This is a genomic window from Pseudomonas lopnurensis (assembly GCF_015070855.1).
GTDB classification, from domain to species: domain Bacteria; phylum Pseudomonadota; class Gammaproteobacteria; order Pseudomonadales; family Pseudomonadaceae; genus Stutzerimonas; species Stutzerimonas lopnurensis.
In genome coordinates this window covers 44,100-87,888 of sequence record NZ_JADDIX010000040.1, presented here as the reverse complement: position 1 = coordinate 87,888, position 43,789 = coordinate 44,100, and the positions used below count along the sequence as shown (strand labels likewise).

The 43,789-nt window shown below is 63.5% G+C and carries 41 protein-coding genes, 1 tRNA gene and 1 pseudogene; 27 read left to right on the top strand and 16 right to left on the bottom strand.

What is annotated here, in order from left to right; genetic code table 11:
• Positions 1 to 73 precede the first annotated feature (73 nt).
• The 4 genes from IN820_RS08655 to IN820_RS08640 all read right to left on the bottom strand — a co-directional run bounded on the left by IN820_RS08655 (position 74) and on the right by IN820_RS08640 (position 5,923).
• Entirely contained in the window at positions 74 to 811 is a 738-nt protein-coding gene (locus tag IN820_RS08655) for a sensor histidine kinase (RefSeq protein WP_193680587.1), read from the bottom strand.
• A 2-nt stretch (positions 812 to 813) separates the two neighbouring features.
• Positions 814 to 1,587: a hypothetical protein gene (locus tag IN820_RS08650; protein ID WP_193680586.1), complete on the bottom strand. Its 774-nt coding sequence runs from the start codon at positions 1,585 to 1,587 to the stop codon at positions 814 to 816.
• Between the two features lie 42 nt (positions 1,588 to 1,629).
• Positions 1,630 to 2,877 (bottom strand): ribonucleotide-diphosphate reductase subunit beta, encoded by a 1,248-nt coding sequence (locus tag IN820_RS08645; RefSeq protein WP_193680585.1) that lies wholly within the window; start codon positions 2,875 to 2,877, stop codon positions 1,630 to 1,632.
• Positions 2,878 to 3,031: 154 nt separating this feature from the next.
• A complete protein-coding gene (locus IN820_RS08640; protein WP_193680584.1) occupies positions 3,032 to 5,923 on the bottom strand; it encodes a ribonucleoside-diphosphate reductase subunit alpha in 2,892 nt (963 codons plus the stop codon).
• Positions 5,924 to 6,621: 698 nt separating this feature from the next.
• On the opposite strand from IN820_RS08640, the gene IN820_RS08635 reads away from it, so the two are divergent.
• Both IN820_RS08635 and IN820_RS08630 read left to right on the top strand, forming a co-directional pair.
• Positions 6,622 to 7,344: a winged helix-turn-helix domain-containing protein gene (locus IN820_RS08635; RefSeq protein ID WP_193680583.1), complete on the top strand. Its 723-nt coding sequence runs from the start codon at positions 6,622 to 6,624 to the stop codon at positions 7,342 to 7,344.
• The gene (locus IN820_RS08630) at positions 7,341 to 8,942 is read left to right on the top strand and encodes an ATP-binding protein (protein ID WP_193680582.1); all 1,602 of its coding nucleotides are present in this window, start codon (positions 7,341 to 7,343) and stop codon (positions 8,940 to 8,942) included. The genes IN820_RS08635 and IN820_RS08630 overlap by 4 nt, the downstream gene beginning before the upstream one ends.
• Before the next feature lie 431 nt (positions 8,943 to 9,373).
• Here the strand turns inward: IN820_RS08630 and IN820_RS08625 are convergent, their stop codons facing one another.
• The 3 genes from IN820_RS08625 to IN820_RS08615 all read right to left on the bottom strand — a co-directional run bounded on the left by IN820_RS08625 (position 9,374) and on the right by IN820_RS08615 (position 13,565).
• The gene (locus tag IN820_RS08625; RefSeq protein WP_193680581.1) at positions 9,374 to 11,821 is read right to left on the bottom strand and encodes an acyl-CoA dehydrogenase; all 2,448 of its coding nucleotides are present in this window, start codon (positions 11,819 to 11,821) and stop codon (positions 9,374 to 9,376) included.
• A 111-nt stretch (positions 11,822 to 11,932) separates the two neighbouring features.
• The gene (locus IN820_RS08620; protein WP_193680580.1) at positions 11,933 to 13,066 is read right to left on the bottom strand and encodes a mechanosensitive ion channel family protein; all 1,134 of its coding nucleotides are present in this window, start codon (positions 13,064 to 13,066) and stop codon (positions 11,933 to 11,935) included.
• A gap of 142 nt (positions 13,067 to 13,208) precedes the next feature.
• Entirely contained in the window at positions 13,209 to 13,565 is a 357-nt protein-coding gene (locus tag IN820_RS08615; RefSeq protein WP_193680579.1) for a rhodanese-like domain-containing protein, read from the bottom strand.
• Positions 13,566 to 13,920: 355 nt separating this feature from the next.
• On the opposite strand from IN820_RS08615, the gene IN820_RS08610 reads away from it, so the two are divergent.
• Positions 13,921 to 14,436: a hypothetical protein gene (locus tag IN820_RS08610; RefSeq protein WP_193680578.1), complete on the top strand. Its 516-nt coding sequence runs from the start codon at positions 13,921 to 13,923 to the stop codon at positions 14,434 to 14,436.
• Positions 14,437 to 14,481: 45 nt separating this feature from the next.
• Here IN820_RS08610 and IN820_RS08605 read toward each other — a convergent pair whose 3' ends face one another.
• Positions 14,482 to 14,907, bottom strand: a complete 426-nt coding sequence (locus IN820_RS08605) for a DUF1810 domain-containing protein (RefSeq protein WP_193680577.1) — start codon at positions 14,905 to 14,907, stop codon at positions 14,482 to 14,484.
• Positions 14,908 to 15,187: 280 nt separating this feature from the next.
• The gene (locus IN820_RS08600) at positions 15,188 to 15,559 is read right to left on the bottom strand and encodes a helix-turn-helix transcriptional regulator (protein ID WP_193680576.1); all 372 of its coding nucleotides are present in this window, start codon (positions 15,557 to 15,559) and stop codon (positions 15,188 to 15,190) included.
• A gap of 346 nt (positions 15,560 to 15,905) precedes the next feature.
• On the opposite strand from IN820_RS08600, the gene IN820_RS08595 reads away from it, so the two are divergent.
• Positions 15,906 to 16,148 carry a hypothetical protein gene (locus IN820_RS08595; protein ID WP_193680575.1) on the top strand — a complete coding sequence of 81 codons (243 nt, stop codon included), beginning with the start codon at positions 15,906 to 15,908 and terminating at the stop codon, positions 16,146 to 16,148.
• Between the two features lie 63 nt (positions 16,149 to 16,211).
• Here IN820_RS08595 and IN820_RS08590 read toward each other — a convergent pair whose 3' ends face one another.
• Positions 16,212 to 17,096 carry a LysR substrate-binding domain-containing protein gene (locus IN820_RS08590; protein WP_193680574.1) on the bottom strand — a complete coding sequence of 295 codons (885 nt, stop codon included), beginning with the start codon at positions 17,094 to 17,096 and terminating at the stop codon, positions 16,212 to 16,214.
• A gap of 146 nt (positions 17,097 to 17,242) precedes the next feature.
• Here IN820_RS08590 and IN820_RS08585 point away from each other — a divergent pair, with 146 nt between their 5' ends.
• Positions 17,243 to 17,668 carry a VOC family protein gene (locus IN820_RS08585; RefSeq protein ID WP_193680573.1) on the top strand — a complete coding sequence of 142 codons (426 nt, stop codon included), beginning with the start codon at positions 17,243 to 17,245 and terminating at the stop codon, positions 17,666 to 17,668.
• 169 nt (positions 17,669 to 17,837) lie between these two features.
• Here IN820_RS08585 and IN820_RS08580 read toward each other — a convergent pair.
• Positions 17,838 to 17,927, bottom strand: a tRNA-Ser gene (locus IN820_RS08580).
• 198 nt (positions 17,928 to 18,125) lie between these two features.
• Between IN820_RS08580 and IN820_RS08575 the strand changes: the two genes are divergently transcribed.
• The 7 genes from IN820_RS08575 (at position 18,126) to queF (ending at position 24,247) form a co-directional block, all read left to right on the top strand.
• Positions 18,126 to 18,815: a crotonase/enoyl-CoA hydratase family protein gene (locus IN820_RS08575; protein ID WP_193680572.1), complete on the top strand. Its 690-nt coding sequence runs from the start codon at positions 18,126 to 18,128 to the stop codon at positions 18,813 to 18,815.
• Positions 18,816 to 18,951: 136 nt separating this feature from the next.
• Positions 18,952 to 20,172, top strand: a complete 1,221-nt coding sequence (locus tag IN820_RS08570; RefSeq protein ID WP_193680571.1) for an aspartate aminotransferase family protein — start codon at positions 18,952 to 18,954, stop codon at positions 20,170 to 20,172.
• A gap of 59 nt (positions 20,173 to 20,231) precedes the next feature.
• Complete coding sequence (locus IN820_RS08565; RefSeq protein ID WP_193680570.1) at positions 20,232 to 20,513, top strand: topoisomerase II; 282 nt, start codon at positions 20,232 to 20,234, stop codon at positions 20,511 to 20,513.
• Positions 20,514 to 20,525: 12 nt separating this feature from the next.
• Positions 20,526 to 21,527, top strand: a complete 1,002-nt coding sequence (locus IN820_RS08560; RefSeq protein WP_193680569.1) for a succinylglutamate desuccinylase — start codon at positions 20,526 to 20,528, stop codon at positions 21,525 to 21,527.
• 105 nt (positions 21,528 to 21,632) lie between these two features.
• On the top strand, positions 21,633 to 22,562 hold the full coding sequence (locus IN820_RS08555; RefSeq protein ID WP_193680568.1) for an ABC transporter ATP-binding protein: 930 nt from the start codon (positions 21,633 to 21,635) through the stop codon (positions 22,560 to 22,562).
• The gene (locus tag IN820_RS08550; protein WP_193680567.1) at positions 22,559 to 23,338 is read left to right on the top strand and encodes an ABC transporter permease; all 780 of its coding nucleotides are present in this window, start codon (positions 22,559 to 22,561) and stop codon (positions 23,336 to 23,338) included. Before IN820_RS08555 ends, IN820_RS08550 begins: the two co-directional genes overlap by 4 nt.
• 78 nt (positions 23,339 to 23,416) lie before the next feature.
• Positions 23,417 to 24,247 carry an NADPH-dependent 7-cyano-7-deazaguanine reductase QueF gene (queF, locus tag IN820_RS08545; protein ID WP_193680566.1) on the top strand — a complete coding sequence of 277 codons (831 nt, stop codon included), beginning with the start codon at positions 23,417 to 23,419 and terminating at the stop codon, positions 24,245 to 24,247.
• Between the two features lie 64 nt (positions 24,248 to 24,311).
• On the opposite strand, the gene IN820_RS08540 is transcribed toward queF, so the two are convergent.
• Positions 24,312 to 24,578 carry a DUF4404 family protein gene (locus tag IN820_RS08540; protein WP_193680592.1) on the bottom strand — a complete coding sequence of 89 codons (267 nt, stop codon included), beginning with the start codon at positions 24,576 to 24,578 and terminating at the stop codon, positions 24,312 to 24,314.
• Positions 24,579 to 24,811: 233 nt separating this feature from the next.
• Between IN820_RS08540 and IN820_RS08535 the strand changes: the two genes are divergently transcribed.
• Complete coding sequence (locus IN820_RS08535; RefSeq protein ID WP_193680565.1) at positions 24,812 to 25,513, top strand: MlaA family lipoprotein; 702 nt, start codon at positions 24,812 to 24,814, stop codon at positions 25,511 to 25,513.
• Positions 25,514 to 25,692: 179 nt separating this feature from the next.
• Here IN820_RS08535 and IN820_RS08530 read toward each other — a convergent pair.
• Positions 25,693 to 25,993, bottom strand: a pseudogene (locus IN820_RS08530) (PilZ domain-containing protein).
• A 196-nt stretch (positions 25,994 to 26,189) separates the two neighbouring features.
• On the opposite strand from IN820_RS08530, the gene rssB reads away from it, so the two are divergent.
• Together rssB and rssC are read left to right on the top strand one after the other, a co-directional pair.
• The gene (gene rssB, locus IN820_RS08525) at positions 26,190 to 27,374 is read left to right on the top strand and encodes a two-component system response regulator RssB (protein WP_193680564.1); all 1,185 of its coding nucleotides are present in this window, start codon (positions 26,190 to 26,192) and stop codon (positions 27,372 to 27,374) included.
• A complete protein-coding gene (gene rssC / locus IN820_RS08520; RefSeq protein WP_193680563.1) occupies positions 27,371 to 27,853 on the top strand; it encodes an anti-sigma factor antagonist RssC in 483 nt (160 codons plus the stop codon). The genes rssB and rssC overlap by 4 nt, the downstream gene beginning before the upstream one ends.
• Here the strand turns inward: rssC and tal are convergent, their stop codons facing one another.
• The 3 genes from tal to pncA all read right to left on the bottom strand — a co-directional run bounded on the left by tal (position 27,854) and on the right by pncA (position 30,854).
• Entirely contained in the window at positions 27,854 to 28,780 is a 927-nt protein-coding gene (gene tal, locus IN820_RS08515; RefSeq protein WP_193680562.1) for a transaldolase, read from the bottom strand.
• A 129-nt stretch (positions 28,781 to 28,909) separates the two neighbouring features.
• On the bottom strand, positions 28,910 to 29,914 hold the full coding sequence (dusA, locus tag IN820_RS08510; RefSeq protein ID WP_193680561.1) for a tRNA dihydrouridine(20/20a) synthase DusA: 1,005 nt from the start codon (positions 29,912 to 29,914) through the stop codon (positions 28,910 to 28,912).
• Between the two features lie 316 nt (positions 29,915 to 30,230).
• Complete coding sequence (gene pncA / locus IN820_RS08505; protein WP_207793545.1) at positions 30,231 to 30,854, bottom strand: bifunctional nicotinamidase/pyrazinamidase; 624 nt, start codon at positions 30,852 to 30,854, stop codon at positions 30,231 to 30,233.
• Positions 30,855 to 31,001: 147 nt separating this feature from the next.
• Between pncA and IN820_RS08500 the strand changes: the two genes are divergently transcribed.
• The 12 genes from IN820_RS08500 (at position 31,002) to IN820_RS08445 (ending at position 43,673) form a co-directional block, all read left to right on the top strand.
• On the top strand, positions 31,002 to 31,838 hold the full coding sequence (locus tag IN820_RS08500; RefSeq protein WP_193680559.1) for an IclR family transcriptional regulator: 837 nt from the start codon (positions 31,002 to 31,004) through the stop codon (positions 31,836 to 31,838).
• 181 nt (positions 31,839 to 32,019) lie between these two features.
• Positions 32,020 to 32,973 carry an AraC family transcriptional regulator gene (locus IN820_RS08495; protein ID WP_193680558.1) on the top strand — a complete coding sequence of 318 codons (954 nt, stop codon included), beginning with the start codon at positions 32,020 to 32,022 and terminating at the stop codon, positions 32,971 to 32,973.
• Positions 32,974 to 33,189: 216 nt separating this feature from the next.
• Positions 33,190 to 34,551, top strand: coding sequence for a benzoate 1,2-dioxygenase large subunit (gene benA / locus IN820_RS08490; RefSeq protein ID WP_193680557.1), 1,362 nt, complete (start codon positions 33,190 to 33,192; stop codon positions 34,549 to 34,551).
• On the top strand, positions 34,552 to 35,040 hold the full coding sequence (gene benB, locus IN820_RS08485; protein WP_193680556.1) for a benzoate 1,2-dioxygenase small subunit: 489 nt from the start codon (positions 34,552 to 34,554) through the stop codon (positions 35,038 to 35,040).
• A gap of 10 nt (positions 35,041 to 35,050) precedes the next feature.
• A complete protein-coding gene (benC, locus tag IN820_RS08480; RefSeq protein WP_193680555.1) occupies positions 35,051 to 36,061 on the top strand; it encodes a benzoate 1,2-dioxygenase electron transfer component BenC in 1,011 nt (336 codons plus the stop codon).
• A gap of 153 nt (positions 36,062 to 36,214) precedes the next feature.
• Complete coding sequence (locus IN820_RS08475; RefSeq protein ID WP_193680554.1) at positions 36,215 to 36,994, top strand: 1,6-dihydroxycyclohexa-2,4-diene-1-carboxylate dehydrogenase; 780 nt, start codon at positions 36,215 to 36,217, stop codon at positions 36,992 to 36,994.
• A gap of 114 nt (positions 36,995 to 37,108) precedes the next feature.
• Positions 37,109 to 38,452, top strand: coding sequence for an MFS transporter (locus tag IN820_RS08470; RefSeq protein WP_193680553.1), 1,344 nt, complete (start codon positions 37,109 to 37,111; stop codon positions 38,450 to 38,452).
• 28 nt (positions 38,453 to 38,480) lie between these two features.
• Entirely contained in the window at positions 38,481 to 39,602 is a 1,122-nt protein-coding gene (locus IN820_RS08465; RefSeq protein ID WP_193680552.1) for a muconate cycloisomerase family protein, read from the top strand.
• Positions 39,603 to 39,619: 17 nt separating this feature from the next.
• A complete protein-coding gene (gene catC, locus IN820_RS08460) occupies positions 39,620 to 39,910 on the top strand; it encodes a muconolactone Delta-isomerase (protein ID WP_193680551.1) in 291 nt (96 codons plus the stop codon).
• Between the two features lie 67 nt (positions 39,911 to 39,977).
• Positions 39,978 to 40,916 (top strand): catechol 1,2-dioxygenase, encoded by a 939-nt coding sequence (catA, locus tag IN820_RS08455; protein ID WP_193680550.1) that lies wholly within the window; start codon positions 39,978 to 39,980, stop codon positions 40,914 to 40,916.
• 152 nt (positions 40,917 to 41,068) lie between these two features.
• Entirely contained in the window at positions 41,069 to 42,292 is a 1,224-nt protein-coding gene (locus IN820_RS08450) for a benzoate/H(+) symporter BenE family transporter (RefSeq protein ID WP_193680549.1), read from the top strand.
• Between the two features lie 109 nt (positions 42,293 to 42,401).
• Positions 42,402 to 43,673, top strand: coding sequence for an OprD family porin (locus tag IN820_RS08445; RefSeq protein WP_193680548.1), 1,272 nt, complete (start codon positions 42,402 to 42,404; stop codon positions 43,671 to 43,673).
• The last annotated feature ends 116 nt before the right edge of the window (positions 43,674 to 43,789 follow it).

Sequence of the window (43,789 nt, the reverse complement as noted above, 5' to 3'; positions counted from 1 at the left end):
ATCCGCATGTAGGGTGGAAAACGGCGAAGCCTTTTCCACGCGTCGCTTCCAGGCTACTCGCTAGGTTAATAGATTAGCTAGGTTCGTCAGGAAGGTATATTAAAACTTCAAAGTTGGAATAAGGAATCTTCTGTACCGAAAAAATGCTTTTAAACGATGGTCGAAAGGTTATGGATCCGCTAAGAAGTTGGCATATTCTTCTGGCATTGAATAGGCCGTAGCCTTGGCCGGTTACAGCTATCTTTCTAGCTGTCTCTGATCTAAAACCTTTCTCTCCAAGGCGGATCTCTTCGCCTTGATGTACCATTGGGCCTATAGAGGACACAGATATGGCTATCCCGCGATCTTTGATTGCGCTTGCGATCTCTATGGTGGAGGACGGTGGGGAGTACTTTATTGCGTTTCCGATCACTAGGTCTAAAAGCTGCTCAAAGTAGGCGATGTAGGTATCAATCTTTTTTGATGAAGCTTGGCTTATGTCAATTGTGACGGACTTCTGAGAAACCTCTTTGCTGAATTTTATTTTGGCTCGCTTTATCTTAGATTCAACCTCGATGATCCCTAGGGCGCAATTTGTTTTCGCCTCTTCTAGATCCTCTAGTGTGCTGATCAATACCCAGCCGTTGAAGTCCTGCCAGTGAGTTGAAATGCTCTCTATGCTTTCACGTATGCGCTGATTTGCCTTTTCACTGTCCTGTGTGTTGGCGCCCAGGCGCTCTACTAGTTTGGCTGCATTTTGAAGTTCGTTTTGAATATTTCGAGATAGAGAACGATATCGCTCAAGGAATTGCGCCATGTCCATGGTGTTCATTGCTACGCTCCATCGATGAATGGGCTCAGGACGGAACCCATTTTTACGGCTGTGATGCCGTAATTTGACAACATGCCGATATCCAGTCTGTTATCAGTTTTCGAGATCAGGTTATAGATCTGGGATGTTGATAGCCTGAATTTCTCTCGAAGAATCTGGCTCACGAGAATGTTTTCTACAAAAGCCTCTCTCAGCGTCGTGAGTTTGCTCTCGCTTACGTCGAGATGTTCCATTCGCTTTTGCAGGAACCTCCATCTTTGTTTTGGTCGATAAAAAATATCGGACAGATCTTGGAAATTCAGAAGAAAGTCCTCTACCTCCCAGTCTCTACTGAATATCTTGTCTACCGCGGTTGTCTTTTTGAGGTTGCGAACGATTGCGCCTGGATCTCCAGTGTATGCGGCGATAACGTGCAGAGGGTGTTTTTCACGAAGATCAGTGATAACGCTTATTCCCTCGGAGTTGCCGTATAGCTCTGTTCCTATATCGTGGATGTCACAGAGGATTATGTCGTACTTGGAAAGGTCGTGCGGTGTGAGGCGCTGCTTAGGGCTTTTTATTGGCTTGGTGTAACTGGTGTATTGAGTTACGCGGTGACCCTTCGCCTCTAGCGCTGGGATGAAAATAAATTCTTCATTGTCAATTACCGCAATTTTCAGGGATGGTGCGGCGCTCAAGAGCGCCGAAAAATCCATTTCAATTTTATCCGGGTATACGCTCTTCGCTTTTATTCTGGCGTAGATCCTGCAGAAAAAATGGATAGTTCGGTTAAGCATATTTCGTCCTTGAAAGAAGGCGGCTTTCGCCGCCTGTGAAACTCAATCCCAACTCAAAGCCCCACCCGTCTGATACTCAATCACCCGCGTCTCGAAGAAATTCTTCTCCTTCTTCAGATCCATGATCTCGCTCATCCACGGGAACGGGTTGGTAGTGCCCGGATACTCTTCCTTCAGACCAATCTGCGTCAGACGGCGGTTGGCGATGAACTTGAGGTAGTCCTCCATCATGGCGGCGTTCATGCCGAGGACGCCACGGGGCATGGTGTCGCGGGCATATTCGATTTCCAGCTGGGTGCCCTGGAGGATCATCTGGGTCGCTTCGTCCTTCATGTCGGCGTCCCACAGGTGCGGGTTCTCGATCTTGATCTGGTTGATCATGTCGATGCCGAAGTTCAGGTGCATGGACTCGTCGCGCAGGATGTACTGGAACTGCTCGGCGGTGCCGGTCATCTTGTTGCGGCGGCCCATGGAGAGGATCTGGGTGAAGCCGCAGTAGAAGAAGATGCCTTCGAGTACGCAGTAGTAGGCGATGAGGTTGCGCAGGAACTGCTTGTCGGTCTCCGGGGTGCCGGTCTGGAAGGTCGGGTCGGAGATGGAGCGGGTGTACTTGAGGCCCCAGCTGGCCTTTTTCGCGACGCTCGGGATCTCGTGGTACATGTTGAAGATTTCGCCTTCGTCCATGCCCAGCGATTCGATGCAGTACTGGTAGGCGTGGGTGTGGATCGCCTCTTCGAAGGCCTGGCGCAGGATGTACTGGCGGCACTCGGGGTTGGTGATCAGGCGGTAGGTGGCCAGCACGAGGTTGTTGGCGACCAGGCTGTCGGCGGTGGAGAAGAAGCCGAGGTTGCGCTTGACGATGCGGCGCTCGTCTTCGCTGAGGCCGTCCTTGCTCTTCCACAGGGCAATGTCGGCGTTCATGTTCACTTCCTGCGGCATCCAGTGGTTGGCGCAACCATCCAGATACTTCTGCCAGGCCCAGTCGTACTTGAAGGGTACGAGCTGGTTGAGGTCGGCGCGGGCGTTGATCATGCGCTTTTCGTCGACGCGCACGCGGGCCGATTCGCCTTCCAGTTCGTTGAGGCCTTCCTGGATGTCCAGGTCGTCCAGCGCGCGTTTGGCGCGGGCGATGGCATCGGAGTCGTCGGCGGCAACGGCGCGGGCTTCTTCCACGGAGCCGGCGGCTTCGTTGTCCAGCTTGGCGGCGGTCTGGCTCGCCGGCTGCGCGGCAGCGGCGGCCGGCGCGGCGGTGGTGGTTTCTTCTTCGTCGAATTCGTCCCAGCTCAGCATACTAGGGCTCCTTTCAGGAGCAGCTTCAAGCTTCAGGCTTCAAGCTGCAAGTGGTTCGGTGGCGAGTCGGGCTGTCAGCCAGCCCGACCCTGGGTATGCACGTTCGGCTCACGGCGGACAGGTTGCCGCTTGTGGCTTGCAGCTTGTCGCTGCTTTATTGGCAGGCTTCGCAGTCGGGGTTGTCGATACTGCATGCCAGTGGCACCGGTGCCGGCTTCGGCTCGTGGGCCGGTTCGGCGGCGGCCGGGGCGGCCTGTTTGCTTTCGTTGCCACCGCTGGAAACAGCGTTGAGCTTGCCGGTGTTGATGGTGGACTTCTCGGTGCTGGTCGCGGCCAGGGCACGGAGGTAGTAGGTGGTCTTCAGGCCACGGAACCACGCCATGCGGTAGGTCACGTCGAGCTTCTTGCCCGAGGCGCCGGCGATGTAGAGGTTCAGCGACTGGGCCTGGTCGATCCACTTCTGCCGGCGGCTGGCGGCTTCGACGATCCAGCGGGTTTCCACTTCGAAGGCGGTGGCGTACATGTCTTTCAGATCCTGCGGGATGCGCTCGATCTGCTGTACGGAGCCGTCGTAGTACTTGAGGTCGTTGACCATGACCGGGTCCCACAGGCCGCGGGCCTTGAGGTCGTGGACCAGGTAGGGGTTGATCACGGTGAACTCGCCGGACAGGTTCGATTTGACGTACAGGTTCTGGTACGTCGGCTCGATGGACTGCGACACGCCCACGATGTTGGAGATGGTCGCGGTCGGCGCGATGGCCATGATGTTGGAGTTGCGGATGCCTTTCTTGACGCGCTCGCGCACCGGCGCCCAGTCCAGGGATTCGCTCAGGTCGACGTCGATGTACTTCTGGCCACGGGCTTCGATGAGGATCTGCTGGGAGTCCAGCGGCAGGATGCCCTGGGACCACAGCGAGCCGTCGAAGCTGGAGTAGGCGCCACGCTCGTCGGCCAGGTCACAGGAGGCCTGGATGGCGAAGTAGCTGATGGCTTCCATGGACTTGTCGGCGAAGTCGATGGCGGCATCGGAACCGTAGGCGATGTGCTGCAGGTACAGCGCGTCCTGGAAGCCCATGATGCCCAGGCCCACCGGGCGGTGTTTGAAGTTGGCGTTCTGCGCCTGCGGCACGCTGTAGTAGTTGATGTCGATGACGTTATCGAGCATGCGTACAGCGGTGCGCACGGTGCGCTCCAGCTTGGCGGCGTCGAGCTTGCCGTCCTTGATGTGGTTGACCAGGTTGATCGAGCCCAGGTTGCAGACGGCGATCTCGTCCTTGTTGGTGTTCAGGGTGATCTCGGTGCAGAGGTTGGAACTGTGCACCACGCCGACGTGCTGCTGCGGGCTGCGCAGGTTGCACGGGTCCTTGAAGGTCAGCCACGGGTGGCCGGTCTCGAACAGCATCGAGAGCATCTTGCGCCACAGGTCCTTGGCCGGCAGGGTCTTGAACAGCTTGAGCTTGCCGTACTTGGTCAGCTCCTCGTAGTACTCGTAACGCTCCTCGAAGGCGCGGCCGGTGAGGTCGTGCAGGTCGGGGACGTCGGACGGGGAGAACAGGGTCCAGGGGCCGTCGTCGAAGACGCGCTTCATGAACAGGTCCGGAATCCAGTTCGCGGTGTTCATGTCGTGGGTACGGCGACGGTCGTCACCGGTGTTCTTGCGCAGTTCGAGGAATTCCTCGATGTCCAGGTGCCAGGTTTCCAGGTAGGCGCAGACCGCGCCCTTGCGCTTGCCGCCCTGGTTGACCGCCACGGCGGTGTCGTTGACCACTTTCAGGAACGGCACGACGCCCTGGCTCTTGCCGTTGGTGCCCTTGATGTAGGCGCCCAGTGCGCGCACCGGGGTCCAGTCGTTGCCCAGGCCGCCTGCGAACTTGGAGAGCAGGGCGTTATCGCGGATGGCGTCGTAGATGCCGCCCAGGTCGTCCGGCACGGTGGTCAGGTAGCAGGACGACAGCTGCGGACGCAGGGTGCCGGCGTTGAACAGGGTCGGCGTCGAGGCCATGTAGTCGAAGGACGACAGCAGGTTGTAGAACTCGATGGCGCGCGCTTCCTTCTGCTCTTCCTCGATGGCCAGGCCCATGGCCACGCGCATGAAGAAGATCTGCGGCAGTTCGAAGCGGACGTTGTCCTTGTGGATGAAGTAGCGGTCGTAGAGGGTCTGCAGGCCCAGGTAGGTGAACTGCTGGTCACGCTCGTGATCGAGCGCCGCACCCAGCTTGGCCAGGTCGTAGCCCTTGAGCTTGGAATCGAGCAGTTCGAACTCGACGCCTTTCTCGATGTAGGCCGGCAGGGCGCGGGCATAGAGGTCGGCCATCTCGTGATGGGTGGCGGACTCGGCAACCTCGAGGAAGCCCAGGGCTTCGGCGCGCAGGGTGTCCATCAGCAGGCGCGCGGTGACCTGGCTGTAGTTCGGCTCGCGCTCGACCAGGGTGCGGGCGGTCATCACCAGGGCGGTGTTGACGTCCTTCTCGGCCACGCCGTCGTAGAGGTTCTTCAGGGTTTCGCGCTCGATCAGCGCGCCGTCGACCTCGGCCAGGCCTTCGCAGGCCTCGGTGATGATGGTCTGCAGGCGGCCCATGTCCAATGGCTGCTGGCTACCGTCGGCACGGGTGACGCGGATACTCGGGTGCGGCTGGGCGATCTCGCCGCCGGCGGCGCTGGCGCTCTTGCGCTCGTTGGCGCGGGCCTCGCGGTAGATCACGTAGTCACGGGCGACTTTCTGCTCGCCGGCGCGCATCAGGGCCAGTTCGACTTGGTCCTGGATTTCCTCGATGTGGATGGTGCCGCCCGAAGGCATGCGGCGCTTGAAGGTGGCGGAGACCTGTTCGGTCAGGCGCGCGACGGTGTCGTGGATGCGCGAGGACATGGCCGCGTTGCCACCTTCCACCGCGAGAAAGGCCTTGGTGATGGCTACGGTGATCTTGTCGTCGGTGTAGGGCACGACGGTACCGTTGCGCTTGATCACGCGCAGCTGGCCCGGGGCGGTGGCCGCCAGATCCGGGATATCGGCTGAAAGCGGGTTCTCGCGAGTGGATTGGTTTTGCATGGGGGCTCCGGATTCTCTCTGGTCGCGGTATTCGTTCTGTGTGCCGGGCTTTGGCCCGGGCGTTCTTGCCGCATGAACCATGCCCCGGCGTGCCGGCGCATGAGGTGTCGCAAAAAAGGGATGACCCGCCTTGCTACGGCGGAGTCGATGTCCCGGAAGAATAGTCAGACTGGAAACGCTGTCAACACAAGATGTTGTGTTTCTTGTTGGATTTGAGCACAGCGGCTTGTTCCGGGCGTGACGTCACTCGCCTACCGTCAGGGCACTGCATTCAGGGCTTGACTCGAGGCTGCTAAAGAGTGTTCCGAGTGGAGGAGAGGGGGCTGCACGCTCGGCCTCTACTGTTTCCGTGGTTGTGTCGCAGTGCGTCTTCCACCCCAACATCTAGGGGTAGGTCGCAGAGGGGCGACAAGATAATGCTGGCCCGGCGCCAATGCAAGGCGCGTTTCAGGGATAAGCTGTGGATAACATGTGTGTGCTTTGTGGGTGAAATGGTCCGGTGCGGGTGCAGCCCGCGTGGCGTCGGCGCTTGCCCGAAACCGACGAAATACGCGCCGCCGGGAGATCTTCCTCCGACGCGGCGCGACACTATATGTTGTGTTTGTTCACTACGATTTTTCCGCCTCGTCCGACGTTCGGCCTTGGGTACAATGGTCGCCGTTTGGCTGGTGGCCTGATGGATGACGAGAGGGCAGGGGATGGAACAGGAAGCGTGGCGGATTCTCATCGTCGAGGATGATCGGCGTCTGGCCGAGCTGACCCAGGAATACCTGCAGGCCAGCGGCGGTTTCGAGGTGTCCATCGAGGCCGACGGTGCCCGTGCCGCCGAACGCATCATCGAGGAGCGCCCGGATCTGGTCGTGCTCGACCTGATGCTGCCCGGCGAGGATGGCCTGTCGATCTGCCGTCGGGTACGCGACCGCTATGAGGGGCCGATCCTCATGCTCACCGCCCGTGCCGACGACCTGGATCAGGTGCTGGGGCTGGAGACCGGCGCCGACGATTATGTCTGCAAGCCGGTACGGCCGCGCCTGCTGCTGGCGCGTATCCGTGCCCTGCTGCGCCGCCGCGAGGGCACCGAGGCGCCGCCTGCCAGTGTCAAGCGCCTGCAGTTCGGCCCGCTGTTGGTCGACAGCGCGCTGCGTGAGGCCTGGTTGCGCGGCCAGCAGATCGAGCTGACCGGCGCGGAGTTCGATCTGCTCTGGCTGCTGACTTCCAATCCCGGGCGCATCCTCTCGCGCGAGGAAATCTTCGGCCAACTGCGCGGCATCGAGTACGACGGCCAGGATCGCTCCATCGACGTGCGCATTTCGCGAATCAGGCCGAAGATCGGCGACGATCCGGATCACCCGCGGCTGATCAAGACGGTGCGCGGCAAGGGCTATCTGTTCGTCTCCGAGGCGGCCCAAGCGCTGCAATGAATTCCATCTTCCTGCGCATCTATGGCGGCGTGCTGGCGGTGCTGGTACTGGTGGCGCTGCTCGGTGCCGGCGGCCTGCAACTGCTCAACGAAGTGCGTGCGGACGCCCATCGCGAGCGCCTGGCCGGCGGCACCTTTCGCCTGATGGCGCACAACATGAGCAGCATGACGCCCATCGAGCGGCGCCAGGCGGCGAATCTGTGGGGGCGGCTGCTGGGGATTCCGTTGCGGGTACGTACGCTGGACGATGTCAGCCTGGACAGCCGCCTGGAGGCGCGCCTGCTGCGCGGGCAGGTGCTGGTCGAGCAGCTCCGCCCGCGCAGCACCACGGTGTTCAGTCTGGTCAGCGGCAGCGATCGGCTGGTGCTCACCGGCGAGGTGGAGCAGGTCAGCGAGCAGTTGGCGCGCGCCACCATCTACCTGCTGATCGACGAACTGATCCGCTATCCCGAGGCCGAGCAGCCGCGGCGCCTGGCCGAGCTGAAGCGGGCGCGTGGCTTCGGTTTCGACCTGGCACTGCTGACGCGCGACAGCGCCAACCTCGATGACGACCAGCGCCGCCGCCTCGACGAGGGCGACACGGTGATGGCGCTGGACAGGGGCGGCGAAGCCATTCGCGTGTTCGCCGCCATCGCCGGCACCGGCTGGATCATGCAGTTGGGTCCGCTGTACCCGCTCAATCCCTATCCGCCGCAGTTGCTGGTGCTGATCGGCGTGCTCGGCCTGTCGCTGATCGGCCTGACGGTCTACCTGCTGGTGCGCCAGTTGGAACAGCGGCTGAGCGAGCTGGAAGGTGCGGCCACGCGCATCACCGCCGGCAACCTGGAAACCCGCGTGCCGGATGCCGGCACCGATTCGGTCGGCCGATTGGCGGCGGCATTCAATGGCATGGCCAAGCATCTGCAACGCCTGCTGGCGGTGCAGCGCGAGATGGTCAGCGCGGTGGCCCATGAGCTGCGCACGCCGGTGGCGCGCCTGCGCTTCGGCCTGGAAATGACCGCCGAGGCACAAAGCGACGAGGCGCGTCGCAAGTACCTGGAGGGGATGGATGGCGACATCGACGACCTCGATGCACTGGTCGACGAGATGCTGGTGTATTCCCGCCTCGAGCGCGGCTCGCCGACCCTGACCTTCCAGCGGGTCGATCTGCGGGCGCTGGTCGATCAGGTGATCGGCGAGTTGGCGCCGCTGCGACCGGATATCGACGTGGCGCGCGGCGACTGCGCCGTGGCTGAGGACGGAAGCTGCTGGGCCGAGGCGGAGCCGCAGTACCTGCGCCGAGCCCTGAGCAACCTGATCAGCAATGCCCTGCGCCACGCCGAGACCCGGGTACGCGTCAGCTTCGCCATCGAGGCGCAGCGGGTGCGCCTGGACGTGGACGACGACGGTCCCGGCGTGCCGGAGGAAGATTGGGAGCGAGTCTTCACGCCCTTCCTGCGCCTGGACGACAGCCGCACCCGCGCTTCGGGCGGGCACGGGCTCGGTTTGTCCATCGTGCGGCGCATCATCTACTGGCACGGCGGCCGCTCGCAACTGGCGCACAGCCGGCTGGGCGGCGCCCGGTTCAGCCTGGTCTGGCCGCGACGCCGGCCGGATTGAGCGAGGCGTCGGTGGTTGTGGTTGAGTCGGGCTTGGTGCTTCGGGTTCGGATGAGTTTGGGTTGGCCCGGATATTGGCCTGCCTATTCGTTTGTTGGGCTTCGCAGGCTCAACCCAACCTACGCCCGGGTTTCGGCTCTGTAGGTTGGGTTGAGCGTAGCGAAGCCCAACGAGGGTGGTGCCAGGCGATACGTTCGTGTGAGTTGGGCTTCGGCGCCGGGCGCCTCAACCCAACCTACGCCCGGGTTTCGGCTCTGTAGGTTGGGTTGAGCGTAGCGAAGCCCAACGAGGGTGGTGCCAGGCGATACGTTCGTGTGAGTTGGGCTTCGGCGCCGGGCGCCTCAACCCAACCTGCACGCCATTCAGTTCACCATGGGCGCGATGTCCGGAATGCGGCGCATGCAGCGGTCATCACCCCGGTGATCTGCGGCTTCAACGTATCTTCCCGTCCTGCGGCTCCAGTTCCTCCTTGGCGAAGTCGTCCACGTCGATGACCTTGCGGCGCGCCTCTTCGGCTGTCTGCAAGCGTTGCGCCTCGGCTTCGTCGATGATCCCGGCGGCCAGCGCCGCAGCGATCGGGTGGCCGCCGGCCTGCGGCCCGATGGTGCCCGCTTTCAGCGCCTTGCCCAGCTTCTTCGCGGCGTCCTGGCTGGCGGCCAGCACCTCGAAGGCATGTTTCAGTGCGCCGAGCGGCTGTTGCGGGTCCTGCGGGCGGTACATGCCGTCGAGAATGCATTCCAGCGCCGGATCGCCTTCGGGACGGCCGAGCAGGGCCGCGACTTCGGCATCCAGCTGGTCGGACGGTCCCTGGTGGCGGGCACCGAAGGGGAATACCAGCGCGTGCAGCACACAGCCCAGGGCACGATTGGGGAAGTTGGCGAGCACGTTCTTCAGCGCTTCTTCCGCTCTGGCCAGGCAATCTTCCAGGGCCCAGCGCAGCAGCGGTTCCTGCTCGGCGGGCTGGCCGAGGTCATGGAACCGCTTGAGTGCCGCGGAGGCGAGATACAGGTGGCTGAGCACGTCGCCCAGGCGCGCGGACAGGCGTTCGCGGCGCTTGAGTTCGCCACCCAGCAGCATCATCGACAGGTCGGCGAGCATGGCGAAGGCCGCGGCGATGCGGTTCAGCGCGCGGAAGTAGGGGCGGGTGAGGGCGGTGCCCGGCACCCTGCCCATCCAGCCGAAGCTCAGGCCCAGCAGCAGGGTGCTCGCGGTGTTGCCGACGGCGAAGCCGAGGTGCTGCATCAGCAGGCTGTCGAACTTCGCCACGGCCGCTTCACTATCGGGCTCATGGACCAGTTCCATTTCCCGCAGCACGAACGGATGGCAGCGGATCGCGCCCTGGCCGAAGATCATCAGGTTGCGCGAGAGGATGTTGGCGCCTTCCACGGTGATGGAGATCGGCGCCGACGCCCACAGGCGGCCCAGGTAGTTGTTCGGCCCCATGATGATGCCCTTGCCGCCGTGGATATCCATGGCGTCGGTGACGCAGGCGCGGCCGCGTTCGGTGAGGTGGTACTTGAGGATGGCCGAAAGCACCGAAGGTTTCTCGCCCAGGTCGACCGCCTTGGCCGTGAGCGTACGCGCCGCATCCATCAGCCAGGCATTGCCGCCGATGCGCGCCAGCGGCTCCTGGATGCCTTCGAAGGCGGCCAGCGGCACGTTGAACTGTTCGCGGATCTGCGCATAGCGGCCGCAGGCGTAGCTGCAGACCTTGGCCACGCTGGTGCCGGTGGCCGGCAGCGAGATGGAGCGGCCGACCGAGAGGCAGTTCATCAGCATCATCCAGCCTTTGCCGATCATCTCACGGCCGCCGATGATGGCCTCCAGCGGGACGAAGACGTCCTTGCCCCAGTTCGGCCCGTTCATGAACGCCGCGCCCAGCGGCAGGTGGCGACGGCCGATGGCGACGCCGGCGGTGTCGGTGGGGATCAGCGCCAGGCTGATGCCGAGTTCTTCCTCGTCGCCGAGCAGGTGCTGCGGATCGTAGGTCTTGAAGGCGACACCCAGCAGGGTGGCGACCGGGCCGAGGGTGATGTAGCGCTTTTCCCAGTTCAGGCGCAGGCCGAGCACGTCCTCGCCCTGCCACGGGCCCTTGCAGATCACGCCGCTGTCGTTCATCGCGCCAGCATCGGAGCCGGCGTAGGGGCCGGTGAGGGCGAAGCAGGGGATGTCCGTCCCATCGGCCAGGCGCGGCAGGTAGTGGCTGCGCTGTTCGTCGGTGCCGTAGTGCAGCAGCAACTCCGCCGGGCCGAGCGAGTTGGGCACCATCACGGTACTGGCCAGGTCGCCGCTGCGGGTGGCCAGCTTCATCACGATCTGCGAATGGGCGTAGGCCGAGAAGCCCTTGCCGCCGTATTCCTTGGGAATGATCAGGGCGAAGAAGCCCTCGGCCTTGATGTAGTCCCAGGCGGCCGGCGGCAGGTCCATGCGCTGCGCGATGTCCCACTCGTCGACCATGGCGCAGAGCGTTTCGGTCGGGCCGTCGAGAAAGGCCTGCTCCTCGTCGGTCAGTCGCGCCGGCGGGTAGCCGAGCAGGGTGTCCCAGCGCGGCCGGCCGCTGAACAGTTCGCCGTCCCACCAGACGCTGCCGGCCTCGATGGCGTCGCGCTCGGTGGCGGAAATCGGCGGCAGTACCTTCTTGAACCAGTCGAACATCGGGCCGCTGAAATACTTGCGGCGAAGATCGTCGGCCAATAGCGGCACGGCGACCGCGATCAGCACGAGCCAGAGCACGAGCATCAGCCAGCCGGGCGTTTCTTCGGTGGCGGTCATGAGGATCAGGTAGGCGGCGACGATGGCCAGCGCGGGAATCGGCGGGACGCGCAGATGAGCGATCAGTGCGATGCCGAGCAGCAGAACCAGCAACCAGAGCAGCGTCATTTGGGTTTTTCCTTGTGGGGCCGATGTCTTACCCCTTCAGCATAGGCCCTGGCCGCCGGAGCGACGGAGCGACCCGTTGCCGCCGCCGGGGGCCCTTCGCAACGGGGCGGCTCATGCCGTCGGTTGGGCATCACGAGGCGGCTGGGGGGGCGATGCACCCTGGTCGGGGGTCTCCTGGGGCAATCCGGCCACGGTGACTTCCGGGAAGCTGCCGCCGATGAATTCCACGCGGCGGACCGGGAAGGCGAACTGCACGTCCAGCTCGCGGACGCCTTCGAGCAGGGCCAGGTTGATCTCCTGCTGGGTGTCCATGTACTGGTTGTAGTCCGAGACCTGCATGATGTAGACGACCTCGAAGGTCAGCTGGCTGTCGTCGAAGGCGAGGAAGTGCGCGCGGTCGAACCTGGCGATCTCGATACCCTCGATGATCCGCTTCACCAGCGCCGCGACGGCTTTCACCTTCTCGGTCGGGGTGTGGTAGGCGATGCCGAACTTGAAGACGATCCGCCGGGTCGCCATGCGCTTGTAGTTGTGCACGATCTGCCGCAGCAGGTCGGCGTTGGCGACGACCACCTGCTCGCCGCTGAGGGCGCGAATGCGCGTGGTCTTCAGGCCGATGTGCTCGATGGTGCCGGCGACTTCGCCGAATACCACGAAGTCACCGATCTCGAAGGGCTTGTCGACGCCGATCGAGAGCGAGGCGAATACGTCGCTGAGCAGCGTCTGCACGGCCAGCGCGATGGCGATACCGCCGACACCGAGGCTGGCGACCATGGCGGTGATGTCCACGCCCAGGTTGGCGAGGATCGACAGCAGCATCATGGTCCAGACGACGATGCGGATCATGATGCCGATGATGGTGGTGGTGACCGGATTGCGCGCCTTGCCGTCGCGGTTCAGGCTTTCCATCCACAGGCGTACGCCGGTGTCCATCCACAGCGCGAGCTGGAATGCCAGGGCGATGAACCAGCCATGGGACATGGTGGATTCCCAGCGCGCCGGCAGCTCCACCGTCTTGAGGGCGATGAGCAGCGAGAAGGCCAGGATCAGCAGGTGGCTGGTGCGTGCGAGCAGTTCGGCGGCGATACCGAGAAAGTGGGTCTTGGAGTGCGTGGCGAGCTTGCTCAGACGCCTTGTGACGATGCCCAGAATGGCGCGCAGGACCAGATAGCTGACGAGGGTGATGCCCACCACTATCGCTATGTTGATCCAGAGTGTTTCGTCGAGCAGGGCGTCCCAGTTCATCTATTCGAATCCTCCGGCAGGGGTGTCTGAATCGGTGGAGACCACGCTTTTCAGTGGTCCGCACCGCTCAGAAGTTCCCGAAACGGAGGCGTTGGGGAAGGCCTGGCACGCCTGAAGCGAGCAATGATGACGCGCCGCACGGTCAGTTCTGGCGCAGCGCCGAGCTGAGCTGCGCATAGCCGCCGGCGTTGACGACCTGGCGGTAGCCGAGCGCCTGCAGGACATCCTGGGCCGCGGACGAGCGCCGACCGCTACGGCAATAGAGCACTATCGGGGTGTTCTTGTCGGGGGCGAGGTTGCCGATGTGTTGTCGGAGCTGCTCGGTCTCGATGCGCTTGGCGCCCGGCAGGGCTCCTTCCGCGAACTCTTGCGCGGTCCGCACGTCGATCAGCACGGTGTCCGCTTGCTGCAGCGCTTGCAGTGCCGCGCTCCGGTCGATATCGCCTGCCGTGGCGCCGAAACTCGAGGCGAGCAGTGCGATGAGGATGGGCATGCGCATGGGGGATCCTCGCAGCGGCGCCGGGACGCGGCGCTCAACTGAATATACGGGACAGGTTGGGCAGGATCAGGATCAGCGCGGTGGCGATGACGATCAATGTGGCCTGCCGGAACTTCTTCTGCTTGAACATGACGTGGCCTTTTTCTTGTTCGCCGTGGATTTGTCACGTGATCGAACGGGCGGGGCGGTACGCCGGCTCGATCTTCTGCAGCCATGGCTCGGAAACGAGATGCGCCAGGCACTCGCCCGCCGCTAACGAACCAAGCAAGTTCTACACCAGATTGCTGCCGCCACAATGGAGCTGCCGAGCCCATTCGGTTGTCTTCATTGGGTGAATAACATTCGGAGATGGCCCATGAACAAGCACAAGCTACCGCTTTTTCTGCTGCTTTCAGCCTTGTCGGTCGGCGCGCTGGCGCAGGAAGAGGACATGACCCTGCAACAGGAGCGTGACCGGATGGGCGCCGATATGGAGGAGAATCGCCAGCAGACAGGCCGGGATATCAACCGCATTCGCGAACCGGGTGCGCCGCGGGGCGATGCCACCGATATCAACCGGGGTGGGGTGCAGAGCGACGCGATCAATCGGCGCCCCAGTGCGCCCGGTAACGCCAACCCGCCGGCGGGCGCTCCTTTGCCCGATACCCCGGAAGGTACCAGGCAGCCGACCAACGGCCCCGGCGTCAGCCCGGTGCCGGGAACAACGGCTCCGGCACCGACCGTCCCGGGTGGTGCCAATGGAAACGTCAGCCCCGGCAGCGGTGCCTCGCCGGGTGGAATCGGAACAAACAACGGTAACGGCGCAGCGGCATCTCCTGACGGCGGCGCGGCGACCGGTGGTCCTACGGGGGGAGCGGCTGGGCAGCCCTGAGCGAAGTGGGGCCGCGGGTGTGCGAGGTTGCCCGCGCCCGCGGCGTCAGTTGTCCAGACGCGCAAGGCTCGCCGGGTCCGGTTGTCCGTCGAAGAATGCCTGCAGCGCTTCGTTGAAGAGTGCCGGTTCTGGCGCGACTCGAGCGAACAGCGTCATGCAGGAACGAAATTTAAGATCGTCCGGGGTTCCGAGAATGCGGCGTGCGCTTTCCCCGCGATGGTCCAGCATCGCCTGGGTACAGGCCTCGAGGCGTGGGCCGAGAAGCGGATGCTGCAGATAGGCAAGCGCCTCGCTCCGGCCTGAAATGGCGTAGCGGCGCGCCATGGCGCTATGCCCAAGGCCGCTCAACTGGGGAAATACGAACCACATCCAGTGGGTATGCTTGCGACCATTCCGTAGTTCTTCAAGGCACTGCTCGTAGGTCGAGCGCTGAGCCTCGACGAAGCGTTGCAGATCATGCGGATCATTCATGGGATTATCCGAGCTGGGCAGCTGCCGGGGTGCACCGGGTCGATGCCGTGACAGTTATAGCAATAACCACTGTTCCGGCAGCATGGTTCCTCCAGAAGAATTTTATTGGAAAGCAACACCAAGGCTGCAGTGTTGGTACGTGATGGCAAAATGGATATCGCAGGGTTTGAACGGTGGAACTACCTGAGGTAATCCGTCAGGAAAAATCGCTATTCCACGTTTCCGCTTCAGGGCGCGCCAATTGTTTATCGCGATAGAGTGTCGCCGAACGGGCGACCCTTTAGGGAAGGTGTTTTTTATGCCGGGCCAGAATTTTCTTGGCCGAGGCGACGATTTCCTTCAAGGCGTTAATGTCATCGGTCTGATAGGCCATGTCGCAAAGACTGTGCCGCAATTCTTCGCTGCTGGGCTCCGGTTGCGAGGATGCCGCTGGCGGCGGAGCGGTGACGAAGAACGACTCCATCGAACAGCCCAGAGCCCGGGCCATCTCTTCCAGGGCTTCGATACCGGGGGCGTAGCTGCCGCGCTCGTAGCGGCTGATGGTCATGGGCTCGCAGCCTAGAGCCTCGGCGAGGTCTGCTTGCGTCCATTCCTTGGCCAGTCTAAGGGACTTGATCCGTTTGCCGAGGGTTTTGGTGGCATTCTGACTCATAGGAAAGCCCCGAAAAATCAGATACTTGCATCTGACTCCCCTCCCCATGAAGGTCAAAAGATGGCTACTAGCCATGTTTTGACTAGATATATCCGGTATAGTTCTGCCTGGGCCTGCCGAATGGTCGGCATAGGCGACGGTGGAAGCTGCCAATCCAGAAGAGGTTCCTGCGCCCATTAACCCAATAGACTGCGCCAAGCCGTATGGGATGGGGAACAACACCATGGGCGAGTTCAGGCGTCGCTGGCTGGAACGTAGCATGGCTTGGAAGTAAGCATATGACTCATGTAATAGAAGCAATAAAGCAAAAGGCTGCGTCCATAATTATGTTGTTGGGGGTGACGACATGAGTGCTCGTTTTTTCAAAGGCATCTGCATTCACCTGGCGAAAGCAAAAACCAGCTTCAACAGGAGCCGGATTCGTCGAGACGAACTACGCTCCAATTACGAAACCAAGGAAAATGCCGAACTGGTAAGGATCGTGAAGGATGATGGAATCTTCGGCGCCAGGGAGGAGGAAAGACAGGCTGCTTTGGCCGTTCTAAGGAAACGGCAGGAAGCGATGAACGCCCGGACAGGAAAAAAATAAGCGTACGGTTCAGGCGCGGCGCAAGGGCTCGTATCGTCCAGATCCTTCGGTGACGTCGGTAAGCTAGGCTGCGCGGCGCTGGCTGCGGGCCCGATCGATGATCAGTTGCGCCAGAAGCCGGGCCGGTTCGCTCAGGCTTTGCCTGGAGCGGTGCACCAGGCCCACATCGCGGTGGAAGGTATGCTCATCGAGATCAATGGCCCGCACCGGGGCCGGCCAGCGCTTGCCAGGTGCGGTTTCCGGCACCAGGGCAACGCCCAGGCCATTTCCTACCAGCTTGACGATGGCCTCCAGTTCGTCCAGTTCGCAGACCTCGTCCAGGGTGAAGTGCATCTGCCGCAGGAAACGGTCTACCTGGCGGCCACCGAAGGACGATCTGTCATAGCGGATGAAGGGCTGCGAGGCGAGCAGCTCGCGCCAGTCGTCCCCCGGTAGCGCCTTGGGAACGAGCAGCCGATAGGGCTCTCGCGCCAGGGTGGTCCAGCGCAGGTCGCTCTGCAGCTCGAACGGCGGGCGAATGATCGCAGCGATATCGATCTCGCCGGCATCTACCAGATTGAGCAGTTCCATCGACAGGCCGGGCAGTACCCGCGTCCTGCAGCCGGGGCGCTGCCGGTGGAACCGCGCCAGTGCATCGGGAAGCAGGGCGCGCTGGATGGAGGCGATCGCACCGATGTTCACCCGTACCATCGGCGCATGTCCCGTGCTCGCGGAGCCGAGGTTGTTGTACAGCCGGACCAGCTCCTGCGCCTGCAGCAGGGTCTGCTGCCCCATTGCATTCAGGTGCGCGTTGCGGCCCCGGCGGTCGAACAGTTCGAAGCCAAGCTCCGCCTCCAGCCTTTGCATCTGCGCGCTGACCGCCGCCTGAGTGAGGCCGATCCTGGCGCCCGCGGCAGCGAACGTACCTTCGCGCGCAACGGCTATGAGGGTCCTGAGTTCGCGGATCATCGATAGATTCTGTTTGTGTGTTTGAGAAAAATATATTGATTTTTATGGTTTTTGGCGAGCCGTAGGATTGGCGGTGGCTAGCCGATGGCCGATGCCTGCGTGCGCGGCGGCCACATCCATAATGAGTAATGACTTCGGAGCCCCAGATGAGCCTTTCTCCTTTTCACCTTGCGATTCCCGTCTACGATCTTCCGGCCGCGCGTAAATTCTACGGCGAGACGTTTGGCCTGGAGGAGGGCCGATCCAGCGCCCAGTGGGTCGACTTCAATTTCTACGGCCACCAGCTGGTCATCCACGAGCATCCCAAGACGTCTTCGCAGGAAAGCGTGCACAGCAACCCGGTGGACGGGCACGATGTGCCGGTGCCGCATTTCGGTGTCGTTCTGCAATGGGAGCAATGGGAGGCCCTGGCCCAGCGTCTGAAGTCGCTCGGTACCCGCTTCGTGATCGAGCCTTATATCCGCTTCGAGGGCCAGGTTGGCGAGCAGGCCACGATGTTCCTCTTCGATCCGTGCGGCAATGCCCTGGAGTTCAAGGCCTTCAAGGATATCGGCCAACTCTTCGCCAAATAGCGGTCGGTGGGTCGGGCGGCGATCCGCTTTAGTCCACGCTGACCGCCGTGGTGGGCTGAAGCCCACCCTACGGGCTGTATATAAGGAAGGCGTGCGTCGAGCCGCGGATGCCGGAAAAGCAAAAGCCCCTGACTTCGCTGGGAAATCAGGGGCTTCGCTTGAATCAATCTGGCGGTGAGGAAGGGATTCGAACCCTTGATACGATTTCTCGTATACACACTTTCCAGGCGTGCTCCTTCAACCGCTCGGACACCTCACCGGATCGACGGAGGTTCAAGTCCGTCGAGGCGCGCTAATGTAATCGAACGGAGTGCCTTTGGCAAAAACTTTTTTAGCTTATTCATGCGCTTAAGCTGAAACGCCCGCTGCAAGGGTGACCGGGTGGTCAGTCATCGCGCTTTACCTGGACGAGAGCGCTGGGTAACGTCTGTTCACTTCAAAAACAAGGAATCTCGTCATGAGTGAGCTGATCTCCTACCAACTCGAAGACGGCATCGCCACGCTGACGCTGTGCAATGGCAAGGTCAATGCGCTGTCTCCCGCGGTGTTCGAGGCGTTCAATGCCGCGCTGGATCGCGCCGAACAGGACCGTGCGGTAGTGATCCTCACCGGGCAGCCGGGGATTCTTTCCGGTGGCTACGATCTCAAGGTGATGACCTCGGGCCCCGAGAACGCCATGGCGCTGGTGGCCACCGGCTCGAGGCTGTCGCGCCGGATGCTGGCGCACCCGTTCCCGATCATCGTCGCCTGCCCCGGGCATGCCATCGCCAAGGGGGCTTTCCTGCTGCTGTCGGCCGATTACCGCATCGGCACCGAGGGGCCGTTCCATATCGGGCTCAATGAGGTGCAGATCGGCATGACCATGCACCATGCCGGCATCGAGCTGGCGCGTGACCGTCTGCGCAAGTCCGCCTTCCATCGAGCGGTGATCAATGGCGAGCTGTTCGATCCGGACGGCGCGGTGGACGCCGGTTTCCTCGACAAGGTGGTCCCGGCCGGTGAGCTGCTGGCGATGGCCAGGGCTGCGGCCGAGCAACTGAAGAAGATCAATATGGTGGCGCACAAGAACACCAAGCTGAAGGTGCGCAAGGCGTTGCTGGAGGCGCTGGACCAGGCGATCGCACTCGACCAGCAGCACTTCGGTTGATCGATCGGCTGCGCAAGAGAATTTCTGCTCGAGTGCTCACTATGCCCGGCCCTGCGTTTACACTGCGCGGGTGACGCCCCGCCGATGGCGGGGCGTTTTCATTTCCCCTCAAGTGTCGCATCGCAGGAGAGTCCCGATGTCCGCCCCGCATACCCCGGTAGAACGCGCCGATTTCGACCAGGTCATTGTTCCCACTTTCGCCCCTGCCGCCTTCGTACCGGTGCGCGGCCTGGGTTCGCGCGTCTGGGATCAGAGCGGTCGAGAACTGGTGGACTTCGCTGGCGGCATCGCGGTGAACGCGCTGGGCCATGCGCATCCGGCGATGGTGGCGGCGCTGACCGAGCAGGCCGGCAAGCTCTGGCACATCTCCAACATCTATACCAACGAACCGGCGCTGCGCCTGGCCAGGAAGCTGGTGGCGGCGACCTTCGCCGACCGCGCGTTCTTCTGCAACTCCGGCGCCGAGGCCAACGAGGCCGCGTTCAAGCTGGCGCGCCGTTACGCCCATGATGTCCATGGTCCGCAGAAGTTCGAGATCATCTCGGCGCTCAACAGCTTCCACGGTCGCACGCTGTTCACCGTCACGGTGGGCGGGCAGCCGAAGTATTCCGATGGCTTCGGACCGAAGATCGAAGGCATCAGCCATGTCCCGTACAACGATCTCGAAGCGCTGAAGGCGGCGATTTCCGACAAGACCTGCGCCGTGGTGCTGGAACCGATCCAGGGCGAGAGCGGCATCCTGCCGGGCGAGCAGGCCTACCTGGAAGGTGCGCGCCAGCTCTGCGACGAGCACAACGCGCTGCTGATCTTCGACGAGGTGCAGACCGGCCTGGGCCGCACCGGCGAACTGTTCGCCTACATGCACTATGGCGTGACGCCGGACATTCTCACCAACGCCAAGAGCCTCGGCGGCGGCTTCCCCATCGGCGCGATGCTGACCACCCACGAGATCGCCGCGCACCTGAGCGTCGGCACGCACGGCACCACCTACGGTGGCAATCCGCTGGCCTGCGCGGTGGCCGAGACGGTGGTCGACATTGTCAACACGCCCGAGGTGTTGCAGGGCGTCAAGGCGCGGCACGAGCGCTTCAAAACCCGGCTGCTGCAGATCGGCGAGCGCTACGGCGTGTTCAGCCAGGTGCGTGGCCGCGGCCTGCTGATCGGCTGCGTGCTGACCGACGCCTGGAAGGGCAAGGCCGGCGCCTTCTGCGCCGCGGCCGAGAAGGAAGCACTGATGGTGCTGCAGGCCGGCCCGGACGTGGTGCGCCTGGCGCCGAGCCTGGTGATCGACGAGGTCGACATCGACGAAGGCCTGGATCGTTTCGAGCGGGCGATCGCCCGCCTGGTCCAGGCCTGAAGCACCCCTCTGCGGGGTGTCGCTGACGCCCCGCGTCTTTACTAGCGAGAGCATTTCGAATGAGCGATAGCCTGCAACTGGTTCTGGAAGATGTCGACGGAACCCAATTGGAAACTTCCTGCACCCGTTTCGCCGTGGTCTGGCAGGGCCGCGAAGTATGGATTCAGCAGGTCGGCAACGACCAGCTGATGATCGGCGTGGACGTCGAGGATGGCGACACCGAGTACGCCAACCTGGTGCTGCGGCCGCTGGCCACCAACCTGGTCAGTCTGCAGCTGGAGATGGAGCCGGTCGAGGCCGATGACGAAGAGCACGTCCACGGCCCGGACTGCAATCACTGACGGCACGCCGGCATGCTCTCCCTCGGCAAGCTGCTGGAGCTGACCCTCGCCGGACGCGAGCCCTGCGAGAAGATCCAGCTCACCCCGCAGGGGGTGAAGCTGCGCTGGCTGGCCGAGGGCGCACTGCTGGTGTCGCCGCCGGTCGGCCAGGACCAGGGCCTCGACCTGTTGCTCTCGGCAGGGGCTCACGGCAACGAACTCGTCCCCATCCATGTGCTGGATCATCTGATCCGGGCAATCGCCCGTGGCGAGGTGCTACCGCGTGCGCGTCTGCTGCTGGTCTTCGCCAATCCGGCGGCGATGCGGCGTGTGGCGCGGCAGGTCGACCTGGATCTGAATCGCCTGTTCCTCGGTGCCCATGCCGAGGTCTGGGGTTACGAGGCCTTGCGTGCCGCGGAGCTGGAAGCGCTGGTCGCGGGTTTCTTCGAGTCGGCTGGGCGGCAGCGCCGGCACTACGACCTGCATTCGGCCATGCGGCCATCGCAACTGAAGCAGTTCGCGATCTGCCCGTGGCGTGAAGGCGAGCAGACCACACCGCAGGCACTGGCGCGCCTGCATGCAGCGGCTGTCGAAGGCGTGCTGCTGCAGCGTCAGGCGGCCGGCACCTTCAGCACCATGAGTGCCACGCGACATGGCGCCGAGGCGTTCACCGTCGAGCTGGCGGAGGAGCAGGGCGGGGCGTTGGCGCTGGCGGTGGTGCAGTTCCAGCGCGCCCTGGCCGCCATGATCGAAGGTCGGGAACTGCCGGCGCCTGCCGCGCCGCCGTTGCAATTGCTGCGCGTCGCCCGCGAGATCGTCAGGCGCACTCCGCAGTTTCGCCTGTGCCTGCCGGCCGACATCGAGAACTTCGCGCCGTTGCTGCTCGGCAGCGTGCTGGCCGAGGAGGGCGATGGAACCCGCTGGGTCGTCGAGGAGCCGCAGGCGCGCATCCTCTTTCCCATGTCCGAAGTGGCGGTCGGCCAGCGCGCAGGGCTGATCGTCGTGCCGTTGGCCGAGCCGGCCACGCATTCCTGAGCGCAAACGGGCTTCGGCATGGCGCGATGCCGTCTGGTCGGCGGTTGCAATCGGCGGCTCGCGCCCTTATCTAGCTTCATTCCCTTCGCGTTGTGTGCATGCCTTATGAGTACCGCTCTGTCCATCCGGCAGTTGACCAAGACCTACGGCAATGGCTTCCAGGCCCTCAAGGGCATCGACCTGGATGTCGCCGAAGGCGATTTCTTCGCCCTGCTCGGCCCCAACGGCGCCGGCAAATCCACCACCATCGGCATTCTTTCCACCCTGGTGAACAAGAGTGGCGGCACGGTCAACGTGTTCGGCCACGATCTGGACCGCGACCCCTCCGGGCTCAAGCGCTGCCTGGGCGTGGTGCCGCAGGAATTCAACTTCAACCAGTTCGAGAAGGCCTTCGACATCCTGGTGACGCAGGCCGGCTATTACGGCATCCCGGCGAAGATCGCCAAGGAACGGGCCGAGCGCTATCTCAATCAGCTGGGGTTGTGGGACAAGCGCGATGTGTCGTCGCGGATGCTTTCCGGCGGCATGAAGCGCCGCCTGATGATCGCCCGTGCGCTGATCCACCAGCCGCGGCTGCTGATCCTCGATGAGCCGACGGCGGGCGTGGACATCGAGCTGCGCCGTTCGATGTGGTCGTTCCTCACCGAGCTCAACCGCGAAGGCATCACCATCATTCTCACCACCCACTATCTGGAGGAGGCCGAGCAGCTGTGCCGCAACATCGGCATCATCGACCACGGCCAGATCGTCAAGAACACCAGCATGCGCGAGCTGCTCAAGCAGCTGCATGTGGAAACCTTCCTGCTCGACCTCAAGGAGTCGCAGCTGGTGGCGCCGGAGCTGGGCAACTACCCGTCGCGGCTGGTCGATCATCACACCCTCGAGGTGCAGGTCGAGAAGAGCCAGGGCGTGACCGAGCTGTTCCGCCTGCTCAGTGCCCAGGGCATCGAGGTGCTGAGCCTGCGCAACAAGACCAATCGCCTGGAGGAACTGTTCGTGTCGCTGGTGGAAAACAACCTGAAGGTGACGCCATGAGCCGTGAACTGCGCCCCAACCTGGTCGCGCTGCAGACCATCGTCCAGCGCGAGATCCGCCGCTATACCCGCATCTGGCCGCAGACGCTGCTGCCCCCGGCGATCACCATGGTGCTGTACTTCGTCATCTTCGGCAGCCTGATCGGCGCGCGGATCGGCGAGATGGACGGCTTCAGCTACATGGACTACATCGTGCCGGGCCTGATCATGATGTCGGTGATCACCAATTCCTACAGCAACGTGGTGTCGAGCTTCTTCAGCACCAAGTTCCAGCGCTCCATCGAGGAACTGCTGGTGTCGCCGGTTTCGCCGCACGTGATCGTCGTCGGCTTCGCCTTGGGCGGCATCACCCGTGGCCTGGCGGTCGCGGTGATCGTGACGCTGCTGTCGATGTTCTTCACCGATCTGCAGGTGCACCATCTGGGCGTCACGGTGCTGGTCATCTCCCTGACGGCGAGCATCTTCGCCCTCGGCGGCTTCATCAACGCGGTGTTCGCGCGCAATTTCGACGACATCTCGATCATCCCGACCTTCGTGCTGACACCGCTGACCTACCTGGGCGGGGTGTTCTATTCGATCCATTTGCTCTCGCCGTTCTGGCAGACGCTGTCGCTGGCCAACCCGGTGCTGCACATGGTCAATGCCTTCCGCTACGGCATTCTCGGGGTTTCGGACATCCGCATCGGCGTGGCCATCAGCTTCATGCTGGTGGCCGTGGCGCTGCTTTATCTGGTTTCCGTTCGCCTGCTCATAAGCGGCAGGGGGATGCGCCAGTAACGCATTACGCGGCAGGCGCTGAAAAAGACGCCGCGAAGCGCTAAACTTCGCGGCGTTTTCGTCCCAGGTCTCCTCCCGATGCAGCATCCCGCCGAACATTCCCCGCTGGGCAAGTCCAGCGCCTATATCGCCACCTACAGCCCCGGCCTGCTGTTCCCGATTCCCCGCGCGCCGAAGTGGGCCGAGCTGGGCCTGAGCGCCGAGACGCTGCCCTATCGGGGCGTGGACATCTGGAACTGCTACGAGCTGTCCTGGCTGCTGCCCTCGGGCAAGCCGGTGGTGGCGATCGGTGAATTCGAGATTCCGGCCGACTCGCCGAACATCATCGAATCGAAGTCGTTCAAGCTCTACCTCAACTCGCTGAACCAGTCGGTGTTCGCGTCGCGCGAGGCGCTGGTGGAGGTGATGAGCAACGACCTTTCCGCGGCGGCGGGCAAGCCGGTTGCGGTTCGCCTGCGTACGCTGGACGAGGTCGGTGCCGAGGGTGTCGCGCCGCTGCCGGGGCGCTGCATCGACGAACTGGATGTCGCCATCGAGCATTACCACGAGCCGCTCGCCGAGCTGCTGCGCTGCGATGCGGCGCGCCAGGTCGAAGAGTGTCTGCACAGTCATCTGCTCAAGTCCAATTGCCCGGTCACCGGGCAGCCCGACTGGGGCAGTGTGGTGGTGGAGTATCGCGGCGCGGCGCTGCAGCCGGAGAGCCTGCTGGCGTATCTGGTGAGCTTCCGCCAGCACGCGGATTTCCACGAGCAGTGCGTGGAACGCATCTTCCTCGATCTGCAGCGCCTGCTGCAGCCGGAGAAGCTCATGGTGTATGCGCGTTATGTGCGCCGCGGCGGACTGGATATCAATCCCTACCGCAGCACCGAGGCGCTGTCCGTGGACAATCGCCGCCTGGTACGCCAGTAGTCGCGAGCGCTTGCCGCGGGGCTGGAATTTCAGCGTCGCCCCGCGGTCTCTTCGTTCCGCTGCCTCAGATGCCCATGTTCGCCAGGGTCTGCATGATGTTGCGCAGGGTCAGGGCCATGTTCGGGTGGCTGACTTCGAAGCGTTCCACCGCGAGGTTGACGCCGTCCACCAGCGAATCGTTGTATTCGGTCGTTCCCTGGGTCGCCAGGCGTGCTTCGATATCCTGGGCGATCGCCTGCAGCGAAGCGCGCTCCTCGTCGGTCAGCGGCATGTCCTGGGCCAGTTGATTGCGCAGTTCTTCGAGCTGCGACTGCAGATCATGTTCCGGCATATTCTTCACTCTCATGGTTGCGGGGCGAGGTGGATATGAACCTCGTTGGGCAAAGGGTAAACCAGCGGTGCGGGGCTTGTCTGTTCATTTGGAACGCGGCGCGCCGGCGTTGTCCGAGGAGATTTGCAACGATGCGTTTCGCCTATCCGTCACTGCCGAAGTGAAATGAATGGCTTTATACTGCGCGGTCTGCGTTGGCGAGCCGCGCGCACAAATTCAGAGGGAGAATCGCAATGCCTAAGATCGCTACGGACTGGATCGTCGTGCTCAAGGCCTGTCTGGTCACCGCCATCGCCATGCTGGGCTCGGCAGCCGTGCAGGCCGCCGAGGAGGATCCGTGGGAAGGCGTGAACCGCATGGTGTTCCGCTTCAACGACACCGTCGACACCTATACCCTCAAGCCGCTGGCCAAGGGCTATCAGAAGGTGACGCCGGACTTCCTCGAAGACGGCATCGGCAACATGTTCGGCAACCTCGGCGATGTGGTGGTGCTGACCAACGACCTGCTGCAGGGCAAGGTCCGCGATGCCGGCATCGATACCAGCCGCATCCTGTTCAACACCACCTTCGGCCTGCTGGGCTTCTTCGACGTGGCCAGCCGCATGGGGCTGCAGAAGAACGACGAGGATTTTGGCCAGACCCTGGGCGCCTGGGGCCTGGGCAGCGGGCCTTATGTCGTGCTGCCGCTGCTCGGCCCGAGCTCGGTGCGCGATGCTTTCGGCCGGGTGCCGGATGCCTTCCTCGAGCCCTATCCCTACATGGACCACGTGCCGACCCGTAACGTGACGCGGGCGGTGGATGTGGTCGACCTGCGCGCCGGGCTGCTGTCCGCCGAGAGGATGATCACCGGCGACAAGTACATCTTCGTGCGTAACGCCTACCTGCAGAATCGCGAGTTCCGCACCCTGGACGGCCAGGTCGAAGACGATTTCTGAGCCTGGAGGGCGCTGTCTGGCGGCCCGCTCGCCGCCGGATGGCCCGCTCGCCTGTGTCGCGTAAAGCGCCGAAGCCCAACATTACGCCGATGCCCGAGGACGGCCCCGTAGGGTGGGCTTTAGCCCACCAGCAGCCTGCCCTTGAGGAGCGCCGTCCGCCCCGCAGGGCTTCCCGAAACTCAGCTCATCGCCAATATCGCCAGCCCCAGGCGTTGTCGGCCATCATCCAGCCGGCTGACGCGCACCACCTCGGTCTGCGCATCCAGTCCCTCGAGTTCGCTGTGTTCGGATGGGATCAGCACCCCGTACCCGGTCGCCCAGTTGCAGGTCCGTCCGGGCGACGATCTGCATGCCGGTGCTGGAAAGGTCGATGCAGGTCCCGCTCAGCTTTGTATCCGAATGCTCCAGAGTGACGCCGGTTTCGAGCTGCATCCGAATGAAATCGCGCTTTTCGCTGTAGTCCCGTTCGTTCTGGCTCATGTTTTTAGTCCTTTTATATATGGCTGCTGTCTTTCTTATAGTGCCCATCAATTCAGGCTGCAAAGGCATCGGCCGGTCGGCTTGAAACCCCGATCGTATGGGAGTACCGTCTGCGCCTTGAAACGAACCCATGCCCGGCGCCTGCGCGGGGCCAATGCTTTCGCCAATCATCCTGGCGACACCGCCTGGTAGGAACATGCATAAACCAAGCGCGACGCTGCTGATCATAGATGACGACGATGTGGTACGGGCCAGCCTGGCCGCCTATCTGGATGACAGCGGCTTCCGTGTCCTGCAGGCGGCCAATGGTCCGCAAGGGATGGAGCTGTTCGAATCCGAGCAGCCCGATCTGGTGATCTGCGACCTGCGCATGCCACAGATGGACGGCCTCGAGTTGATCCGCCAGATCAGCGACCGCCAGGCCGACCTGCCGGTGATCGTGGTGTCCGGTGCCGGGGTGATGAGCGACGCGGTGGAAGCGTTGCGCCTGGGCGCGGCCGACTACCTGATCAAGCCGCTGGAAGATCTGGCGATGCTCGAGCATTCGGTGCGTCGTGCGCTGGATCGCTCCCGTCTGCGCCTGGAAAACCGCCGTTACCGCGAACAGCTGGAAACCGCCAACCGCGACCTGCAGGCCAGCCTGCACCTGCTGCAGGAAGACCAGGATGCCGGCCGCCAGGTGCAGATGAACATGCTGCCGGTGACGCCCTGGAGCGTCGATGGCTTCGATTTCGCCCATCAGATCATTCCGTCGCTTTACCTGTCCGGCGACTTCGTCGATTACTTCCGGGTGGACGAGCGGCGCATCGGTTTCTACCTCGCCGACGTTTCCGGCCACGGCGCCTCGTCGGCGTTCGTCACCGTACTGCTCAAGTTCATGACCACGCGGCTACTCTACGAATCGCGCCGCGGCGGTACGCTGCGCGAGTTCAAGCCGTCGGAAGTGCTCGATCACATCAATCGCGGATTGATCAATTGCAAGCTCGGCAAGCACGTCACCATGCTCGGCGGAGTGATCGACCAGGAGCGCGACGTGCTGCATTACAGCATCGGCGGGCATCTGCCGATGCCGGTGCTGTACACCGGCGACAGCGCGCGCTATCTGGAAGGGCGCGGTTTGCCGGTCGGGCTGTTCGCCGAGGCGACCTATCAGGATTTCGAGCTGAAGCTGCCACAGACCTTCAGCCTGACTTTGCTCTCCGACGGTATTCTGGACCTTTTACCCGGCGAGACACTCAAAGAAAAAGAGTCTGCGTTGCCCGGTCTGATCACGGACGCCGGCGGCACGCTGGATGGATTACGTCGAGTCTTCGGGTTGGCCGAACTGGCCGACATGCCCGACGATATCGCCTTGCTGGTGTTGAGCAGGAACCTTGCATGAGTACTGGTAGAATCCAGTTCGCCGAGATGGATGGCACCTTTGTACTGAAATTCATGGGTGAAATCCGTCTGACGCTCTGTTCGGCGCTGGATGCGACGATCGAGAAAATCTTCTCGTCGTTGAATTTCTCTTCCATCGTCATCGATCTGACCGAGAGCCGCAGCATCGACAGCACCACGCTTGGCTTGCTGGCCAAGCTGTCGATCCTGTCGCGGCAGAAGGTGGGCATGTTGCCGACGCTGGTCACCACCCATCCGGACATCACCCGCCTGTTGCAGTCGATGGGCTTCGACCAGGTATTCAATATCGTCGACACGCCGTTGCCATGCCCTGAGTGCCTGGCCGATCTGCCGTCGCAGGACCAGTCGGAAGAGGTGGTCAAGGCCAAGGTGCTGGAGGCTCACCGGATACTGATGAGCCTCAACGAGTCCAACCGCGAGGCCTTCCATGACCTCGTCACCGCGCTGGAGCGGTCCTGATCAGGCCAGGTCGGCCAATAGCCCTTCGAGTTTTTCCTGATCCCGGGCGAACTGGCGAATGCCTTCGGCGAGCTTTTCCGTTGCCATGGCATCCTCATTCAGGCCCCAGCGGAAGTGGCTTTCGTCCAGGCTGATGCGTGGCTCGCAGCCGCGTCCCGGCTGCAGCTTGCGCGCCAGCGTGCCGCTGGCCTCGGCGAGCTGGCCGAGCAGCTCGGGGCTGATGGTCAGGCGATCGCAGCCGGCCAGCGCCTCGATCTGGCCGACGTTGCGGAAGCTCGCGCCCATCACCACGGTCTTGTAGCCGTGGGCCTTGTAGTAGTCATAGATGCGACTGACCGACTGCACGCCCGGGTCTTCCGCCCCTTGGTAGTCGCGGCCTTCATGCTTCTTGTACCAGTCGTAGATGCGTCCGACGAACGGCGAGATCAGGAACACGCCGGCCTCGGCGCAGGCGACCGCCTGGGTGAAGGAGAACAGCAGGGTGAGGTTGGTCTGGATGCCGGCCTTCTCCAACTGCTCGGCCGCGCGGATGCCTTCCCAGGTTGAGGCGATCTTGATCAGCACGCGCTCGCGGCCGATACCGGCCTGCTCGTAGAGGCCGATCAGGCGCTCGGCGCGCTGGATCATCGCCTGGGTATCGAACGACAGGCGCGCGTCCACTTCGGTGGAGATGCGCCCCGGGATCAGTTCGAGAATCTGCTGGCCCACCGCGACGGCGAACAGGTCGCAGGCCAGGCCGATGTCGCCACCGCAGCGGTTCATCGCCGTGCGCAGGTGATCGGCGTAGCGCGGCATGGCCGCGGCCTTGAGCAGCAACGATGGGTTGGTGGTCGCGTCCACCGGCTTCAGGCGGGCAATGGCGTCGATATCGCCGGTGTCGGCGACGACGGTGGTGAACTGCTTGAGTTGTTCCAGCTTGGAAGTCATGGAAAGGCGGGCTCCGTCCTGTGAGTGGCATGACCTTACCCGAGCCCGGTGACCCGCTCAACGGGCCATGGGCGCGGATGCGCCTGGCCTTTGATCGAAATGTTCGGCGAGCGTTCCTTGCGCGAGCGCTCAGTGACCTTCCAGCAGCGTGGTGGCCTGGTCCAGCAATGCCAGCGGATTGCTCGCCTTGTGGATGTCCACCGAGAGCAATTGGCGAAAACGCCGTGCGCCGGGAAAACCCTGGCCCAGTCCGAGCACGTGACGGGTGACGTGGTGCATGGCGCCGCCCTCGGCCAGGTGCCGCTCGATGTACGGGCGCAGGTTGCGCAAGGCCTGCGCGCGGCCGATCGGCGCCGCCTCGCTGCCGAACAGCGCCTGGTCGACCCGCGCCAGGAGATAGGGGTTGTGGTAGGCCTCGCGCCCGAGCATCACGCCGTCGAACGTGCGCAGATGTTCCTGGCATTCGTCGAGGGTCTTGATGCCGCCGTTGAGGACGATCTCCAGATCCGGGAAGTCCCGCTTCACCTGCGCCGCGACGTCATGGCGCAGCGGCGGCACCTCGCGGTTCTGCTTGGGCGACAGGCCTTCGAGGATGGCGATGCGCGCATGCACGGTGAAACTGCGGCAACCGGCCTCGCGGACCTGGCCGACGAAGTCGCACAGCTCGGCGTAACTGTCGCGCCCGTTGATGCCGATCCGGTGCTTGACGGTGACCTCGATGCCGACGGCGTCGCGCATGGCCTTAACGCAGTCGGCCACCCGTTGCGGATGAGCCATCAGGCAGGCGCCGATCATGTTGTTCTGCACCCGATCGCTGGGGCAGCCGACGTTGAGGTTGACCTCGTCATAACCGGCGGCCTCGGCCAGCTTCGCGCAGGCCGCGAGCTCCGCCGGCACGCTGCCGCCCAACTGCAGCGCCAGCGGATGCTCGCTTTCGTCGTGGCGCAGAAAACGCGCGGCATCGCCATGCAGCAATGCGCCGGTGGTGACCATCTCGCTGTAGAGCAGGGCATGCCGGGAAAGCTGGCGCAGGAAGAACCGACAATGCCGGTCGGTCCAGTCGAGCATCGGGGCAACGGAAAAGCGCCGGGACGGTGCGGGACGCGGGGTTGCTGGGGTGATTGCTAAGGACATCGAATAGATCTATCGCGGCGGTTCGAGCGGCCTCGTCGGTGCCAACGCAGCGTGGGCGGAGCGGCGCCTCGAGGAGCCGCATAGTCTAGCAAGAAAGCCGGTGCTCGAGGCGCAGCCCATCGAAAGGGCCAAGGCAGCGATTGCGCGATGGCGTCATTCCGCCACGGCCATTCGATAAAAGCGCTGGAAGCAGGAAGCCGGACGAAAATGCCTGTCTCGCTCGGCCTCGGGCCGCTTGTCGTTCAGCCTCCAGCCTTCCAGCGCGGTTTTCGGCTCTCTTGAACGCATGGCGCGATCAAAGGGTGGCCGTTCCCTATCAGCGAATCTCGACACCGGCGGCGGCCATCTGCGCCAGCGCCTCGGCCACCGAACCCTGCACGTCCAGGCCGCGGCAGGCATCCTTGAGCAGCGTCACCGCGAAGCCTTCGCGACGTGCATCGAGCGCCGAATAGAGCACGCAGTAGTCCAGCGCCAGGCCGCAGAGGAAAAGCCGTTCGAAGCCGCGCTCGCGCAGGTAGCCGCTCAGTCCGGTGGGCGTGGCCCGGTCGTTCTCGTAGAACGCCGAGTAGGAATCGATCGATGCGCGATAGCCCTTGCGCAGCACCAGTTCGGCGTGCGTTGCCCGCAGCTGCGGATGCAGCTCGGCGCCGGCGCTGCCCTGGACGCAGTGGTCCGGCCACAGCGTCTGCAGACCGTAGGGGGCCTCGATCTGCTCGAACGGGCTGCGCCCGGCATGGCTGCTGGCGAAGCTGTGGTGGTTGGCGGGATGCCAGTCCTGGGTGAGCACGACGTGGGCGAAGCGTTGGCACAACTGGTTGATCGCGGGGATCACGGCATCGGCATCCGGTACCGCCAGGGCTCCGCCGCTGCAGAAGTCGTTCTGCACGTCGATGATCAGCAACAGGTCTCGCTCGTTCGCATCGGGCAGGTGCATGGGCATCTCCGGTCGTTTGGCTGATAGAGCATACACCTTGTAAAACCTGCATCGAGCCTGGCCCGATCGGGTTGGGATATGCTCAGTACGTTGCGATTATCGAGCACTGCGTTCGATAATCGCCTGAGGCTGTCTACGCACGGGAATCGAGCCATGGACGAGAAGCGTACCCCCATACTGGCGCCGCCGCCGGTCGCGCCGTCGCCGGCCAGGCGCATCGAGCAGTTCGCCGGCGATCCCAATTTCATGTCGTCGCTGGCGCGGGGGCTGGCGGTGGTCAACGCCTTCCAGGAACGCAAGCGCCACCTGACCATCGCCCAGATCAGCCATCGCACCGAGATACCTCGCGCGGCGGTGCGGCGATGTCTCTATACCCTGATGCAGCTGGGTTACGTCACGACCGACGGGCGTACCTACTCGCTGCTGCCCAAGGTCCTGACGCTGGGCCATGCCTACCTGTCCTCGACGCCGCTGGCGGTGTCCGCGCAGCCGTTTCTCGACCGCATCAGCGAGCAGTTGCACGAGGCCTGCAACCTGGCCACGCTGGAAGGCGAGCAGGTGCTCTACCTGGCGCGCTCGGCGGTGCCGCAGCGGCTGATTTCGGTGGACCTGAGCGTGGGCAGCCGGCTGCCGGCCTATTGCACCTCGATGGGGCGAATCCTGTTGGCGGCCATGACCGATGAAGAGCTGCACGAGTATCTGGCGCACGCCGATCTGCAGATGAAGACCAGCCGCACGCTGTACACCCCCGAAGCGCTGCTGGAATGCCTGCAGCAGGTCCGGGCGCAAGGCTGGTGCATCGTCGATCAGGAACTGGAGCAGGGCCTGCGCTCGATCGCGGTCCCGGTCCATGACTCCACCGGCCACGTGCTGGCCGCGATGAACGTCAGCACCCATGCCGGCCGCGTCTCGGCGAGCGAGCTGGAAAAGCGCTTCCTGCCGATTCTCCAAGTAGCCAGCGCCGATCTGAGCAGCCAGTTGTTTCGGTAAAAAGCGTTCGGTCACCGAACGGCCCGGGTGTCGGCCCTTGGTCGAATCTCCTATGCTTCGTTCAGCCGATATCCTGGCCATGAATCGATCCGGTTTCGCACGCGTGCCTGTGCGGACCGGGACGCTGCCGGGCGAAGTCGCAGCGTCGGCGCAACTATAAAAATTATGCGAGTGCCTTGTGATGGATAGTCTGCTGAAAGCCAAGAGCAGGATTTTCGAGCGTGCCGATCCGCATGCCGTTTCGGAATACGTCAACCAGCATGTGGGAACGCACTGCATTCGCCTGCCGCGCACGGGCAATCCGCAGGCCAGCCTCAGTCATCGCACGTTCGGCAAGCTCGACCTCTGCCGAATCAGCTATGGCGGCAGCGTCCATGTTTCCTCGCCGGCCCTGGAGACCATCTATCACTTGCAACTGCTGCAGCGCGGGCATTGCCTGTGGAAGGGCAATGGCCAGGAGCACTATTTCACCCCTGGCGAGCTGTTGTTGATCAATCCGGACGACCCGGTCGACCTGACCTATTCCGACGACTGCGAAAAGCTCATCGTCAAGTTGCCGGCCTCGGTCCTGCAGACCGCCTGCAGCGAGAATCAGTGGAGTGCGCCGAGCAGTGGGGTCCGCTTCACCAACAGCCGCTACAGCCTCCAGCAACTGGAGGGCTTCGACAGCCTGCTCGGGCTGATCTGCCAGGAAGCCGAGGCCGAGCAGAGCGTGCCGCAGATCCAGGAGCAGTACAGCCGCATCATTGCCGGCAAGCTGCTGTGCATGCTCGCCAACAATGTGCGCCGCGAACCGCTGGGCGACAGCTGCCCGTCGTTCGGGCGCATCAGCGACTACATCGACGAGCATCTGAAGAAGGACATTTCCGTGGAGCAACTGGCCGAACTGGCCAACATGAGCCTGCGCTCGCTGTATACGCTGTTCGAGCGCAAGGTCGGCACCACGCCGAAATCCTATATCCGCCGACGCAAGCTCGAGCAGATCCACGGCCGGCTGAGCGACCCCTCGGCCAAGGTCCGCAACATCACCGAGATCGCCATGGACTACGGCTTCCTGCACCTGGGGCGGTTCTCGGAAAGCTACAAGAGCACCTTCGGCGAGCTGCCCTCCGACACGCTGCGCCGCCACCATTGAGTCCCCTCGAGCCGCTGTCCGTAATGGAAGCGGCTCCTTTTTCTTCGCCCCCCCTCCGCCGCCCGGGTCCGCGCGGCGGGCCTTGTCCTGTCCGCGATGCGGCATCACGTCGCATTGCAGAAAGCGGATAGAGATCCTGCAGAAAACGGATATTGATGCCGTTCCCCGCGCCGTAGCCTTCATCACGTGGAAACAATAACAATGGAGGCCCCGGCCATGTCCCTGGGAATCGATTACCTTGATTCGCTGCTCGAAGAAGACCAAGAGAAGGGCATCTTTCGCTGCCGGCGCGAGATGTTCACCGACCCACGGTTGTTCGAGCTGGAGATGAAGCACATCTTCGAGGGCAACTGGATCTACCTCGCTCACGAGAGCCAGATTCCCGAGAAGAACGACTACTACACGACCCAGATGGGCCGGCAGCCGATCTTCATCGCGCGCAACAAGGACGGTGAACTTAACGCCTTCATCAATGCCTGCAGCCATCGCGGCGCGATGCTCTGCCGCTTCAAGAGCGGCAACAAGGCCACCTATACCTGCCCGTTCCATGGCTGGACCTTCAACAACTCCGGCAAGCTGCTCAAGGTCAAGGACCCCAAGGAAGCCGGCTATCCGGACAGCTTCGACTGCGACGGCTCGCACGACCTGAAGAAGGTCGCGCGCTTCGAGTCCTACCGCGGCTTCCTGTTCGGCAGCCTGCGCGAGGACGTCGCCCCGCTGGAGGAATTCCTAGGCGAGTCGAAGAAGATCATCGACATGGTGGTCGACCAGTCGCCGGAGGGCATCGAGGTCCTGCGCGGCGCCTCCACCTACGTCTACGAAGGCAACTGGAAGCTGCAGGCCGAGAACGGTGCCGACGGCTACCACGTCACCGCCGTGCACTGGAACTACGCCGCCACTCAGCAGCAGCGCAAGCTCAAGGAAGCCGGCGACGACATCCGCGCCATGAGCGCCGGTGGCTGGGGCAAGAAGGGTGGTGGCTTCTATTCCTTCGAGAACGGCCACCTGCTGCTCTGGACCCGCTGGGACAACCCGGAAGACCGCCCGCTGTACGCCCGTCGCGAGGAGATGATCGCCGAGTTCGGCCAGGCCCGTGCCGACTGGATGATCGAGAACTCGCGCAACCTCTGCCTCTACCCGAACCTGTACCTGATGGACCAGTTCGGTTCGCAGCTGCGTATCGCCAAGCCGCTCTCGGTGGACAAGACCGAAGTCACCATCTATTGCATCGCGCCCAAGGGCGAGAGCGCCGAGGCCCGTGCGCGGCGCATCCGCCAGTACGAGGATTTCTTCAACGTCAGCGGCATGGCCACTCCCGACGACCTCGAGGAATTCCGCGCCTGCCAGCAGGGCTTCGCCGGCCGGGCCATGGCGTGGAACGACATGTCCCGCGGCGCCAAGCACTGGATCGACGGTGCCGACCAAGGCGCCCGGGAAATCGACCTGCAGCCGCTGATGAGCGGCGCGCGCACCGAGGACGAAGGGCTGTTCGTGCTGCAGCACCACTACTGGCAGCAGCAAATGCTCAAGGCGGTGAAAGATGAAAACGAGCAATTGATCCACGTGGAGGGTGCGTGAATGACCATCTCCTACGAAGCCGCGCGTGACTTCCTCTACCGCGAAGCCCGCTACCTCGACGACAAGGACTGGGACGCCTGGCTGGAACTCTACGCGCCCGACGCCACTTTCTGGATGCCGGCCTGGGATGACCGCGACCAACTGACCGAGGACCCGCAGAGCCAGATTTCGCTGATCTGGTACGGCAACCGCAGCGGTCTGGAGGACCGGGTCTTCCGCATCCGCACCGAGCGTTCCAGCGCGACCATTCCGGATACCCGCACCTCGCACAACATCAGCAACCTGGAGTTGCTCGAACAGGCCGACGGCGCCTGCCGGCTGCGCTTCAACTGGCACACGCTGAGCTTCCGCTACAAGACCGTCGACCACTTCTACGGCACCAGCTTCTACACCCTCGACGTGCGCGGCGAGAACCCGCTGATCAAGGCCAAGAAGGTCGTGCTGAAGAACGACTACATCCGCCAGATGATCGACGTGTACCACCTGTGAGGGCGCAGCCATGACCTACAAGATCGCACTGAATTTCGAAGACGGCGTGACCCGCTTCATCGAGACCCATGTCGGCGAGACCGTGGCCGACGCCGCCTACCGCCAGGGCATCAATATCCCGCTGGATTGCCGCGACGGCGCCTGCGGTGCCTGCAAGTGCTTCGCCGAAGCCGGCCGCTACGACCTGGGCGATGACTATATAGAGGACGCGCTCAGCGAGGACGAAGCCGGGCAGGGCTACGTGCTGACCTGCCAGATGCGCGCCGAGAGCGACTGCGTGGTGCGCGTGCCGGCCTCCTCGCAGGTCTGCAAGACCGAACAGGTCAGCTTCGAGGCGGCGATCAGCGACGTGCGCCAGCTTTCCGAGAGCACCATCGCGCTGTCGATCAGGGGCGATGCGCTGAGCCAACTGGCGTTCCTGCCGGGGCAGTACGTCAACCTGCGCGTGCCCGGCAGCGACCAGAGCCGCGCCTACTCGTTCAGCTCGCTGCCCAAGGATGGCGAGGTCAGCTTCCTGATCCGCAACGTACCGGGCGGTCTGATGAGCAGCTTCCTCACCAACCTGGCCAAGGCCGGCGACAACCTGAGCCTGGCCGGCCCGCTGGGCAGCTTCTACCTGCGCGACATCAAGCGTCCGCTGCTGCTGCTCGCCGGCGGCACGGGCCTCGCGCCATTCACCGCCATGCTGGAGAAGATCGCCGAGCAGGGCAGCGAACATCCGCTGCACCTGATCTACGGCGTGACCCACGACCACGACCTGGTGGAGCTGGACAGGCTCGAGGCCTTCGCCGCGCGCATTCCCAACTTCAGCTACAGCGCCTGCGTCGCCAGCCCGGACAGCGCCTACCCGCACAAGGGCTACGTCACCCAGCACATCGAACCCGGGCACCTCAACGACGGCGAGGTGGACATCTACCTCTGCGGCCCGCCGCCGATGGTCGAGGCGGTCAGCCAGTTCATTCGTGAACAGGGCCTGCAACCGGCGAATTTCTACTACGAAAAATTTGCCGCCAGCGCCTGAGGCTAACCACGGCACGACCCGTAGGAGCGGGCCATGCCCGCGAAAAGGGGGGCCGGCACGCCGCCAGATGCCCGGATTACCGCAGCGAAAAGCTTCGCGAGCAAGCTCGCTCCACAGGGGGCTGTGCGTCGCTTCGACCACGAGGAAAGGTAGATGAACAAGCGTTTCCATAACAAAGTCGCCGTGATCACCGGTGCCGCCCAGGGCATCGGCCGCCGCGTGGCCGAGCGTGTCGTCGAAGAGGGCGGCCGACTGGTGGCCGTGGACCGCTCCGAGCTGGTCCACGAGCTGGCCGACGAGCTGGGCGGGCAGGGCGCCGAGGTGCTGACGCTGACCGCCGACCTCGAGCAGTTCGCCGATTGCCACCGCGTGATGGAGGCGGCGAAGGCGCGTTTCGGCCGCCTCGACATTCTGGTCAACAACGTCGGCGGCACCATCTGGGCCAAGCCCTTCGAGCATTACCAGGAGCACGAGATCGAGGCCGAGGTACGCCGCTCGCTGTTCCCCACGCTGTGGTGCTGCCACGCCGTCTTGCCGCACATGCTGGAACAGGGCGCCGGTGCCATCGTCAACGTGTCGTCCATCGCCACTCGCAGCCTCAACCGCGTGCCCTATGGCGCGGCCAAGGGCGGCGTGAACGCGCTGACCGCTTGCCTCGCGTTCGAGAACGCTCAGCGCGGCATCCGCGTCAACGCCACCGCGCCGGGCGGCACCGAAGCGCCGCCGCGGCGCATCCCGCGCAACGGCGCCGAGCAGAACGCGCAGGAAAAGGTCTGGTACCAGCAGATCGTCGATCAGACCGTCGAATCCAGCCTGATGAAACGCTACGGAACCCTCGACGAGCAGGTCGGCGCGATTCTCTTCCTCGCCTCCGACGAAGCCTCCTACATCACCGGCGTGACCTTGCCGGTGGGCGGTGGCGACCAGGGGTAACGCTTCACCTGTAGGAGCCGGCTTGCCGGCGATCAGCCGTTCCCCGGCTCCTACCCAAACATCGTTAGCCGCTTCAACGCTGTTCACAACAACAATAAAAGAGAGAACCTTGCCATGCGAAAAGTAGACGTCCACGACATCATCGATAACGCCCGCTTCAGCGGGTTCCACTGGCTGGTCATGTGCCTGTGCGCACTGCTGCTGATCTTCGACGGTTACGACCTGTTCATCTATGGCGTAGTCCTGCCGGTGATCATGAAGGAGTGGGGCCTGACCCCGCTGGAAGCCGGTGCGCTGGGCAGCTATGCGCTGTTCGGCATGATGTTCGGCGCACTGGTCTTCGGCACGTTGGCCGACCGCATCGGGCGCAAGAAGGGCATCGCCATCTGCTTCGTGCTGTTCAGCGGCGCCACGGTGCTCAACGGTTTCGCCAGCACGCCGACCGAGTTCGGCATCTTCCGTTTCCTCGCCGGCCTCGGCTGCGGCGGGCTGATGCCCAACGTGGTGGCGCTGATGAACGAGTACGCGCCGAAGCGGCTGCGCAGCACCCTGGTGGCGGTCATGTTCAGCGGCTATTCGCTGGGCGGTATGTTCTCCGCCGGGCTGGGCATCTACATGCTGCCGCGCTTCGGCTGGGAGGCGATGTTCTTCGCCGCCGCCGTGCCGCTGCTGTTGCTGCCGGTGATCCTCTGGCACCTCCCCGAATCGGTGGGCTTCCTGGTGCGCCAGGGGCGGACCGAGCAGGCACGAGCGCTGCTCGACAAGATCGACCCGGACCGCGGGCTGACTGCCGGCGACGAGCTGGTGCTGGTCGACGTCAAGGGCAAGAGCGCCTCGGTGCTGGAGCTGTTCCGCGACGGCCGCAGTGTGCGCACCCTGTCGATCTGGGTGGCCTTCTTCTGCTGCCTGCTGATGGTCTATGCGCTGGGCTCCTGGCTGCCGAAGCTGATGGCCAACGCCGGCTACAGCCTGGGCTCGAGCCTGTCCTTCCTGCTGGCGCTGAACTTCGGCGGCATGTTCGGCGCGATCCTCGGCGGTTGGCTGGGCGACCGCTTCAACCTGGCCAAGGTGGTGGTGCTGTTCTTCGCCCTGGCAGCGGTGTCGATCAGCCTGCTCGGCTTCAAGACGCCGATGCCGATGCTCTACACCCTGATCACCGTCGCCGGCGCCACCACCATCGGCACGCAGATCCTGCTCTACGCCAGCGCCGCGCAGTTCTATGGCCTGTCCATCCGCTCCACGGGCCTCGGCTGGGCGTCGGGCATCGGCCGCAACGGCGCCATCGTCGGCCCGCTGCTCGGCGGTGCGCTGATGGGCATCAATCTGCCGCTGCAACTGAATTTCATCGCCTTTGCCATACCGGGCGCGATCGCCGCCCTGGCGATGACCGTCTTCGCCGTCTCCAGCAAACGCAGCGGCGCGGCCGCGGCGGTGGTGCTGTCGGCGGCGAAAGCCTGATCACCGAACCAGAAATCCGGGAACCGATATGAGCCACAGCCTGATCGAAAGCATCGAAGCGGTCATCGTCGATCTGCCGACCATCCGCCCACACAAGCTGGCGATGCACACCCTGCAGAAGCAGACGCTGGTGATCATCCGCATCCGCTGCGCCGACGGCATCGAAGGCCTCGGCGAAGCCACCACCATCGGCGGCCTGGCCTACGGCAACGAGAGTCCGGAAAGCATCAAGCGCAACATCGACAGCCATCTCGCACCACTGCTGATCGGCCAGGAGGCGGCGAACATCAATGCCGCCATGCTGCGCCTGGACAAGGCGGCCAAGGGTAATACCTTCGCCAAGTCCGGGCTGGAGAGCGCCTTGCTCGATGCCCAGGGCAAGCGCCTCGGGCTGCCGGTCAGCGAGCTGCTCGGCGGTCGTGTGCGCGAGAGTCTGGAAGTCGCCTGGACCCTGGCCAGCGGCGACACCGCGCGGGACATCGAGGAAGCCGAGCACATGCTCGACAGCCGTCGCCACCGCATCTTCAAGCTGAAGATCGGCGCCAATGCGGTGAACGACGATCTCCGGCACGTGATCGCCATCAAGCAGGCACTGGGCGAGCGCGCCAGCGTGCGCGTCGACGTCAACCAGTACTGGGACGAATCCCAGGCGATCCGTGCCTGCCAGATCCTCGGCGACAACGGCATCGACCTCATCGAGCAGCCGATCTCGCGGATCAATCGTGCCGGCCAGGTGCGCCTGAACCAGCGCAGCCCGGCGCCGATCATGGCCGACGAATCCATCGAGAGCGTCGAGGACGCCTTCAGCCTGGCGGCCGACGGCGCGGCGAGCGTGTTCGCCCTGAAGATCGCCAAGAACGGCGGGCCGCGCGCCGTGCTGCGCACCGCGCAGATCGCCGAGGCGGCGGGCATCGCGCTGTACGGCGGGACCATGCTGGAAGGCTCGATCGGCACCCTGGCATCGGCCCATGCCTTCGTCACCCTGGACAGGCTGACCTGGCACACCGAACTGTTCGGCCCGCTGCTGCTCACCGAGGAGATCGTCAGCGAGGCGCCGGTCTACCGCGACTTCCACCTGCACGTGCCGCGCACCCCCGGCCTCGGCCTGACCCTGGACGAAGAGCGCCTGGCGTTCTTCAGCCGTAAGTAAAGAAGGAGACCCCCGACATGCTCTTCCACGTGAAGATGATCGTGAAGCTACCGTTGGACATGGATCCGGCCGAGGCCGCCAGGCTCAAGGCGGACGAGAAGGAACTGGCGCAAGGCCTGATGCGCGAAGGCAAGTGGCGCCACCTGTGGCGTATCGCCGGGCAGTACGCCAACTACAGCCTGTTCGACGTTGCCAGCGTGCAGGAGCTGCACGACACCCTGATGCAACTGCCGCTATTCCCCTACATGGAGATCGAGGTCGAGGCGCTGTGCCGCCACCCGTCCTCGATCCGCGAAGACGACCGCTGAACAGTCGAAGGCCGTTCCACGAGCGGCCGGCCAACCGTGACGACAATTACAAGATGAGGCCATTGCCATGACCGTAAAAATCTCCCATAGCCAAGACATTCAGACATTCTTCGAAGAGGCCAGCGGCTTCGGCAACGACGAAGGCAGCAGCCGCCTGAAGACGGTGATCAACCGCCTCCTGCTCGATACCGTGAAGATCATCGAGGATCTGGAGATCACCCAGGACGAGTTCTGGAAGGCGGTGGACTATCTCAACCGCCTGGGCGGGCGCAACGAAGCCGGCCTGCTGGTGGCCGGCCTGGGCCTGGAGCACTACCTCGACCTGCTGCAGGACGCCAAGGACGAGCATGCCGGCCTTGCCGGCGGCACGCCGCGCACCATCGAAGGCCCGTTGTACGTGGCCGGCGCGCCGATCGCCGAGGGCGAGGTGCGCATGGATGATGGCAGCGAAGACGGTGTCGCCACCGTGATGTTCCTCCAGGGGCAGGTCACCGATACGGACGGCAGGCCGGTCGCGGGCGCCATCGTCGACCTCTGGCATGCCGATACCCAGGGCAACTATTCGTACTTCGACAAGAGCCAGTCGGACTACAACCTGCGGCGGCGCATCGTCACCGATGCCGAGGGCCGCTACCGCGCCCGCAGCATCGTGCCGTCCGGCTATGGCTGCTCGCCGGATGGTCCGACCCAGGAGGTGCTGAACCTGCTGGGTCGGCATGGACAGCGTCCGGCGCACATCCACTTCTTCATCTCGGCGCCGGGCCATCGTCACCTGACCACCCAGATCAACCTATCCGGCGACGCGTACCTGTGGGACGACTTCGCCTATGCGACGCGCGATGGGCTGATCGGCGATATCCGCTTCGTCGACGACGCCGAGGCCGCCCATGAACGCGGCGTACAGGGACGCTTCGCCGAGGTGGACTTCGACTTCCAGCTGCAGAAGGCGCCGGCACCGGAAGCCGAGCAGCGCAGCAAGCGGCCACGCGCGCTACAGGAGGCCTGAGGCGGGCGACAACCCCCTTGCCTGATCCGTAGGGTGGATGCCGCTTTGCAGCCATCAGCGATGGTGCGTACCGCGCCATCGCTCACCCGGCACCTACAACAATAGCGACCCGGACACCGTCACGGATCGCCTGGCCCGTCTTGCGAGGCGACATGAAAGCATTGCTGAAAGACTTCTCGCTCTCCGCCGTGGTCGCCGGTTTCATCGCGACCGTGATCTCCTACGCCGGCCCGCTGGTGATCATCTTCCAGGCCGCCAAGGCCGGGAACATGCCGCATGACGTGCTCTCGTCATGGATCTGGACGATCTCCATCGGCAGCGGCGTGCTCGGTATCCTGCTCAGCCTGCGCTACAGGGTGCCGATCATCATCGCCTGGTCGGCACCCGGTTCGGCGCTGCTGGTAACCATGCTTCCCGAGATCAGCCTCAACGAGGCGGTCGGCGCCTACATCGTCACCAGCCTGGTGGTGCTGCTGGTCGGCCTGTCCGGCGCGTTCGATCGGATCATCGACCGGCTGCCGGCCGCCATCGCCGCCGGCATGCTTGCCGGCATCCTGTTCCGCTTCGGTACCGGACTGTTCGTCTCGGTCAAGGAACAACCCTGGCTGGTGCTGACGATGTTCGCTACCTATCTCGTGTTCAAGCGGGCCATGCCGCGCTATGCGGTGCTCGCGGTACTGGTGGTCGGCGTGGCGATTACCTTCGCCTCGGGCGAGTTGCGTAGCGAAGCGCTGATCGTCGGCCTGGCGACGCCGGTGTGGATCACCCCCGAGTTCAGCTGGCAGGTGATGCTCAATATTGCCTTTCCGCTGATCATGGTGGCGCTGACCGGGCAGTTCGTGCCCGGCATGGCGGTACTGCGCAACGATGGTTACGGTACGCCGGCCAGTCCGCTGATCACCAGCAGTGCGCTGGGTTCGCTGCTGCTGGCGCCATTCGGTTGTCATGGCCTGAACCTGGCGGCGATCACCGCAGCGATCTGCACCGGCAAGGAATCCCATGAAAATTCGGCCAGGCGTTATGTGGCGGGCGTGTCCGGCGGTGTCTTCTATCTGCTGCTGGGCATCTTCGGCGCGACGCTGGTGTCGATCTTCACCGCCTTTCCCGCCGCCCTGATCGCCGCCCTGGCCGGCCTGGCCCTGCTGGCAGCCATCGGTGGCGCACTGAGCGGCGCGATGGCCGTACCGCAGGATCGCGAGGCGGCGTTGATCACCTTCCTGGTCACCGCGTCGGGGATGTCGTTCCTCGGCCTGTCGGCGGCGTTCTGGGGGCTGATCTTCGGTATCGCCGCCCACCTGCTGCTGGGGCTGCGTCATCCCCGACCGGCATCGATATCACCCGCGGCCTGTGCCGAAGGAGAGCAGCCGGCTCGCTGACGGCACCTGCTGACGATTCATCCGAACCAACCGAGCGTCGTATTTCTCCGGTTAACTCCGGTGGAGCGGCTGCGTGCACCCAGAAAAACAACAACAAGAGACAACCAGCATGATTCAGAAACCATCGTTCACCCGCCTTGCTCTAGCTGTCGGCACTGCCGGCATGCTGTCGAACGTATTGGCCGCCGAAAGCGGCTTCATCGAAGGCGCCACGGCGACATTGCAGGCGCGCAATTACTACTTCAGCCGCGATTTCTCCGACATCGTCGGCCCCAACCAGCAGTCCAAGTCCGAGGAGTGGGCACAGGGTTTCATTCTCAAGGTGAACTCCGGCTACACCCAGGGACCGGTAGGCTTCGGGATCGATGCCATCGGCATGCTCGGCATCAAGCTCGACAGTGGCGGTGGTCGGGTCAATACCGGCCTGTTGCCGACCGGTAGCGATGGCAAGGCGCAGGACGACTACAGCCGACTCGGGGCGGCTCTCAAGGTGCGGCTGTCGCAAACCGAGCTGAGGGTCGGCGAGCTGACGCCGAACCTGCCGGTGCTCACTTTCAGCGATATCCGCCTGTTGCCGCCGACCTACCAGGGGGCCAGCATCGTCTCCAACGAGATAGCCGGGCTGACGCTCCAGGCTGGTCAGTTGCGTTCGGGGAGCCTGCTGAACGAAGCCGGCGACGGCAAGATGTTCGCCAAGCTCGGCCATACGCCACAGCTCGGTGCCGACCTGAGTACCGACCGCTTCAACTACGGCGCAGTGGACTATGCTTTCAACGACAAGCGCACCTCGGTCGGTATCTGGTACGCACAGCTGGAGGATATCTATAACCAGCGTTTCTATAGCTTCAAGCACAGCCAGCCGGTGAGCGACTGGGTGCTGGGCGCCAATATCGGGTTCTACGATTCGCAGGAAGATGGCGACCGGCTGCTTGGCAATATCGACAACCAGGCAGCGTTCTCGCAGCTCTCGGCCAAGCGTGGCGGCCATACCTTCATGCTCGGCTACCAGGCAATGTTCGGCGACGATGCATTCCCGAGGGTCTTCAACAACATCACGCCGTTGGGCAACGAAGTGCCGACCTATGAATTCGCTGGTGCAGAGGAGCGCTCCTGGCAGGTTCGCCATGACTACGATTTCGCTGCGCTGGGGATTCCCGGCCTGGTGACCACGGTGCGCTACATCAAGGGTGACAACGTCGACACCGGCCTGGGCTTCGAAGGCAAGGAATGGGAGCGCGATCTGGATATCGGTTATACCGTACAGAATGGCCCGCTGAAGAACGTCGGCATCCGTGTACGCAACGTGGCGGCTCGGTCGAGCTACCGCAGTGACATCGATGAGAATCGTTTGATTCTGAGCTACACGATCACGTTGTTCTAACGACCAGCCCGTATCGAGGCTGCGGTAGGGTATTGCCTGGGCTGCGCCAATGGTTTTTTCCGTCTGATCCGAAATAAACGGTTGACGGCTGGTTTCAGGCCCCTATAATGCGCACC

Coding starts and splice junctions, on each gene's coding strand:
- IN820_RS08590 (WP_193680574.1), bottom strand. CDS start 17,096: ATGATCCGCGAACTCAGGACCCTCATAGCCGTTGCGCGCGAAGGTACG.
- IN820_RS08640 (WP_193680584.1), bottom strand. CDS start 5,923: ATGCAAAACCAATCCACTCGCGAGAACCCGCTTTCAGCCGATATCCCG.
- IN820_RS08645 (WP_193680585.1), bottom strand. CDS start 2,877: ATGCTGAGCTGGGACGAATTCGACGAAGAAGAAACCACCACCGCCGCG.
- benC (WP_193680555.1), top strand. CDS start 35,051: ATGACCTACAAGATCGCACTGAATTTCGAAGACGGCGTGACCCGCTTC.
- IN820_RS08570 (WP_193680571.1), top strand. CDS start 18,952: ATGTCCGCCCCGCATACCCCGGTAGAACGCGCCGATTTCGACCAGGTC.
- rssB (WP_193680564.1), top strand. CDS start 26,190: ATGCATAAACCAAGCGCGACGCTGCTGATCATAGATGACGACGATGTG.
- IN820_RS08445 (WP_193680548.1), top strand. CDS start 42,402: ATGATTCAGAAACCATCGTTCACCCGCCTTGCTCTAGCTGTCGGCACT.
- IN820_RS08550 (WP_193680567.1), top strand. CDS start 22,559: ATGAGCCGTGAACTGCGCCCCAACCTGGTCGCGCTGCAGACCATCGTC.
- IN820_RS08625 (WP_193680581.1), bottom strand. CDS start 11,821: ATGACGCTGCTCTGGTTGCTGGTTCTGCTGCTCGGCATCGCACTGATC.
- benA (WP_193680557.1), top strand. CDS start 33,190: ATGTCCCTGGGAATCGATTACCTTGATTCGCTGCTCGAAGAAGACCAA.
- IN820_RS08610 (WP_193680578.1), top strand. CDS start 13,921: ATGAACAAGCACAAGCTACCGCTTTTTCTGCTGCTTTCAGCCTTGTCG.
- IN820_RS08470 (WP_193680553.1), top strand. CDS start 37,109: ATGCGAAAAGTAGACGTCCACGACATCATCGATAACGCCCGCTTCAGC.
- IN820_RS08650 (WP_193680586.1), bottom strand. CDS start 1,587: ATGCTTAACCGAACTATCCATTTTTTCTGCAGGATCTACGCCAGAATA.
- tal (WP_193680562.1), bottom strand. CDS start 28,780: ATGACTTCCAAGCTGGAACAACTCAAGCAGTTCACCACCGTCGTCGCC.
- IN820_RS08605 (WP_193680577.1), bottom strand. CDS start 14,907: ATGAATGATCCGCATGATCTGCAACGCTTCGTCGAGGCTCAGCGCTCG.
- IN820_RS08600 (WP_193680576.1), bottom strand. CDS start 15,559: ATGAGTCAGAATGCCACCAAAACCCTCGGCAAACGGATCAAGTCCCTT.
- IN820_RS08475 (WP_193680554.1), top strand. CDS start 36,215: ATGAACAAGCGTTTCCATAACAAAGTCGCCGTGATCACCGGTGCCGCC.
- IN820_RS08595 (WP_193680575.1), top strand. CDS start 15,906: ATGAGTGCTCGTTTTTTCAAAGGCATCTGCATTCACCTGGCGAAAGCA.
- queF (WP_193680566.1), top strand. CDS start 23,417: ATGCAGCATCCCGCCGAACATTCCCCGCTGGGCAAGTCCAGCGCCTAT.
- IN820_RS08540 (WP_193680592.1), bottom strand. CDS start 24,578: ATGCCGGAACATGATCTGCAGTCGCAGCTCGAAGAACTGCGCAATCAA.
- rssC (WP_193680563.1), top strand. CDS start 27,371: ATGAGTACTGGTAGAATCCAGTTCGCCGAGATGGATGGCACCTTTGTA.
- IN820_RS08535 (WP_193680565.1), top strand. CDS start 24,812: ATGCCTAAGATCGCTACGGACTGGATCGTCGTGCTCAAGGCCTGTCTG.
- IN820_RS08560 (WP_193680569.1), top strand. CDS start 20,526: ATGCTCTCCCTCGGCAAGCTGCTGGAGCTGACCCTCGCCGGACGCGAG.
- IN820_RS08630 (WP_193680582.1), top strand. CDS start 7,341: ATGAATTCCATCTTCCTGCGCATCTATGGCGGCGTGCTGGCGGTGCTG.
- IN820_RS08655 (WP_193680587.1), bottom strand. CDS start 811: ATGAACACCATGGACATGGCGCAATTCCTTGAGCGATATCGTTCTCTA.
- IN820_RS08620 (WP_193680580.1), bottom strand. CDS start 13,066: ATGAACTGGGACGCCCTGCTCGACGAAACACTCTGGATCAACATAGCG.
- catC (WP_193680551.1), top strand. CDS start 39,620: ATGCTCTTCCACGTGAAGATGATCGTGAAGCTACCGTTGGACATGGAT.
- IN820_RS08575 (WP_193680572.1), top strand. CDS start 18,126: ATGAGTGAGCTGATCTCCTACCAACTCGAAGACGGCATCGCCACGCTG.
- IN820_RS08585 (WP_193680573.1), top strand. CDS start 17,243: ATGAGCCTTTCTCCTTTTCACCTTGCGATTCCCGTCTACGATCTTCCG.
- IN820_RS08615 (WP_193680579.1), bottom strand. CDS start 13,565: ATGCGCATGCCCATCCTCATCGCACTGCTCGCCTCGAGTTTCGGCGCC.
- benB (WP_193680556.1), top strand. CDS start 34,552: ATGACCATCTCCTACGAAGCCGCGCGTGACTTCCTCTACCGCGAAGCC.
- IN820_RS08500 (WP_193680559.1), top strand. CDS start 31,002: ATGGACGAGAAGCGTACCCCCATACTGGCGCCGCCGCCGGTCGCGCCG.
- IN820_RS08495 (WP_193680558.1), top strand. CDS start 32,020: ATGGATAGTCTGCTGAAAGCCAAGAGCAGGATTTTCGAGCGTGCCGAT.
- catA (WP_193680550.1), top strand. CDS start 39,978: ATGACCGTAAAAATCTCCCATAGCCAAGACATTCAGACATTCTTCGAA.
- IN820_RS08465 (WP_193680552.1), top strand. CDS start 38,481: ATGAGCCACAGCCTGATCGAAAGCATCGAAGCGGTCATCGTCGATCTG.
- IN820_RS08565 (WP_193680570.1), top strand. CDS start 20,232: ATGAGCGATAGCCTGCAACTGGTTCTGGAAGATGTCGACGGAACCCAA.
- IN820_RS08555 (WP_193680568.1), top strand. CDS start 21,633: ATGAGTACCGCTCTGTCCATCCGGCAGTTGACCAAGACCTACGGCAAT.
- IN820_RS08450 (WP_193680549.1), top strand. CDS start 41,069: ATGAAAGCATTGCTGAAAGACTTCTCGCTCTCCGCCGTGGTCGCCGGT.
- dusA (WP_193680561.1), bottom strand. CDS start 29,914: ATGTCCTTAGCAATCACCCCAGCAACCCCGCGTCCCGCACCGTCCCGG.
- IN820_RS08635 (WP_193680583.1), top strand. CDS start 6,622: ATGGAACAGGAAGCGTGGCGGATTCTCATCGTCGAGGATGATCGGCGT.
- pncA (WP_207793545.1), bottom strand. CDS start 30,854: ATGCCCATGCACCTGCCCGATGCGAACGAGCGAGACCTGTTGCTGATC.